Origin of the sequence: Mesorhizobium sp. M7A.F.Ca.US.005.03.1.1 (assembly GCF_003997975.1) — a bacterium.
GTDB classification, from domain to species: domain Bacteria; phylum Pseudomonadota; class Alphaproteobacteria; order Rhizobiales; family Rhizobiaceae; genus Mesorhizobium; species Mesorhizobium ciceri.
In genome coordinates, this window is sequence record NZ_RZRO01000004.1 from 115344 (window position 1) to 167365 (window position 52022).

The window sequence follows — 52022 nt, forward strand, 5'->3', positions numbered from 1 at the left end:
GAGCGAACGCCAGGGTATCGAAATCGACTACTGTCCGCAGTGCCGCGGCGTCTGGCTTGATCGAGGAGAACTCGACAAGATCATCGAGCGTTCCGGCAGGGAAGCGGCGCCCGCGCCGCAGCCACAGCCGGCAGCATTCTCCCAGCCACAACATGGCCAGAGCCGCGATGACGATTATTCCCGCTCGCACGGTCACCGCTATCCAAAGCGGAAGAAATCATTCTTCGAAGAGTTGTTCGACTGACCGCATGATGCCCGACATCCAGGCCGGCACTTGCTGAAACTTCCGAAACCACATCGACAAAGGTTCATCTCCGATGATTTCCCGCACCAGCCGATTTGCAGCCCTCTTTGCAGGACTGTTCCTTGCATTCTCCATGGTTGCGATGGACCATGCCGAGGCCCGTCGTGGCGGCAGTTTCGGCAGTCGTGGCATGCGTACGTTCCAATCGGCACCGCCGACCAGGACGGCCCCAGCACCGACCGCTCCGGTCGAGCGGTCGATGACGCCCAACACCGGTGTGAACAACGCGGCCCGGCAGCCGCAGGCCGGCCTGCAGAGGCCCGGCTTCATGAGCGGTTTCGGTGGAACGATGATGCGCGGCCTGTTGCTCGGCGGCCTGTTCGGCCTGCTTTTGGGTCAGGGCTTCGGCGGCCTGGCCGGCATGTTCGGTTTCCTGCTTCAGGCCTTGCTGATCGGTGGCGCGATCATGCTGGCCATCAGGTTCTTCCGCTCGCAATCCGCGCGCGGCCCCGCGCCGGCGCTCGCAGGTGCCGGCAATGCCCAGGCTTCGCGATTTGAGAACCGCTCAACGGCAGGGCAGCAGACTGCAGGCTCCTTCACAATTCCCGGTTTCGGCGGCGGTTCAGGTGGAGGCTCTCCGGCCGCCGCCTCCGAGGAGATCACGCTGGCCCAGACGGATCTCGACGCATTCCAGCAGCTGCTGACCGATGTCCAGGAAGCATTCGGGCGCGAAGACCATGCCGCTCTGCGCCGGGCGGTTACACCCGAAATGGTATCCTATCTGTCGGAAGAGTTGGCCGACAATGCCCAGAAAGGTCTCAGGAACGAGGTGACTGATATCACCTTGCTGCAGGCCGACATCGCGGAAAGCTGGCGCGAGGATGAGCGCGACTACGCCACGGCCGCCTTGCGCTACGAATCTCGTGACGTGACGCGCGAACGGGCCAGCGGCAAAATCGTCGCGGGCGACGATGATCATCCGACAGAGACGACCGAGCTGTGGACTTTCGTGCGTGAGAATGGATCGAACTGGAAGCTCTCGGCAATACAACAGGCTTGAGCCTCGGGCGATTTTTTCCGAGGCTTCGCAGTTGTGGGCGTTCAGCGCACGATCTTGACGCACATCGGCGTGCCGATCTCGATGGCGCGCCCGGTGTCGGTCAGTATGCCGCTGTCGGCGTCGCGGGCGAAGATCGAAATGCGGTCGCCATTCTGGTTGGCGGAAAACAGATGGCCGCCTGACGGCGTCAGCGCCAGGTTACGCGGGGTCGCGCCGCCGCAAGGGATATAGCTGACGAGGCTGAGCGACCCTGTCTGCTGGTCGACCGCCATGATGACGACGCTGTCATGGCCGCGGTTGGAGCCGTAGACAAAACGGCCATCCGGTGAGATCTGGATATCGGCGCAGTGGTTGCTGTCGCGTGCCTCGGCCGGCACCGCCGGCTTTGCGTCGATGATCGAGAGCTTGCCGGTGGCTTCGTCCAGCGTCATCGACACGATGGTCGAATCCAGTTCGTTCATGACGAAGACGAAGCGTCCGTTCGGATGCAGTGCGAGGTGGCGTGGACCGGCGCCGGATGGCAAAGCGGATTCGGTTAGCTTGGCCAGATTGCCCTCGCGCTCGATCCGGTAAGACACCAGCCGGTCGATGCCGAGGTCGGCGACGATGGCTGTTCCCCCGCCGATGGTTTCGGTGACGCTGTGCGCATGCGAGCGTTCCTGCCGCGCCACATTCGGGCCGCTGCCCTCATGCGAAACGCTGGCAAGCGGCGCCGACAAGGCGCCGTTCTCTTCGAAGCCATAGACAGCCACCGCACGATCCGGGCCGCCCTCGCCCATGCCGTAATTGGCGACCAGCAGTTTTGTCCCGTCGCGGGTGATGGTGTTGTGGGCGGCTATGCTGCCGAGCGACGGTTGCTTGTTCAGATAAATGAGCGTCCCCGAAGCTCGATCGAAGCTGTAAGCTGAGACGGTGCCCTCGCGCCAGGTGAACACTTCCGAGTTGGCGTAGATCCGCGAGCCGTCCGGTGTCACCGAGAGGAAGGTCGGATTGTCGACGTCGTTGGTCTCGGCCAGTTTTCGTGTTTCCAGCGTCGTCTCGTCAAAGCTGTAGACGCTGAGGCCGACGCCCCGAGCGCCCTGAAAATACGGCGCCTCGCGGTTCAGGCTGCCGACAAAGACCAGACAATTCTCGCGCATGATTTCCTCCCTACCCGCCTGCGCTTTGGCGCGCGGGAGCAGCCAAAATTTCGCCTGTTCACGCTTGCAACGCAACCCCATATGTGAAAATACTATTTACAAAAGAAGATTGACGGGAGGAGACGTCTTGTATTTCGACGCCTTGATGCGTTTTCCGATAGCTGTGACGTGCCCCATGCAGGTCTGGCGGTGCCGACCATGAACGATTTCGCACCTACCGTCGGCGTCGCCTCGACGCATCCCAAGAACATGCCCGGAGATCACGCCGCGCTGCCGGTGTGGAATGCCGAGAACTGGTTCTACGAGGACTGGCCCGTCGGCCAGAAGATCCGCTCGTTGCGGCGCACAATGGCCGAAGGCGACAGCCATTTGTTCAACACGCTGGTGCTCGACATCCACCCCTATGTGCAGGACCAGATGTTTGCCGAGAACGAAGGCATTTTCGGCAAGCGGCTGATCGCCGGCGCCTTTGTCTTTTCGGCTGGCCTGGGGCTGGTCGCCACCAACTGCGTCAATGCCTTCTCCTATGGCTACGACAAGCTCCGCTTCATAAAACCCGTCTTCATTGGCGACACGATCTATTCGATCCGCTCCAACCTCGACAAGAAGCCCCGCTACAAGGAAATGGGGCTGATCCGCGCCAGCTATGAGGTGTTCAAGGGCGAAGGCGAGTTGGTTCTCTATTGCGAGCATCTGCAGACGGTGAAGTACCGCAACCCGGCCGACTTCGTCGGCAAGACGGAGAAATAGCATGCCGGCAGCAGCCGAATTGCCGCTCGCCGGTCTCGTCGTCGTCGACATGAGCCAGTTCCTGTCCGGGCCCTATTGCTCACTCAGGCTGCTCGATCTCGGCGCCCGCGTCATCAAGATCGAGCGTCCGGATGGCGGCGACCTGTCGCGCCGGCTCTATCTCAGCGACACCGAGATCGGCGGCGATTCCACCATCTTCCATGCCATCAACCGGGCCAAGGAAAGTCTTGCCATCGACCTCAAGAACGAGGCCGATCTCGAGGCGTTGCGCGGCCTTCTGGCCAAGGCCGATGTGCTGATCCAGAATTTCCGGCCGGGCGTCATCGAGCGGCTCGGCTTGGACTACGAGGCGGTCCGCAAGATCAATCCGCGGCTGGTCTATGCCTCGATCAGCGGCTATGGCGAAGACGGACCATGGGTCAAGAGACCCGGCCAAGACCTGCTGGCGCAGGCGCGCTCCGGCGTGATGTGGCTGAACGGCGATGAGGACCAAGGGCCGGTGCCGTTCGGTCTTGCCATCGGCGACATGCTGGCCGGTGCCGCCTGCGCGCAGGGCATTCTGGCCGCACTCGTGCGGCGCGGCATCACCGGCCAGGGCAGCCATATCGAAACCAGTCTCCTGGAAGCGCTGGTCGATTTCCAGTTCGAGGTGCTGACGACGCATCTCAATGACGGCCGCCGGCTGCCCAGGCGCTCCAGCTTCCGCAGCGCGCATGCCTATCTGTCGGCGCCTTACGGTGTTTACCCGGCCAAGGACGGATACCTCGCCATCGCCATGACGCCGATTCCCAAGCTGGCCGATCTCCTGTCGCTCAGCGAACTCGCACCCTATCGCGACAAGCCTGCGTCGTGGTTCACCGCGCGCGACGACATCAAGGCGATCATCGCACAGCGGATCGCCACCAAGACGATCGACGAGTGGCTTGATATCCTCGAGCCGGCCGACATCTGGTGCGCCAAAGTGCTGACCTGGCCGGAGATGCTGGCGAGCGAAGGGTTCCATTCCCTCGGCATGCTGCAGACTGTGACGCGCGAGGACGATGTCTCGATCCTCACCACCAGTTCGCCGCTCCGGGTCGATGGCATAAGAGCCAAGGCCGATCGGGCGGCGCCCCGCATCGGCGAGCACAGTGCCGCCATCCGCGCGGAGTTCGGCCTGTGAGTTCGCCCAAGCTCAAAGGCATGACCTGGAGCCATCCGCGTGGCTATGATCCGATGGTCGCCTGCTCGGCGCTGTGGCAGCAGAAGACCGGTATTGCCATCGAATGGGACAAGCGCTCGCTGCAGGACTTCGAATCCTTCCCGGTCGAAGAACTGGCGCGCGCCTATGACCTCATCGTCATCGACCATCCGCATGTCGGCCAGATCACGGCCGAAGGCTGCCTGGAGCCGCTGGATGTCGCCGGACGCGAGGCGGAACGCACGGCCCTTGCCTCGGGCAGCATCGGCCAGTCCTATCCGAGCTACAACTGGCAAGGACGGCAATGGGCTTTCCCGATCGATGCGGCAACGCAGGTCCAGGCATGGCGTCCGGATGCGATCGGTGCGCCACCGGCGCGCTGGAGCGAGGTGCTCGATCTCGCCCGGCAAGGCCGCGTGCTGCTGCCGCTGCGGCCGCCTCACGTGTTGATGGTGTTCTACACGCTTGCCGGCAATCTCGGGCATGCCTGCACGACCGATCCATCCGACGATCTGATCGATGTGGAGATCGGTAGCCAAGTCTTCGAGGCAATGCGCGAGATCGCAGCGCTGGTCGATCCCGCGTGTTTCGAGATGGACCCGATTGCCGTCTCCGAACGTATGGCGGAGGCCGGTTCCAGGTTCGTCTGCGCGCCACTGATCTATGGTTACGTTTCCTATGCGACGGCTGGCTTTCGGGCGAACCGGCTGGCCTTTGCCGATGTTCCGGTCATCGGTTCCGGCGGCCCGGTCGGTTCGGCGCTTGGCGGCACCGGCATAGCCGTATCAGCCTTTTCCAAAGCCAGGGATGCCGCGATCGACTTCGCCTATTGGGTCGCGAGCGGCGATGTCCAGCGTGGCGCCTATGCCGCCGCCGGCGGCCAGCCCGGCCATGCAGCGGCCTGGGAGGACCAGGCTGTCAATGAAGCGACCGGCGACTTCTATCGGGATACGCGCGCGACGCTGGAGGGTGCATGGGTGCGGCCGCGCCACGACGGCTACATGACTTTCCAGCAAGCAGCATCCGAACGCATCCTTTCCGGCATGACCTCCCGGCATCAAGCCCGACAGGTTGTTGCCGATCTCAATCGCCTGTTTCGGGAGAGTTCCCCGGTGCAGGTGTCCGGCGCTGCCGGTGGAGGAGCCTGAACCAAACCGAACGGAGGAGAACGAGATGACAGGAATGATCCGCGGCCTGCTGGCCGCAACCGCGCTTGCCTCGCTTGCAACGACCGCCTTTGCGCAGGATGTGCAAGGCGTCATCGGCGGGCTGCCGACCGAACTCAAGGCGCAATATGACGGCGCGCCGCAGAAGGTGCTGCCTTCGGCCTGGGACAATTTCACAGCGCCGCCTAAACCGTGGAAATGGTGCCACTCGGAATCCTACCAGGGCAATCCGTGGCGGGTCACGGTGACCAAGGAATTGAAGCGTCTCGTCGACGGGCTGATCGGCGACGGAACGGTGTCCAGCTTCGAGGTGTCTGATTCCAACAACGACGCCAGCCAGCAGATCAACCAGATCCGCGCCTTCATCGACAAGAAGTGCTCGATCATCACCTCGATCCCGGGCTCGGCGACGGCACTCGATGATGCGATCGACGCTGCCGCCAAAGCCGGCATTCCGTTCATCACCGCTGCCGGTTCGGTGACCAGCCCGAACGCCATCAATGTCGATTCCAACTATGCGCGCTGGGGCTACGACATGATGGCGGCGATCGGCAAGGCGCAGCCGGACGGCGCCAGCATCCTTCTGGTCGAAGGCATCGCCGGACACCCGATCGTGGTGCAGGAGCGCCAGGGCGCGGACAAGGCGCTGACTGAAAATCCGAAGCTGAAGATCTCGCGCAATGTCAATGGCAACTGGACAGCCAACGTCACCAAGACCGTGGTGCTGCAGGCGATCGCCACCAACCCGGCGCCGATCGATGCAGTGTGGACGACAGGCAGCGAAAGCCGCGTCGTCGCCGAAGCCTTCGCAGAAGCCGGCCGGCCCGCACCATTGATCACCGGCTCGATCACCGGCGATGCGCTGGGCTACTGGAAGGCCAACCCCGACAAGTACCGCTTCGAAGGCCATGCGGTGCTGCCGCACTGGACCGCGCAGACGCTGTTCCGCGTCGGCGAGCGCATGCTCGACGGGCAGAAGCCGAAGCTGAACACGCTGCTGATCCCGATCCCGCCTGTCCACACCGCCGATCTCGGTGCCTGGTACAAGGACTGCATGACGACGGACGCCGTGTCTATCTTCCCGATCCCGCCGAAAGATCCGATGCCGGAGGAATGGCTCGACGCCTATTTCTCGAACCCGGCGCCAACCAAGGGCTGGGACTATTCGAAGGTGCCCGATGCCTGTGCAAAGTGACGCCTGCTAATCTCTCAACAGGCCGGCTCCTTTCGGGGAGCCGGCCTGCCAGCATCGAAATGCGACATGCTTGAAGTCAAAACCATATCCAAACGCTATGGCGAGACGATCGCGCTCGCGGACGCATCGATCGCGTTTCGGGCGGGAACCATCCACACCATCCTGGGCGAGAACGGTTCGGGCAAGAGCACGATGGTCAAGCTGTTGTCCGGCATCGTCCAGCCGGACAGCGGCGCGATCCTCCTGCACGGCAAGCCGTTCTCGGGCGCCAACCCCTCGGCCTTCCAGGCGCAAGGCTTCGCCACGGTGTTCCAGGAGGTGCTGATCGCGCCGGATCGCAGCGTGACCGACAACATCCTGCTCGGCCTCGACGGGCTGGTCCGGCGCGCTGTGCCCCGCAACGAGCGCCGTGACCGGGCGAAAGCTGCGCTTAAGCGCTTCGCGGTCACCGACGTCCCTCTCGACATGCCAGCCGGCCTGCTGCCGCTCGCCGCGCAGCAATTGGTCGTCCTTGCTCGCGCGATCGTGCGCAACCCAAAGATCCTGATCCTCGACGAGGTCACCGCCGCGCTCGACTTCGCCGATCGCGAATCCGTTTTTTCGTTGATGCGTGCGCTTGCCGGCGAGGGCTGCCTGATCCTGTTCATCACCCACCGCATGGACGAGGTGATGTCGCTTTCGGATCGCATCTCGATCCTGCGGGGCGGCAGCGTGGTGCGCACCGAAGAGCGCGGCGCTTCGACGCCGGCTGAGCTTCTCAAGACAATGGCGCCACGTACCGCCGCGGAGCTTGCGCATGGCTGATCGCACCGCTCTCGAATTTGGTGGTCTTGCCGTTCGCGAACTCGTCATCGCGCCCGGCGCCAGCCCGATCACGCAGGCAATCGCTCCGGGTGAGATCGTCGGGCTTGCCGGCCTCGATGGTCATGGCCAGGAGCTGTTTCTCAAGATGCTTGCTGGCCTGGAACCGCCGCATGGCGGCTCGATTGAACTCGGTGCATCGGATGCGTCCCGCAAGATCACCGGGTTTCGCAAGGCTGTCGCCAGCGGCATCGCCTATTTGCCGCGCGACCGACGCGCCAACGGCATTTTCCCGACGCAGTCGGTGCTCGACAACTTCGCCGTTTCGACTCTGTCGCGCGACACACGGCTCGGCCTGATCAGCCCGGCGGCGCGCAAGGCGCGCTACGACATCTACCGCGAAAAACTGTCAATCGCCGCACCCCGGCCCGATGCGCCGATCACCACTTTGTCGGGCGGCAACCAGCAGAAGGTGCTGCTGGCGCGGGCCTTGGCGCTGGAGCCCGCGATCCTGCTCCTCAACGATCCGACGCGTGGCGTCGACGTGGCGACGCGGCATGTTCTCTACGACGTGTTTCGCGGGCTGGCGGCCGACGGCATGGGGCTCGTCATCCTGTCCAGCGAAATCGAGGAGATTCTTCTCCTGTGCCAGCGCGTGCTGGTGTTCCGTGAGAATGAAGTCGCGGCCGAGATCGCCGGCAACGCCCTCACCACCGACGGCGTGATATCAGCCATGTTCGGACGTGCGGCATGAGCCCTGTTGCGCGCCTCCTGTCCCTTGGGCGAAATTTCGGCTTCGCCGTCGTGCTGCTGGTCGTGCTGCTTGCGGTCAATCTCATCCTCAGCCCGGGACGATTCCAGCCGGGTTCCTGGGGGGCGCTGGTCGGATTGGCGGCGCCCTTGATCGGTGCTGCCATCGCCTCCACGCCTGTCATCCTCGCCGGGCGTGGCGGAATCGACATCTCGGTCGGGCCATTGATGGGCTTTGTCAACGCTTTGACGATCCAGGTGCTGTTCCTCGGCACCGGCATCTCGTCGCCCTTGGTGCTCGTTCCGGCGGCGTTGCTCGTCGGCGCGCTGGTGGGCGCGGCGAACGGCTTCCTGGCGACAATCGTGCGCATTCAGCCGATCGTCGCCACGCTCGGCACCTATCTGATCCTGACCGGCGTGACGCTGACAATCCTGCCGGCGCCGATCGGCCCAGCGCCGGCCTGGCTCAAGGCACTGTCCGGCCCGCTGTCGATGCTGCCGCTGGCGGCGATGCTCGTCGCCTGGTGGCTGGTGCGGCGCACGCCATACTACGACCAGCTTATGGCGGTCGGCAGCGACGACCGCGCCGCCTACACCGCCGGTGTCGATGTCACGCGCGTGCGCTTCATCGCCTATGTCATGACCGGCATCCTCGGCGGATGCGCCGGGCTGATGCTGACCGCGCTGATCGGCTCGGCTGATCCCAATATCGGGCCGACCTACACACTGATCGCCATCGCCGCCGTAGCACTTGGCGGCGTCAGCCTGGCCGGCGGCCGTGGTGGCGTGGCGGGTGCCGCCATCGGTGCCATCGACATCTTCCTGCTGCAGAGCGTGCTGACGACGTTCAACGTCTCGACCTTCGTGCTGCAGATCGCCTACGGCGCGATCCTGGTGCTGGCGGTGATGCTGACAGCGCTGCAGGAACGTCTTGCCATGGGGAGACGCTGACATGGTTTTGCGCCAAAACCTCTTCGCGACAACCAACGCCCGCGTCGTCGGCGCCTTCTGCGTCGCCGCCCTTCTGCACCTTGCCGGCACAATTCTCATTCCCGGCTACTCGGCGCCGTTTGCGATACGTGCCATGCTGGTGCTCGCCTCGCTGCTCGCCGTGGCCTCGATTGGCCAGACGCTGGTCGTCATCATGGGCGGCATTGACCTTTCGATCCCCTTCGTCATCGGCTTTGCCAATGTCGTGGCGGCGCAGCTTTATGGCGATGGCTGGAACTTTTTTCTCGTCTGCGGCCTGGTCGGCGCGCTGGCGCTCGTCATCGGCGGGCTGAACGGGCTGATCTCGCGCAGCCTCGACATCCAGCCGCTCATCGTCACGCTCGGAATCGGCATGGTCGTGCAAGGGCTGGTGCTGCTGTGGACAGCCGGCTTCCCGTCAGGCTCCGCGCCACAAGCGGTTTCCAGCTTCGTCTCGATCGGCGGATCGGCCGGCCCGCTGCCGGTGCCGTGGCTGGTGCCGAGCCTGGTCGTGCTGGCGGCGCTGGTCGTGCTGGTGCTGGAGCGGACGCCCTATGGCCGCCGGCTCTATGCGTTGGGCAGCAATCCGGGAGCGGCGCCGCTGGCGCTGATCGACCCGGTTCGCATGTGGGTCATCACCTATGCAGCAAGCGCCTTCTTCGCCGCTGTCGCGGGCGTGCTGCTGCTCGGCTTCACCGGCTCGGCCTATGGCGATGTCGGCCAGCCCTATCTGTTCCAGACCATCGCAGCGGTCGTCGTCGGCGGCGCAGCACTGGTCGGCGGCCGGGGCAGCTATCTCGGCACGATCGCCGGCGTGCTGGTGCTGACCGAGATCAACACGCTGCTCATCGGCCTCGGCTTCCAGCCCGCGGCGGTGCAGGCCGCGCTCGGCTTCGTCATCGTGCTGCTGGTTTCGCTCTATGGCCGCGAACGGCACGTCTCGGCAACCGTCTGAAAGGACCTGTCAGTCGAGCCGCCACAGCTTGCGGGCATTGCCGGACAACAGCCTGTCGCGCTCGTTAATGCTGCAGCCTGAGAGCAATGCATGGGTCGCCGCTACCCAGGTCGACAGGCCGCCGCCTAGCGTGCAGACCGGCCAGTCGCTGCCCCAGACGACGCGGTCCCAGCCGAATGAATTGATGGTGTGCTCGACGTACGGCCGCAACGTCTCGACCGTCCAGCTGCCGGCATCGGCATAGGCGACGACACCGGAAATCTTGGCCATGACATTCGGGCGCCGGGCGATCTCGCTCATATGCTCGCGCCATGGATGTTCCCTGTTGCCCTTGATGTCGGGCACGCCGCAATGGTCGAGGACGAACGTCACATCGGGTGCCAGGTCGGCAAGCACGATAGCCTTGGGAATCTGGTGCGGCAGCACGACGAGATCGAAGGTCAGGCCGGTGCCGCCAAGCCGCTTGATGCTGTCGCGGAACACCGCACCTTCCGAGAGCTCGTCGGGCGCGACATGAAGGACGCGGCGAAAGCCCTTTACGAACGGGTTTGCCCGCTGCCGTTCGAGATAGGCCGCGAAGTCTCCTTCCTCAGGACGGCAGGACGCGATCACCCCGGCCAGCATGCTGCCGGGCTGCCGTGACAGTCCTTCCACACGAGCCGTCTCGGCTTCGATGTCGGCCGGATCGACATCGACCTCCATATGCAGCACGCGCTCGACGCCGACACGCTGCGCCTCCGTCGCGTAGTCTTCATAAGAGAAATCGCGGTTGAGCGCCGGCACGCCGGCGAGCCAGGGATAGCGCAGGGCCGAGCGATCGATGAGGTGAAGATGGGTGTCGATGATCATGGCGAGGCTCCTCCCTCTGGCTTTTCAAATCATCTCACGAGAGAATTCTTCATTCAAATAAGAATTCACACCGATGAGCCGACTGCTGATCCAGCAAGGTGCGACAGCTTTTCACACGTTGCCAGCAACAGTTCGATTGTCCTGGTGATATCGGGTGCGGAAGGCGCGTTGACCACCGTGATGTAGGGAATCGACAGCGCGGCGATCGCCTTGCCGTCGGAACTGCGCACCGGGGCCGACAGGTTGAAGACGCCGGCTGTCTGCATCGAAGCCATCATCTCGTAGCCACGGTCGCGGATCTGGTCGAGACGGGTGAAGAACTCGCTCGATTGCGCCGTCTTGTCGGTGCTGCGGACGTGTTCGGAAATCATCATCTGGCGCTCTTCCGGTGAGCGGAAGGCGAGCAGCACATGTCCCGAGCCGGTGTCGAACAGACTGATATGGGAGCCGACCCGGATCGATATGCCCCAGTAGTTCGGTGCTTCCTGCTGACCGATGACGACGGCAGAACCGCGATCAAAAACAACGAGTTGGTTGGCCTGCTGCGATGTCTCGGCAAGTTCACGCATCAGCGGCGTGGCATAGGAGACCAGCCGCCGTACCGGCGCGTGCAACTGTGCCAGGCCGAACAGCTTGAGCGTCAGCGAATAGCGGTCGCCGTCGAGGCGCGTGACGTAGCCGCGCCGCACCAGCCGGTCGAGCATGCGATAGAATTCGTTGGGACTGCGGTCGAGTTTCTTGGCGATTTCGGCCTGGGTCAGGCCACCGTCGACGCCCGCCAGCAGTTCAAGGATATCGAGCCCCTTGTCGAGCGCCGGCGCGCGATAGCGCTCGTCTTCGCTGTCGTCCATGGGCTCATCCTCCAGTGAATTTCACCCTTCATATACGCAGGAACGTGCGCAGCGGAAACAAATTTCGCCTTGACGTCTCCATGAATGTTTTGTTTGTATATGAATGTAGCACTTCTTGTCATCAGACGAGTTGCGGTCGCCGGCCAAGGCGCACCCAGGGAGGATACCAATGAACAGACTGCTTTCCGGCGTCTCCGCCGGTGCATTGTTGCTTGCATTTGGTGCAGGCGCAGCCCTTGCCGGCGACCTGCCCGGCAAGTTCGAAGGCGTGACCGTCGACGTGAAGCTGATCGGCGGCCAGCAATATGAAAAGCTCTACGAACGGATCCCGGAATGGGAGAAGGCGACTGGCGCCAAGGTCAACATCCTGACCAAGAAGAACGGCTTCGATATCGACAAGGAGCTCAAGTCCGACATCGCCTCGGGCAGCACCAACTGGTGCGTCGGCTGGAACCATTCCTCCTTCGCGCCGCAATATACCGGCCTCTACACCGACCTCAGCAAGTTGCTGCCGAAGGAAGAGATCGACGCCTTCGTGCCGTCGACGATCAAGGCGGCAACCATCGACGGCAAGCTGGAGATGCTGCCGCGTGCGCAGTTCGACGTTTCGGCGCTCTACTACCAGAAGAGCCTGTACGAGAACGCCGACAACAAGACCAAGTTCAAGGCGAAATACGGCTATGACCTGGTGCCGCCGGACACCTGGAAGGAAGTCACCGACCAGGCCGAGTTCTTCGCCAACCCGCCCAATTTCTACGGCACCCAGTTCGCCGGCAAGGAAGAGGCGATCAACGGCCGCTTCTACGAGATGGTCGTCGCCGAGGGCGGCGAATATCTCGACAAGGACGGCAAGCCGGTCTTCAACTCCGAGGCCGGCATCCGGGCGCTCGACTGGTTCGTCAACCTCTACAAGGCCAAGGCCGTGCCGGCCGGCACCACCAACTATCTCTGGGACGATCTCGGCCAAGGCTTTGCGTCCGGCACTGTCGCCATCAACCTGGATTGGCCGGGCTGGGCCGGCTTCTTCAACGATCCGAAGTCGTCGAAGGTCGCCGGCAATGTCGGCGTCAAAGTCGCGCCGAAGGGTTCGTCCGGCAAGCGCACCGGCTGGTCCGGCTTCCATGGCTTCTCGGTGACCGAGAACTGCCCGAACAAGGAGGCCGCGGCTTCCCTGGTTTGGTGGCTGACCAACGAGGACAGCCAGAAGCTCGAGGCCGCCGCCGGTCCGCTGCCGACCCGCACCGCGGTCTGGGACTGGGACCTGAAGCAGGCCGAAAACGATCCTTACAAGAAGGAGGTTCTTACCGCTTTCCAGGAAGAGGCCAAGCACGCCTTCGCCGTGCCGCAGACGCCTGAATGGATCGAGATCTCGAACGCCGTCTATCCCGAGCTGCAGGCGGCGATCCTCGGCGACAAGACCTCGAAACAGGCACTGGATGAAGCCGCCGCCAAGGCGACACAAATCCTCCAGGACGCCGGCAAGCTCTAGCAACGGCTCCCAGGGCTGCCTCCCCCAATCAGCAATGGGGGAGGCGATCGCGTTGCGCGGGATGCCAGCGGTTTACGCTAACCCTTCGCGCCCAGCCAACGCACCGCCGTCCAAATACAAACACTCAAGGATTCTGATGAAGGGCTTCAAGCCATCCGCGCCATTCCTGCTGCTGCTTCCGGCCATGATCGTGCTGGCGGCGGTGGTGGTGGTGCCGCTGCTTCTGTCGCTCTATTCGAGCTTCACCCCGTTCCGCCTGACGCGGCCCGAAACGTTCTACGTCTTCATCGGCATCCGGAACTATCTTTCGATCCTGTCCAACACCGACTTCTGGTGGGCCTTCGGTCGCACGGTTCTGCTGCTGACCATCGCGCTCAATCTCGAAATGCTGCTCGGGCTCGGCCTCGCCATGCTCGTCGAGAAGGCGACGCGCGGCCAGCGCATCCTGCGCACGCTGATGATGTTTCCGATGATGTTCTCGCCGATCCTGGTCGGCTTCCAATTCAAGTTCATGTTCAACGACAATATCGGCCTGGTGAACAATGCGCTGCAGTCGCTCGGCATCACGCGAGACGCCATACCGTGGCTGATCGAGGGCCATCTCGCCTTCATCGCCATCTCGATCGCCGAGATCTGGTCGTCGACGGCGATCTTCGCCATCCTGATCCTCGCCGGCCTGCTCGCCATGCCCAAGGAGCCGATCGAGGCGGCGCGGGTCGACGGCTGCACGCCGTGGCAGACATTCCGCTATGTGACGTGGCCATTCGTCATGCCCTTCGCCTACATCGCCATGACCATCCGTTCGCTCGACGTGGCGCGCGCCTATGACATCGTCAAGATCATGACCGATGGCGGACCGGCGGGCCGCACCGAACTGCTATGGACCTTGGTGGCCCGCACCGCCTACAGCGACGGGCGCATGGGCATGGCCAACGCCATGGCCTATTTTTCGATCCTGCTGTCGATCGCCTTCACCGTCTACTTCTTCAACAAGCTCGCCGCGGCGCGCACGCAGATCGGTGCGGAGTGGTGAAGATGGACGAGAATTCTTCCGCCCGCCTGAAGCGCCGGCTGCTCGGCATCGTCTATCGCATCGGCCTGTTCCTGGCGATGCTGACCATCTGCCTGCCGGGCCTGTGGATCGTGCTGTCGTCGCTGCGGCCGACGGTCGAGATCATGGCAAAGCCACCGGTGTGGATCCCACAGGAGATTTCGTTCGACGCCTATGTCGCGATGTTCTCAGGCATCGGCAAGGGCGGCATCCCGGTGATTGAATATTTCCGCAACTCGCTGATCATCTCGGTGACCTCGACGGTGATTGCGGTGGCCATCGGCATGGCAGGCGGCTATGCGTTCGCCCGCTATCGTTTTCGCGGTAAATCGAGCGTCTTCCTCGGCCTGATGCTGACGCGCACCGTGCCGGGCATCGCGCTCTCGCTGCCGCTGTTCTTCCTCTATGTGCGGCTCGGCATCATCGACACCCATTTCGGGCTGATCCTCGCCTATGTCGCGCTCAACGTGCCGTTCACCATCTGGCTGATCGACGGCTTCTTCCGCCAGGTGCCCAAGGACCTCGCGGAAGCAGCGCAGATCGATGGCTGCACCCGCTGGCAGGCGTTCTGGCAGGTCGAGTTTCCGCTCGCCGGACCGGGCATTGCGTCGGCCGCGATCTTCGCCTTCCTGACCTGCTGGAACGAGTTCGCGCTGGCCTCGCAGCTGACCCGCTCGGTGAGCGCCAAGACGCTGCCGGTCGGCCTGCTCGACTACACGGCCGAGTTCACCATCGATTGGCGCGGCATGTGCGCGCTGGCCGTGGTGATGATCATCCCGGCGCTCACCCTCACCTACATAGTCCAGAAACACCTTGTCGGCGGCCTGACCTCCGGCGCGGTGAAAGGCTGATCCCATGGCAACCGTTACCCTCACCAAGCTGACCAAGCGCTACGGCACTGTTGGGATCGTGCACGGCATCGATCTCGACATTGCCGACCGCGAGTTCATTGCGCTGGTCGGCCCGTCCGGCTGCGGCAAGTCGACGACGCTGCGCATGATCGCCGGGCTGGAGGAAATCAGCGCCGGCTCGATCGAGATCGGCGGACGCATCGTCAACGATTTGCCGCCACGCTCGCGCAACATCTCGATGGTGTTCCAATCCTACGCGCTCTATCCGCACATGACGGTGCGCGAGAATCTCGGCTTCTCCCTGAAGATCGCCGGCGCCGCCAAAGAAGACATGGACCGCCGCGTCGCCGAGGCCTCGGCCATCCTCGGCCTCGACACGTTGCTCGACCGCCGCCCGTCGCAACTGTCCGGCGGTCAGCGCCAGCGCGTCGCGATGGGCCGCGCCATCGTGCGCGACCCCGATGTGTTTCTGTTCGACGAACCGCTTTCCAATCTCGACGCCAAATTGCGCACGCAGATGCGCACCGAGATCAAGAAGCTGCATGCCAAGGTGCAGTCGACAGTGATCTACGTCACCCACGACCAGGTCGAGGCGATGACGCTTGCCGACCGCATCGTCATCATGCGCGACGGCCATATCGAACAGGTCGGCACGCCCGACGAGGTGTTCCGGCGGCCGGCGACGCGCTTCGTCGCCGGCTTCATCGGCTCGCCGCCCATGAACCTGCACGAGGCGACGGTCGACGGTGGCCAGATGGTTTTCGCCAGCGGCGAGAAGCTGCCGCTGCCCGGCCAGTTCAAGGCCAATGTCGCGACCGGCGACAAGGTCGTGTTCGGGCTGCGGCCGGACGACATCTACCCGACCGGCCATGGCATCAGTTCCGGTGGCGCGGCCGATGTCCACCAGGTCGAGCTGCCGATCACGGTCACCGAACCGCTCGGCAACGAGACGCTGGTGTTCGTTGAATTCAACGGCACGGACTGGGTGTCGCGCATGCTGAACCCGAGGCCACTGCGGCCGGGCGAGCGGGTCGCCATGAGCCTCGACATGTCGCAGGCGCATCTGTTTGCCACTGAGACCGGAAAGACATTGCGGAGCTGATCGGCATGGCCAGAATCGAGAAAGTCGACCTTTGCATGGTGGACCTTGTGCCCAAGGTCAAGCGCACCGACGCGATCCAGAGCTTCGTCAGCCAGGAAACGCCGATCGTCACGATCACCGATTCCGACGGTGCGGTCGGCACCGGTTACAGCTACACGATCGGCACCGGCGGTTCGTCGGTGATGCGGCTGCTCTCGGACCATCTGGTGCCGCGCCTGATCGGCCGCGATCCCGACATGATCGAGGCGATCTGGCACGATCTCGAATTCGCCACCCATGCCACGACCATCGGGGCGATCACCGCGATCGCCATCGCGGCGATCGATACCGCACTGTGGGATCTGCGGGCCAAGAAGCAAAACCTGCCGCTGTGGAAACTCGCCGGCGGCGCCAAGGATCGTTGTCCGCTTTACACCACCGAAGGCGGTTGGCTGCACATCGAGACGCAGGCGCTGGTCGACGATGCGCTGGCCGCCAAGGCGAAGGGATTTCGCGGCTCGAAAGTCAAGATCGGCAGGCCGCACGGGTCGGAGGATCTTGCCCGCCTGTCGGCGGTGCGCAAGGCGGTCGGCGACGGCTACGAGATCATGACCGACGCCAATCAGGGGTTTTCGGTCGACGAAGCGATCCGGCGCGCTGCGAGGCTGCGTGAGCTCGACCTCGCCTGGATCGAGGAACCGCTGCCGGCAGACGACATCGACGGGCATGTGCGATTGTCGAACTCGACGCCGACGCCGATCGCCATCGGCGAGTCGCTCTACTCCCTCCGCCATTTTCGCGAGTACATGCAGAAAGGCGCCTGCTCGATCGTGCAGGTCGATGTCGGCCGTATCGGCGGCATCACGCCCTGGCTCAAGATTGCGCACGCGGCAGAGGCCTTCGACATTCCGGTCTGCCCGCATTTCCTGATGGAACTGCATGTCAGCCTGACCTGCGCTGTTCAGAACGGCCGATATGTCGAGTACATTCCGCAGCTCGACCAGTTGACCGGCAAGCGCATGCGCATCGAAGATGGCCAGGCGCTGGCGCCCGACGAACCGGGAATCGGCATCGATTGGGACTGGGACGCGGTCAAGGCCATGAGCATCGCCGAATTCACCACGGCGATCACGAAATAGGAGACTGATATGCAGCGGATGGGGATGATTCTCGGACTGAAGCCGGAAAAGGTCGAGGAGTATGTCCGCCTCCATGCCGCCGTCTGGCCCGGCGTGCTGACCATGATCTCGGCCTGCAACATCAAGAATTATTCGATCTACCTGAAGCGGCCGGAGAACCTGCTGTTTTCCTATTTTGAATACCACGGCACCGACTATGCCGCCGACATGGCCAAGATGGCGGCCGACCCGAAGACGCAGGAATGGTGGGCCGTCTGCATGCCCTGCCAGGAGCCGCTGGCGACCCGCAAGGAGGGCGAGTGGTGGGCCGAGATGGATGAGGTCTTCCATCATGACTGAAGGCGGCTTCGACCCTGCCTTGCTCGTTCAATCCTGGCCAAAACCCTCAAGACCCCGGCCGATCGTCACCTTCGGCGCGGGATCGATCGTCGGCGACGCGCATTTCCCAGCCTACCGGAAGGCCGGCTTTCCGGTTGCCGGGCTTTATGATCCTGATCATGTCAGGGCTGAAAAGCTGGCCAGCCAATGGGGCGTGACGGCCTTTGGCTCGGTCGAAGAAGCGACTGCTGTCGAGGGCGCGATCTTCGACCTTGCCACCCCGCCGTCGCATCATGCCGATGTGCTGAAGTCCTTGCCTGACGGCGCGGTGGCGCTGATCCAGAAGCCGATGGGCAGCAATCTTGCCGAGGCGACCGCGATCCTCGAAATCTGCCGCGCCAGGAGGCTGCACGCGGCGGTGAACTTCCAATTGCGCTTCGCGCCAATGATGCTGGCGCTGAAGGATGCCATCGGCAAGGGCTGGCTCGGCGAGATCGTCGACTTCGACGCCTGGCTGGCGCTGGCGACACCATGGGAGCTTTGGGAATTCCTGCTCAAGGCGCCGCGCGTCGAGATCGCCATGCATTCGATCCACTATCTCGACCTGATCCGGCAGTTGCTCGGCGACCCCAGAGGCGTGCACGCCAAGACACTCGGCCATCCCAACCATAAGGTGGCGCAGACGCGCACCAGCGCCATTCTCGACTATGGCGACACCGTGCGTTGCGCGCTGTCGATCAACCACGACCACAAATTCGGTCGCCGGCATCAGGCCTGCGAGTTCCGCATCTGCGGCACAGAGGGTGCCGCCTATCTCAAGCTGGGTCTCAACCTCGATTATCCCCAGGGCGAACCGGATGTATTGGAGATCTATCCGAAGGGCGGAACGGGCTGGATCGCCGTGCCTTTGGCCGGCGAGTGGTTTCCCGATGCCTTCGTCGGCCGCATGGCCAATGTCCAGCGCTTTGCGACCGGAGAAGATGATACGCTGATAAGCCCCGTCGAAGATGCCTGGAGCACTATGGCGCTGGTCGAGGCGGCGTATCAGTCGAGCGCGGCACCGGCGACGCCGATTGCGGAAAGACCCTGATGGAACAGATCAAGTATTTCGAGGATTACGAGATTGGCGCGTCGCGCCTAACAAGCGGCCGCACCATCACCGAGACCGACTTCATCGTCCATGCCGGCCACACCGGCGATTTCTTTCCGCACCACATGGACGCCGAGTACATGAAGACGACGCCATTCGGCCAGCGCATCGCGCATGGCACGCTGGTGTTCTCGGTCGGCATCGGGCTGACCGCGAGCGTCGTTAACCCTGTCGCCTTTTCCTACGGCTACGACCGGCTGCGCTTCATCAAGCCGGTGTTCATCGGCGACACAATCCGCACGCGCACCACCATCGCGGTCAAGGAAGACGATCCCAAGCGGCCGGGTTCAGGACGGGTGATCGAGCGGTGCGAGGTGATCAACCAGCGCGGCGACGTGGTGCTGGCGGCAGACCACATCTACATCGTCGAACGCAGGCCGGCGCAGGGCTGAGACTCGGGAAAGTCCTACGAGCCGGTAGCGCGCTTGGTAATGCGCTCCAGCCCGAGCAAGAGAACCAGCGTCGCCACGACCAGGATCATTGTCAGTGCCGCACCGGCAAAGATGTCGCCGCGATCGGTAAGGCTGAAGATCGAGACCGGCAGCGTCACCCAACCCGGCGGGTAGACCATGACGGTGGCGCCGAGTTCCCCCATCGACAGCGCGAAACTGAGACCGAAGGCGGCGACCAGATAGGGTGCGAGCAAGGGCAGTGTGACGTGCCAAAGCCGGTAGGCCGGGCGAGCGCCGAGGCTCGATGCCACCTGCTCGAAGTCGGGCGACAGCCGCGCCAGTCCAGCCGAGACATTGCCGAAGGTGAAAGCCGAGATCAGCACGAAATGCGCGATCATGACGATCGCGATCGTGCCGTTGAGCAGCAGCGGCGGATGGCTGAAGGCAACCAGCAGGCCAAGGCCGACAGACACCGAAGGGACCGCGCTTGGGATGAAGAACAAAAGGCCGAGCAGCCGCCGCAAGGCATGGCCCTGGAGGCGCAGCGACAGGGCCGCCCAGGTGCCGCTGACCAGCGCCAGCGCGCTGGCCAGGAAGCCGGTGACCAGGCTCGCCTTGACCGCTCTGCCGGCGGCACCGGAAATGACATCAGTGTAGTGCTCCGTCGTCAGGCCGTTGGGCAGCACGCCGTTCCACTGGTCGGCGAGGCTGGACAGGAGGATGACCGCGAGCGGCGCCAGGAACAGCACGCCGAAGATCAGTGCGAAGAGCACCCACAGGACAAGACGACCGGAGCGTGACCAGACCAGCATAGGCTAGGCTCCCAACCGGCCGGCGGCGAAACGGTAGAGGCCAAACAGGCCGAGTGACAGCGCGATGTTGACGACGGCGATGATACAGGCGACCTGATAGGCCGATTCCTGGATCGCCTTGCCGTAGATCAGCAGCGGCAGGGTGATGACGCCCTTGGCGCCGATGAACAGCACGATGCCGAATTCGTTGACGGTCAACAACAGGCAGAGGCTGCCGCCGGCGATGAGTGCCGGGATTGCCGCCGGCAGGATCACCTGGCGAACGATGCGAAACGGCCGCGCGCCGAGCACGCTCGCCGCTTCGATCTGGCCACGGTCGACCAGCGAAAAGGCGGCGAGCAGCGGCCGCAGGATGAAGGGTGTGTAGACAGTGACCTCGGCCAGGATCACACCCCACGCGGAATAGAGGAAATCGACGGGCGGCAGCGGCAGCGAAAAGGTCTCCATCAGCCCGGCATTGAGCATGCCGGCGGAGCCATAGAGGAAGGTGAAGGCAAGCGTCACCAGGAATGTCGGCAGCGCGATGAAAGTATCGATCAGCCGGGCGATGAAGCCGCTGCCGGGGAACGGCACGAAGGCCAGAATCAGCGCCAGCACGAGGCCGACGACCAGGCATCCGGCTGTCGCCGCGACCGAGATCGACACCGTGTTGATCAGCGCGTTGAGGAAGAAGCGCGAATGCAGCACGCGGATGACTTCGGCGACATTGGCGACGCCGCTGTCGTCGAGGAAGGCCTGCCGGGCGATCAGCGCCAGCGGATAAAAGAACAGCAGCGCCAGCAGGGCCGCCGGTGGCACTATCCAGAGCTTGCCGGGTTCCCTCCGAAACGCCGGCGCGCGAAGTGTGACGGCCTCAGACACCGGCGTCTTCCGGGAGAAGCGAGGTGTCGGCGGGCGCGAAGAACAGCGGCACCTTGGCGCCGGGTTCGGGCAAGGCGATCGGCAGCCTGGTCGCCGAGACACGCACCGGCGTGCCGTCGACGTCGAGCACGAGATGGGTCAGTTCGCCCTGCCAGTGCACTTCCTGGAGCGTGCCCACGATGCGGTTGGTATGGTCGCTGTCGGCGGTCAGGCTGAGATGCTGCGGCCTGATACAGAGCAGGCTCTTGTCGCCGGCCTTCTCGTTGCGGCCGGCGCCGGTCAGCAGCGCGTCACCATGCCTTGCCGTGGCAAATCCCTTCGACCCGACGGCCTCGGCAACCGTTACCGGAAGAAGATTGGCGCGGCCGAGGAACTCGGCCGTAAAACGGTTTGGCGGGCGGCGGTAGAGTTCGGTCGTCGGTCCATGCGAACAGACCCTGCCGTCGCGCATGATGGCGATTTTGTCGGCAAGCGTCAGCGCCTCGGTCTGGTCGTGGGTGACATAGAGGATCGTCAGGCCGGGCAGGCTGCGGTGCAGCCGCGCAATCTCCTCGACCATGTTGCGGCGGATCTGGGCGTCGAGCGCCGAGAGCGGCTCGTCGAGCAGGAGCACGCGCGGCCGCACGGCCAAGGCACGCGCAATCGCCACGCGCTGCTGCTGTCCGCCCGAAAGCTCGCGCGGATAGCGCCGGGCATAGGCCGACATGCCGACAGTGCCGAGCGCATCCTTGATCCGCTCGCCGATCAGCGCCTTGTCGGCGCCCTGTGCTCTGAGGCCGAAGGCAACGTTGTCCTCGACCCGCATATGCGGAAACAGCGCGTAGTTCTGCACCACCATGCCGAGGCCGCGCTCATAGGGCGGCAGATCGGTCACATCGGTGGCGCCGATGCGGATCCGCCCGCTGGCGGGCCGCACGAAGCCGGCCACGGCGCGCAGGGCCGTGGTCTTGCCGGAGCCGGATGGGCCGATCATCGCCAGGATCTCGCCAGGTGCGATATCCAGGGTCAGCGGATGCAGGACGACATGCGCGCCATAGGCAACGCTGACCTTGTCGAAATGGACATTGGAGCCGGCGCCGCGAACCTTCGCGGCGTCGATGTCCATGACACTGGTACCAGTAAAGGCTGCGGCCGACATGGCGTGGTCCTCCGGGTTTCCCTTGCGGATCAACTTCCGGTCGCTTCGTTCCAGCGCTTGACATAATCGGGCAGCTTGCTCAGCGCGTCGTCCCAGTTCGGCGACCAGATGGTCACGCCTTTCATCGCCTCCTGCGCCTTGGCGAAGTTGGCGTCATCCGGCTTGACGTCCTTGCGAGCCGGCATGCCGAGCGCAACGGAACTGATGCTCGACTGGGCTTCCTTGGAGAGCAGGAAGTCGATCAGTTTCTTGCCGTTGTCTGCGTTGGGTGCGCCGGTGACCAGGCCGATTTCATAGGGCAGCGCGAAGGTGGAGCGCACACCGTCAGGTCCAGCCGGCCAGAACACCTTGATATTGGGATTGTCGGCCATCTGCGACATGTTCATCTGCAGATCGCCATTGGCGACATGCAGCTCACCCTTGTTGACCAGCGCGGTCAGCTTGCCGGTCGAAGCGGAGGGGCCGACATTGTTGTCCTGCAGCTTCTTCATGAACTCGAAGCCGGCATCCTCGCTGCCGAAGGCGTGGATGATCTGCAGCATGACGGCGGTGCCGTCACCGGCCTGGCCGGGGGTAGAATACTGGATCTTGCCCTTGAACTTCGGGTCGAGCAGGTCGTTGTAGGCCTTTGGCGCTTCCGGCAGGACGGCACTGTTGTAGATGAAGTTCATATAGTTGTTGACCAGCGGCCGGTACTTGTCTGTGCCGCCATCGATCTGGTCGGCGGCTTCCGGCTTGTAGTCCTGCAGCAGGCCGTCAGCCGCGGCCCGCTGCACGAAGGGCGGCAAGGTCACCAGCACGTCGGCCTGCGGATTCGACTTTTCCTTGGCGACACGCTCGACGACGCCGCCGGAACCTGCCTCGATATACTGCACGGTGATGCCGGTGGCCTTGGTGAAGGCGGCGAATTCGGTCTCGAACCAGCTGCCATTGCCGTCATGCAGGCCGTCGGCGGAATAGATGGTGACGACGCCGTCGGCGAGTGCCGGTCCGACAAGAGCCGACGACGCCAACAGCGACGCGGCTAAGGCCATAGCTATGGTTGCCTTTTGCAATTTCATGCTCAGTTCCCCTTTGATTGATGGCACATTCTGCGATGCACTGTGACGATCTCGCCTGTAGGCCGGAGCCTTATGCGGCACCGTTCGATCTCGTCGTTGTGCCGACTTTGGGGACTGAGGATCGATAAGTAAAATCTATTTATTTTATGAGAGGCAAACTTTACCTGATAGTTGTCATGGAACTGTCGCAACGCTGGCCTGGCTTCGATTCCGGCCTCGCGGAAGGCCCGCGATTGGCTGCAGAGATGGTGATGGTCAGCCGAATGAAACCCCAGATGTCTGCGCCCGCAGCCGCGGGTCGAACGAACGAACGGTAACCGGCCGGCCTTCGAGAATTTCGAAGCAGCGCGCGAGCGTGTCGTCTTCGAGCCGGCGCATGGCCCCCTGCGTGAAGAAGGTGAGATGCGGAAACAGGATGACGTTGTCGCGGCCGAACAGCGCGCTCATCGGATGGCCCGATTTGGCCAGCGGCTCGACCGAATAGACGTCGAGCCCGGCGCCGCCGATGCGCCCCGAGATGATCGCCTCGACAAGGGCGGCCTCGTCGATCAGCGCGCCGCGCGAGACGTTGACGATGATAGCGGAAGGCTTCAGGCAAGCGAGCTCGGCTTCACCAATCAAGCCGCGCGTCCTGTCGTTCAGCACGCAGTGGAGGGAAACGAAATCGCAGGCGCGCAGCATGACGTGGAGGTCTTCTACCTTCTCGATGCCGGCGGTGCGCATGGTTGCGACATCGACACCGGGATCGAAGCCGAGAACGCGCGCGTGAAATCCTTGGCCTGCCATGCGCGCCATGCTGCGGCCGATCTTGCCGCAGCCGACGAGCCCAAGCGTGGCGCCGGACATGTCGCGCCCCAGCCAGCGTTGCTCGGGCCAGATCCAACCATCACGTGACACCGCCGCGGTGATGGAGGGCAGCCGCTTGGCCAGCGCGATCATCAGCGCGAAGGCGCCTTCGGCGACGGTTTCCTCAGCATAATCCGGCACGTTGACAACGGGAATGCCACGCCGCATCGCGGCGGGGATGTCGATGGCATCGACGCCGACGCCATATTTGACAATGCCGTTCAATCTGGGAGCCGCCTCGATCACCCGTGCGGTGATCGGCGTGTAGCACATCAGCAAAAGATCGGCGTCCGCAACGGCCTGCATGAGATCAGCTTCGGGGATGCCGTCCGGCAGCGTCACCAGTTCGACCCCCCTCGCCCGCAAGCCGGCGTCGATGCCGGGACATTCGAGTTCGCGGTCGGTGCGCACGGCCTTCATGGTCAGGCCGCCAGCACCGTGCGCTCGACGATGTCGAGCGCGCCGTCGAGGTCGGTTTTCGAAATGACCAGCGGCGGCGACAGCGTCAACACGTTGCCTTGGCTGATCTTGAAGCTCAGCCCCTGTTCAAGGCAAGCATAGAAGACGCGCTCGGCGAGATCGCGTGCCGGCTGGCGCGTATCGCGATCCTCGACGAGCTCGACGCCGACCATCAGTCCCCTGCCCCTGACGTCGCCGACATGGGGCGACCGCGCCATCAGGTGCTGCATGCGCCCTAGCATGTGCCGACCGAGTTCGGCCGCGCGCTCGACCAGCCCTTCCTCCAGGATGATGTCGATCGTCGTCAATGCGGCGCGGGTCGTCACCGGGTTCTTCTCGTGGGTGTAGTGGCCGATCGCGAAGCCACCGGTGACGTCGAGATCGCGGCGCGCGATGATGGCGGCAATCGGCAGGACGCCGCCGCCGAGCGACTTGCCGATGACGACGATGTCAGGCGTCACATCATCATGCTCGTGCGCGAAGAATTTGCCGGTCTTGCCAAGGCCGGTCGGGATCTCGTCGAAGATCAAGAGCGTGCCGTGCCGGTCGCAGGCCTCGCGCACCCGCTTCCAGAAGCCCGGCGGCGGCGGGTTTGGCGTCGCCCGCATCGGTTCGGCGACGACCGCCGCCACGTCCTGCTCGCGGCCAAGGACGTAGGCAATCATGTTGGCGCAGGCGAGGCCCGATGCTTCCAGGGAATCGTGGCCATAGGGGCAGCGATAGCCGTCCCAAGGCGCGACGTGCTCGGTGCCGGTCATCATCGGGCCTGATATGTGCGAGCGGAAGGTCGCCTCGCCACCAACGCTTGCTGCGCCGAAGCCGGCGCCATGGAACGCATCCCAGAACGACACCGTCTTGAAGCGGCCGGTCGCGGCGCGGGCGATCTTCAGCGCGACCTCGATGGCGTCCGAGCCGCCGGTGGTGAACAGCACCTTGCCGAGATTGCCGGGCGCTAATGCCGCCAGCTTCTCGGCCAGTTCGACGGCGGGCTCACAGGTGAAGCGGCGCGGCGCAAAGCAGAGCTCATCGAGCTGCTTCTTGATGGCGGCCACAAGCCTCGGGTGGCCATAGCCGAGGTGATGGACGCTGTTGCCGTGGAAATCCATGAAGCGGCGACCGGCGGTGTCCTCGATCCAGATGCCTTGCGCCTTGGCGATCGTCGACAAACAGGGGCTGGACAGGCTCTGGTGCATGAAGGCGGCCGCGTCGCGATCGAGCAGGCCGCGGATCCGCGGATCGCCCTGCCCGGCATCCCAGCGACCGCGAGCCGCTGTGGTGTTGGAATCGCCTTCGGTGTGCACAAGTTCAGATATCGCGGCCATCATGGTCTCCGAAATGCGAATGAGGGAGCGGCGAACGCTCCCTCGATTGTTCTATCCGTCAATGCCGTCCGGTCAGGACCAGGGCAGCGAAAATGTCTTCACATTGGTGTAGCTCTTCATCGCTTCGATGACGCCTTCCTTGTAGCCGTTGCCCGAATCCTTGATGCCGCCGAAGGGCGACATCTCGATGCGATAGCCCGGCACTTCCCAGATGTTGACGGTGCCGACCTGCAGCCCGGCGATGTATTTCTGCATGCGGGGAAACGAGTTGGTGCAGACGCCCGACGACAGGCCGAAGGCGGTCGAGTTGGAGAGCGCAATCAACGCCTCGTCATCGTCCGGCGCACGCACGATCGGGATGATCGGCCCGAAGGTTTCTTCCATGACCAGCTCGGATGTATGCGGCACGCGATCGACGACGATTGGCGGCAGCAACGCGCCCTGGCGGCCCGGATTGTAGAGAATGTCGGCGCCTTGCTCGGCAGCCATGTGGACGCGGGCTTCGAACAGCGCCGCCGCCTTCTCGTGCACAACCGTACCAAGGTCGGTCGCGCGGTCCATCGGATCGCCGAAGCGGATCTTCTTCGCCCGCTCCAGCACCAGCGGCACGAAACGGTCGGCGACACTTTCCTGGACGAGGATGCGCTTGACCGCGGTACAGCGCTGGCCGGAGTTTTTCGTCGCTCCGGCCACTGCCAAGTCCGCCGCCTTTGCCAGATCCTCGTCCGATAGATCGTTGAGAATGATTAGCGGGTCGTTGCCGCCGAGCTCCAGCACCTGGCGCTTGTAGCCGGCGGTGCGGGCGATCATCTTGCCGACCGGCACGCCGCCGGTGAAGGTGATCAGGTCGATGTTGTCGTTGGTGATCATCTCGTTGCCGATATCGGCCGGCCAACCGGTCACCACCGACAGCATTTCCGGCGGCAGGCCGGCTTCATAGAGAATGTCGGCCAGGAGAAGTGCGGTCATCGGCGTCAGTTCGGTCGGCTTGACCACCACGCAATTGTTGGTGGCGATCGCCGGCGCCACCTTGTGCGAGACCATGTTGAGCGGATGATTGAACGGCGTGATCGCCGAGATCGCCTTCAACGGCTCGCGAGTGGTGAAGATCTTGCGCGCCTTCCCGTGCGGGGTGAGGTCGCAGGAGAAGATCTGCCCGTCATCCTGGATGCACATCTGCGCCGACAGCGTGAACACGTCATAGGCACGGCCGACCTCATAGAGCGAGTCCGTCTTGGAGATGCCGAGCTCGAGCGTGATGAGATCGGAGATTTCATCACGGCGCGAGGCCAATGCCTCGGCGGTGCGGAACAGTATCTGCTGACGCTCGTAGCGGGTCAGCCTCGATTTGTAGCCGGCGGCGATCTCGAATGCCTGGCGGGCGTGATCGGCGCGGCCGGCCGGAACGGTGCCGATGACGGTGTCGTTCCAGGGGTAGCGCACCTCGACGACGCCGTCGGCATCGACTCGTCTGCCGGCGATGCGCATCGGCTCGTGGCGAACTTTGATGGCGGGGTCGAGCTTGGTCATGGGTTCTGCTCCAGCAGATTCTTGTTGCGCGGAGGATTCGACCCCCACTCCGGCCCTTCGGGCCACCTCTCCCCGATCGACGGGGGAGAGGAAATCAGGCGAGGTCAGTGCCTCAACGTTTTCAGGCTAAGCCGCGGCTAACCCTGGCGCCTTTCCTCTCCCCCGTCGATCGGGGGAGAGGTGCCGAGCGTAGCGAGGCGGAGTGGGGGTCGACATTGGCTCAGCCCGCCAGCGCCGCCGCCATCATCGCGTAATAGAAGGCATCGAAATTGCGCAGCGTCGGCTCGTTCGGCAATTCCGGCAGCACACGATTGACGATGAACGGCACCTCCTGCTCGGTCAGCCCGCCATGCGACCGTAGCGGTTCGTTCAGAGCCGCCAGGTCATGGCGATGTTCCGAGGTGCCGATCGTCTTGTTCTCGGTCGAGATCAGCACGATGTCGCCGATGCGGTCAGCCGGAAGCTCGAAGCGCTCGCAGGCGGTCGGGCTGTCGACGACCAGCATGATGCCGTCGATCTTGGCCAGCCTGGCCATGATATCGGCCTGGTTGGCGCCATCAGGCAGATAGGCGGTGGCGAAGGAACCCAGCGCGCCATGATGCACGACATAGGGGTCGGTGATCGGCAGGATGACGCGGGCGGCGTCCTTGCCCAGCCAGTCGTCGAGAATATCCTGGACATAGACCACGTCGGGCGAGCCGTCGGCCTTGTGCTTCGGTTTCATGCCATGGTCGGCGGTGACGACGATGGCAGCACCCAGCGCATCGAGCTCGGTCAGGTATTTGTCGAACATCTCGTAGAAGGCGTTGGCCTGCGGCACGCCGGGCGCATATTTGTGCTGCACATAGTCGGTGGTCGTCAGGTACATGATGTCGGGGCGGAATTCCTTCAGCAGCTGGACGCCGGCGGCGAAGACGAATTCCGACAATTCTGCCGAATAGACCTCCGGCACCGGCAGCCCAAAGTGCTTCGAGGCATTGTCGATGCCGTGCTCGGCTTTGCTGGTGGTGTCGGATTTTTCAGCCGAGAAGCACAGCGCGCGGCCTTCATCGAAGGCGAGGCCCTTGCCAAGCAAGGCACGCAGCTTGTCCTTGGCGGTGACCACGGCGACCTTGGCGCCGGCATCGTAGAAGGCCTGGAAGATGGTCGGCGCGCGCAGGAAGCGCGGGTCGTTCATCATCACTTCCTTGCCGGTCTCGCGCTCATAGAGATAATTACCGCAAATGCCATGCACCGACGGCGGTCGGCCGGTGGCGATCGACAGATTGTTGGGGTTGGTGAAGCTCGGGATGACCGAATGCGCAAAGCGCACCGTGCCCTTCTCTTTGATCCTGACCAGAGCCGGCATCAGCCCGGCCTCTATCGCCTCGTCGAGATAGGCCGGCTCGCAGCCGTCAAGGCAGATGGCGATCGCCGGCACGCGCGGCCAGGCATAGGTGCGGCCGTTGACCGCGACGTTGATGGGAGACATCTGGTTCATCTGATATCCTCGAAGTCGGCCGCTTCAGGCGGCGAGTTTGGCGCGTTCGGCAAGTGCCGCGGCGGGTGGGGCGGCGGTGTCGACGCCCATTTCATGAAGCGAGAACGCCGCCGCCTCGACGACGCGGCGCATGACATGTTCGTCCATCTGGCCGATGCAGCCGACGCGGAACGAATCCACGGCGGTCAGCTTGCCCGGATAGATGATGAAGCCCTTGTCCTTCATCAGGTCGTAGAAACGGTCGAACGCGAAACTGGCATGAGCCGGGTTGAAGAAGGTGACGATGATCGGCGACAGCCAGCGATCCCGGAGCAGTGTCTCGAAACCGAGGTCGCGCATGCCGGCCACCATAACGTCGCGGTTCCTCGTATAGCGGGCGCCACGGCCGGCGACGCCGCCTTCGGCCTCATGCTGGCGCAGTGCTTCGAGGAAGGCGGCCACGACATGCGTCGGCGGCGTGTAGCGCCACTGGCCGGTCTTGTTCAGGTGCGCCCACTGGGCGTGGACATCGAGCGACAGCGAATGGCTCCTGCCTTTGGCGGCCTCCAGTTCGCTCTTGCGCGCGATGATGAAGCCAAAACCCGGAACGCCTTCGATGCACTTGTTGGCGGACGAGACCATCGCCTCATAGCGGATTTCGTTGATGTCGAGCGCCACGGCGCCGAACGCACTCATGGAATCGACCAGCAGCTTGCGACCCTTGGCATGGACGGCTTCGGCAATTTCAGCGACCGGGTTGAGGATGCCGGAACTGGTCTCGCAATGGATGGCGATGACATGGGTGATATCAGGGTCGGCCGCGAGGGCCGCTGCCACCTCGTCGCCGCGCGGGGGCAGATAGTCGCCCTTGTCGATCAGCGTATAGGCGCGGCCGAGATACTGCATGGTCTGCGCGGCGCGCAGGCCGTAGGCGCCGTTGGCCAGCACAAGAACCTTGCCGTCCCTGGGCACGAACGACCCCAGCATCGCTTCGACGCAGAAAGAACCGCTGCCTTGCATCGGCACGCAGTCGAACTCATCGTTCCTGTCCCCGGTCAGCGCCAGCAGGCGGCGACGCATATCCGATGTCATGGCGCGGAAGTCGCCGTCCCACGATCCCCAGTCGCGCAACATCGCCTGCTTGACCGAATAGGCCGTGGTGAGCGGCCCCGGGGTCAGAAGATACGGCTCGCCCAGCGCCGGGCTGGCCAGCGGCTCCGCGGCAAATTTCGTCTCGGCGAGCATGTTGTCCTCCGCTCGATCTGCGTTCGATGTGGCCTTATTCTTGGCCTGAATGATCTATTTGTAAAATCGTTATTTTGTATCGATGTATCGATTTTAGTAATGACATGCCGGGCGGGAATCCGTCCTCAGGCCAGTGCAGGAGCCCTCACTTCCGCAGCCCCTCTCGCCAGCCGGCTTTCCAGCAGATCACCGCTCTGCGTCAGCAAGGGATAAGCGATCGAGGCCATCAGCGAGTTGATCTCCTTCAGCGCCCGCACGGCCTCCAGGTGGATGTCGCTGGTGTCGATGCTCTGCGGCATTCCCGATTGCAGGCGCTTGAGGTGACGGTCGTGGCTCGTGCGTTCCAGTCTGCGCATCCGCTCCTTCTCGACGACGAGTTGCCGCGCCGAATCGAGATCGCTCGACACCAGCACATTGAGTGCAAGCTGCATGTTGGCCATGACACGGTTGTGAAGCCCGGCCAGTTCGCTCCAGCCGTCGCGTGAGAAGCGCAGGTTCTTGTCACGCAGCTCCTGGGTGAGCACGAGCAGGTTCTTGGCGACGATGTCGCCGGCGCGTTCGAGATTGATGGCGAAGTCTGTGAGCTCGATGCCGCGCTGCGCTTCGGCTACGCTCATGCTGCCGCGGTTGACTTCGGCAATGTAGAGCTTGATTTCGGTATGGGCGCGGTTGACCTCCTCATCGAGTTTTTGGGCCTGGCGTATCTGGTCGCCGGTGCCGGCGTCGAAGAAATCCATCACTGGGCGCAGCATCACCTCGACGACTTCGCCCATGCGCAGCAGCTCGCGGGTGGCACTGGCTAGCGCAAGACCGGGTGTGCGCATGACGGTGCGGTCGAGCGCGCTGGTGCGGCGCGACATCAGGTCTCCACCCTCTTCGGCCTTTGCCACCGGCCTGTCTGCGATCAACAAGGCGACCAGCCGCTCCATCATGCCGGTGAACGGCAAGCAGCAGATGACCAGCACCAGATTGAAGGCAAGGTGCAGGTTGACCAGCTGGCGGCCTTCGGTTGCGCCGAACAGATGCGCCGGGAAGGTCACGGCCTGAAGCGCGAACAAAGCCGCCAGCGCCGCCGTGCCGCGAAAGATCAGATTGCCGAGCGGGATACGGCGCGCCTCGACGGCTTCGCCGCGCGTCAGCCAAACCGCGATCAGCGCGCCGCCGCAATTGGCGCCGAGGATGAAGAACAGACCGACCTCGACCGGCAAGACGCCTTGCGCGGCAAGCGTGACGAACAGCAGGATCGCCGCGACGCTGGAGTGGATCAGCCATGTGAACAGGGCAGCGGCGGCAAAGGCGGTGAAATAGTCCGCGCGCAGATAGGAAATCACCAGTGGCAGCAAGGTGCTCTGCCGCATCGGTGCGGTCGCCTCGCCGATCATATGCAGCGACAACAGGACGAAGGCGACCCCCATCAGGATTCGCCCGCTATGCCTGATGCCAGCCACTTCGAACTTCAGGGCCATCGCGCCGCCGACCAGGATCAGCGCCGGCACAAGCCAGCTGAGGTCGAACGACAGCACCTGCACGACCAGGGCGGAACCGAGATCGGCGCCCAGCAGGATCGCCAGCCCGGCCGACACCGAAACCATGCCGCTGGCGGCAAACCCGGCCGCCAGGATAGCGACGGCGGTCGAGCTCTGCAGCAGCACGGCAAGCACGGTGCCGACACCGGCCGATCTGATCCGCTCACCCCGGGCTTGCCTCAGGGCATCACGCAAAGCGAGCCCGCAGGCCCGCTCGACACCCTGGCGCACCATATGCACGGCCCAGAGCAGCAGCATGACCGCACCCGCCAGATGCAGCAGGATGATGGAAAATTGCATGGCGACGCCTCCGGTGCCAACGGCCGGCAGGGATGTCGACCCATGCTCAGGCTGAGGGTCGGCAAAACATAAGTCAAATCGTTCCTTTCGATCTTTTCCTAAGCAATCCTTATGATAAGATGTCGGCGATTTCAGAAGTGTCGGAGGCACGGGAGATGCGCTACGTCCAGTTGCGAGCCTTTCACCAGGTGGCCATCTGCGGTGGCTTTTCTCGCGCCGCCGAGGCGCTCTTCCTGACCCAGCCGGCGATCTCGGACCAGGTGCGCAAGCTCGAGGAAGAGTATGATGTGCTGCTGTTCAACCGGAACAAGAAGCAGGTCACGCTGACCCATTCGGGCCAGAAATTGCTCGAAATAACCCACCGCATGTTCGATACCGAGCAACAGGCGCTCGAACTCCTGACGGAGTCCCGCGCCCTGCGTTCCGGCACGCTGCGCATCGTCGCCGATGCCGCACATCATCTGCTTCATATTCTCGGCAGCTTCCGGGCCCGCTACCCCGGCGTGCAGGTTTCGGTGCGCGCCGGCAACACCGAGACGGTGATCAGCAGCCTCTACAGCTACGATGCCGATATCGGCGTGCTGGGCGAGGTGCCGACGGGGCGCGATTTCGAGGTGCTGAAACTCAACTCGACGCCGATCATCGCGTTTGCATCCGTCGACCACCCGCTGGCCGCGAAAAAGTCGCTCACCCTCAAGCAGCTCGCGCAGGAATCACTGGTCATGCGCGAGCGTGGATCGAAGACGCGTCAGAAACTCGAAGATCTCGCAGCCGCCTCGAAAATCGAATTGAGGCCGGCGATCGAAGCCGAGGGCCGCGAAGCCGTCCGCGAGATCGTCGCCTCGGGCGCCGGCATCGGCTTTGTCTCGGCGGCCGAATTCGGCCAGGATTCGCGGCTGGTGCCGATCACCATCGATGCTCCCGAGACCCTGATGGACGAGGCGTTGATCTGCCTGCGTGAACGCAGCGGCGGCAAACTGGTGCGGGCTTTCCTGGATATGGCGCGCTCGATGTCGGCGGATTAAGCGGCGGCCCTGATCTCCACCGCATCAGCCTTCACCCGCTCCGACTTCGGATCGTAGGGGCTGCGCAGATGTGCTGTCGCGGCATGGCGAACGCCGGCAAGGTCGATCTCGAAACGACCACCGGTGAGAAATGCAGCGTCGACGCCCGCCTCGTTCTCGATCAGGCCGAGCGCCACCGAGCGGCCAAGCGTGTGGCCGTAGGCGGCCGAGCGGACTTCGCCGACCGGCTTGCCGTCGCGCAGGATCAGTTCGCCGCCCCACAGCATCGGCTCGGCATCATCGAGCGTGAACAGCACGATGCGTCTTGCCGGTGCTGCCGATGGCTTCGTCTCAACCAGCGCGTCGCGGCCGATAAAGTCACCTGGCTTGTCCATCGCCACGGCGAAGCCAAGCCCGGCCTGCCAGGGGTCGATATCAGGCGTCAACTCCCTGCCCCAGGCGCGAAAACCCTTTTCGATGCGCAAGGCATCGAGCGCGTAGTAACCGGCGTCCAGCAGACCGAATTCACGGCCCGCCTCATGCAACGCCTCATAGACGCCGACGGCGAATTCTGTCGGCACGATCAGTTCCCAGCCCAGTTCGCCGACATAGGTCATACGGTTGGCATAGGCGGTGGCATAGCCGATATCGATCTCGCGGATGGTGGCGAAGGGAAAGCCGGCGTTGGAAAGATCGGCCGAGGAGAGTTTGCCCAGCAGATCGCGTGATCGCGGTCCCATCAACGCCAGCACCGCGTAGGACGAGGTGACGTCGGTCACGATTGCATGCGCGTCGGACGGAATGTTTTTGACGATCCAGTCGGCATCGTGGACAGCTTGTGCGGACCCGGTGACGATGAGGAATTTCTCCGCGCCGAGCCGCATAACGGTGAGATCGCTCTCATAGCCACCGCGTGCATTGAGCACGCCCGTGTAAACAGACGTACCGTCCGGTACGTCAATATTTCCGGCGCAGATCCAGTTGAGAACGGCGCAGGCATCGCGGCCCTGCACGAGGAGCTTGGCGAAAGAGGTCTGGTCGAAGATGGCGACGGCTTCGCGTGTCGCCTTCATTTCGCGCTTGACCGCCTCGTGCCAGTTCTGGCGGCCGAAGGCATAGTCGTTCTCGGTCTTCTCTCCCGGTGCCGCGAACCAGTTGGCCCGCTCCCAGCCCATCTTGGAACCGAAGCAGGCGCCCTTGGCGGCGAGCCGGTCGTAGAGCGGCGAGCGGCGGAACGGCCGCGCCGTGTCCAGTTCACGGTTCGGCCACGGCATGGCGTAATGCAAGCCGAGCGTTTCCTTGACACGGTCATGCAGCCAGCGCGGATTGTTGTTGAAGGAGGCGAAACGCCTGATGTCGACCGGCCACAAATCCATGGTCGGCGCGCTGTTGACGATCCATTCCGCCAGCGCCCTGCCCGCGCCGCCGGCGCTGGCGATGCCCATGGAGTTGAAGCCGGCGCCGACATAGAAATTCTTCAGTTCCGGCGCCTCGCCGAGGAGAAAATTGTTGTCCGGCGTGAAGCTTTCGGGACCGTTGTAGAATTTCTTGACCTCGGCCTCGGCCAATTGCGGCACGCGGACCAGCGCGTTTTCCATCAAAATCTCGAACTGATCCCAATCGTCCGGCAACAGCGCGAACTCGAAATTTTCGGGAATGCCATTCATGCCCCACGGCTTGGCGTGCGGCTCAAAGCCACCCATGACCAGGCCGCCGACCTCTTCCTTGAAATAGATGAACCCGTCGGGGTCGCGCATGACCGGCAGGTCCGGATGCACGCCCTCGATCCTGCCGGTAACGATGTACATGTGCTCGGCCGAATGCAGCGGCACCGAGACGCCGCACATCAGCCCGACCTTGCGCGCCCACTGGCCGGCGCAATTGACGACGATCTCGGCGGCAATGTTGCCGCGGTCCGTCTCGACACCGCAGGCGACGCCGTTCTTCACGCTGATGCCGGTGACCTTGACCCGCTCGAAAATTTTCGCGCCGCGATTGCGCGCACCCTTGGCCAGCGATTGCGTGAGATCGGTCGGATTGGCCTTGCCGTCGCCCGGCAGCCAGACGGCTCCGACCAGATCGTCGGTCGCCATGACCGGCCATAGATCGGCCGCCTCCTTCGGCGAAATCACGTCGATCTCGACGCCTTGGGCGCGAGCCGATGCGGCCGTGCGCTTCAGCACCGTCATGCGGTCGGCGGTCCGCGCCACCGACAGCGAGCCACAATTCTTCCAACCGGTGGCGAGCCCGGTCTCGGCCTCCAGCTCGCCATAGAGCTGCGTGGAGTATTTGATCAGGCTGGTCATGTTGGAATGACTGCGCAACTGGCCGACAAGCCCTGCGGCGTGCCAGGTGGTGCCACCGCTGAGTTGCCCCTGTTCGAGCAGCACGACATCGGTCCAACCGAGCTTCGTCAGATGATACGCGACCGAGCAGCCAATGATACCGCCGCCGACGATGACGACGCGCGCTTGCGTAGGGAATTCGTTTGCCATGGGACATCCTGCCGTTTTGACACCGGTTGGATCATAGCAGCCGAATTCCAAATATCAACACAAAATACCACAAAATATCACATCAAAGAGGCAACCATCAGCTCAGGCCCTTTGCGCGCAAGCGCTTCAGCGATGTCAGCCTGCGGTTTCGCGTCGACGATCACGCCGGCGGCGCGTTGAAAATTCGGAATCCTGAGCGGCGTCAGCTTTGCGAACTTGCTGCTGTCGAGAACGAAGTAGGTTTTGGCGGCAAGCGCGATCATGCGGCTGCGCTGTTCGGCGCCGGCGCGGGTGAAATCGGTCACCTCGCCGTCGGGCGACAGCGCGCCACCACCGAGGAAGGCGATGTCGACGCGAAAGCGCGACATGGCTTCGAGCATGTCGATGCCGGAGGCTGCTTCCTCGCCGGGATCGACTTCGCCACCCAGCACATGCACGCGCATGCCTGAGACGTGGCACAGCAGAAGCGCGATCTTCAGGCTCGCCGTGCAGATGGTGAGATCGCGCAGGTCGGCCATGGCTTGTGCGACGGCCAATGTGGTGGTGCCGGAATCGAGGAACACCACCATGCCGTCCTTTACAAGACCGGCGGCCAGCCTGCCGATCGCGGCCTTGCCTCCGGCATTTTCGTGGCTGCGCAAGCTCATTGCCGGTTCGCTCGGCTCGAAGCGGGCAGCGCCGCCATGGACAATGCCGAGCCGTCCCTTATCCGACAGCAGCTTCAGGTCACGGCGGATGGTTTCGCGCGAGACATCGAAGAACCCGGCCAGTTCGGCGACACTGACAGATCCCTGGGCGCCCAGCCGCCGCAGGATCTCTTCGTGGCGACGTGGAGCAAGGGCGCGCGCCGGCAGGCTGCTGTCGGGGGACATGATGATCCTCGGATCGAGTAGCGATGTTGCAATATGTGGCAGTGATCGTGCGCAGAGGCAACTCAAGCCATGTCGTCAGGATTTTCGCGACAGGCCATCTTCCCTGATCGCGCTGACCAGCGTCTCGCTTCCCTCGCGAAGATGCTGCCTCAGAATGCCTATGGCCCTGTCGCCGTCGCGCCACCGGCAGGCGGCCAGCAGATCGCGGTGCTCCGTCTGCGAGCGGCTGCGATAGTCCAGGTTCGACAGCAGGATGCGGACGTAGCGATCGGCGGCATTGTGGTGCGCCTCGATTAAGGCCAGCAATCGATTGTTGCCGCAGGCATCGTAGAGAGCCAGATGAAAGGCACGGTTCAGCGCGCCCCATCGGCCGACATTGCGCTCCGCGTCGATCTGATCGAGAACCTGTTCCGCCTCGTCGAGCCTGTCACCGGCGAGATTGGGAAGCGAAAGCCGCAACGCCTCGCATTCGAGCAATTCGCGCAGTGCATAGATTTCACTGATCTCGGCGCTGTCCATCCGGGCGACCTGCGCGCCTTTTGTCGGATGGATGGAAACAATGCCTTCGGCTTCCAATTGGCGAAGGGCGTCACGAATGGGCATGCGGCTGAAGCCAAACTGCTCGGCCAATTCGTCCTGGCGCAGCGAAGTGCCCGCCTTGATGGTGCCACTGGCAATCGCTTCGCGCAGGACATTGGCGACCTGTTCGGCCACGGTTCGCGGCCCCTGCATCACGCTTTCCGCAAATCCTGGCAATCGATGCTCCCGTTTGACGCGGGGCGCTCAGCCTAACGGAAACCCCTCTGCATGGATATATGTATGCCTGTATATGCACACGTTCGGCATCAATTGCCAGACTTGCCCGAATTCCTGCGCCAAGGCCTGATCTGCGTATTTTACCGGCGCTTCGCTTGCCTGGCGTCAGCCGCCGAAGCGCGGTTCCGCGACGCCCCTAACGCCAAGGCCTGATATGGCGAACAGGCTGCCGCGCAAAACGCCGTCGCCGGGAAAACGCGGCAGCGGCGGCTTGGCCATTGAGGTGACGTAGAGGGTGTCGAGCTTCGGTCCGCCGAACATGACGCTGGTGATCTTCTTGACCGGCATGTCGATGATGCGATCGATGCTGCCATCGGGCGCGTAGCGTACCAGCCTTCCGTCATAGACCAGCGCATTCCAGAGATAGCCCTCGGCATCGACGGTCGAGCCGTCCGCCGCACCGCCTCGGCTGGTGTCGACGCGCACGAAGGTACGCCTGTTGGTGGCGGCACCGGTGGCGATATCGTAGTCGTAGGCCCATATCTCGCCGGTCCAGGTATCGGCGAAATAGAAGGTGCGGTCGTCGGGGCTCCAGCATGGACCGTTGGAGCAGATGATGCCGGAATCGATCCGGGTGACGGAAAAATCCGGATCGAGCCTGTAGAGACCGCCGGACGGCCCCTCTTCCATCGTATCCATGGAGCCGGCGAAGAAACGGCCGCGCCGGTCGACCTTGCCGTCGTTGAGCCGGTTCATCGGCTTGTCCGGCTCGGGATCGTGGATCAGCGTCACCTCGCCCGTGGCGAAATCGAGCAGATGGAAGCCGCGCTGCAGCGAGACGACAGCGCCGCCGCCGTCCTTGCGCAGCGCCATTGAGCCGATCTTCATCGGCACGTCCCATGACCGGATCTCGCGCCCGTCGGCGGTCGCCCGAAACACGCGCCCGTCGAAGCTGTCGATCCAGTAGAGTCGTTCCTGTTCGACGTCCCACAGCGGTCCTTCGCCCAGTGTGGTCTTCACGTCCACCACGACTTCGATCTTCATGCCGTCCTCCTCCGTTTTGCGTCTCGCGGCGATTGCTCGGGCAGCCTCAGAAAGCGACCTTGTCCCCGCCTTTCAATGACAGGATTTCGCGTGCCTCGTCGGGCGTCGCCACCTCCATGCCGAGCCCTTCGATGATCTTGCGGGCCAGCAAGACCTGCTCGGCGTTCGACTTGGCAAGCTTGCCCTTGCCCGCCCACAGACTGTCCTCCAGCCCGACGCGGATGTTGCCGCCAAGGGCCGCCGATTGCGCGGCGATGCGCAGTTGGCTGGCGCCGGCGCCCAGTACCGACCACCGGAACTGGTCGCCGAACAGCCGGTCGGCAGTGCGCTTCATATGGGCAACGTCTTCTGGATGCGTGCCGATGCCGCCGAGCAGCCCGAACACCGACTGCACGAAGAAAGGCGGCTCCACCAGCCCACGGTCGGCGAAGTGGGAAAGGTTGTACAGATGGGCGATGTCGTAGCACTCGAACTCGAAGCGCGTGCCGTTGTCGTAGCAGGTCGCCAGAATGTACTCGATGTCCTTGAATGAGTTGCGGAAGACGAGGTCGCGCGTCGCTTCCAGATGCGGCTTTTCCCAATCGAACTTGAAGGTCTCGTATTTGTCGGCCAGGTGATAGAGCCCGAAATTGATCGAGCCCATGTTGAGCGAGGCGACTTCCGGCTTGAACTGGGCGGCCGGGCGCACGCGCTCCTCGACCTTCATGTAGGGGCTGCCACCGGTGGTGATGTTGATGGCGGCGTTGGTGCCTTGCTTGACGCGCGGCAGGAAGCGGGCGAAGGCCTCCGGCGTCTGGTCGGGCTTGCCGGTTTCCGGATCGCGGGCATGCAGATGCAGGATCGCGGCACCGGCTTCCGCCGCCGCGATCGCCTCCGAAGCGATCTGGTCGGGCGTGATCGGCAGATAGGGCGACATGGTCGGCGTGTGGATGGCGCCCGTCACCGCGCAGGTGATGATGACCTTGCCCCTGGTCTGTGCAGGTCCCGGCTTGCGACTGGTTTGCGTCATTCTCCAAACTCCTGATCCGATTTTCTCTTGTGGGCGGCGAGCGCCATGAGCCGGCGGTCACGCCACACCTGCCGGTCGCCTAGGCTTTGCTGTGGCAGTCGCTTGCGGCGATCAGCCTCGACCGTGTCGATGACCTTGCCGGCCCAGTCGACGCGCCGCTGCGTCTGGGGAAAGATGTTGGAATAGATGCCCTGATAGCGCTCGACATAGTCGCGCACGCCGCCGGGTGCATTGAGATCGATGGTCTCGAACGGCCCCATGAACGACCAGCGCAGCGCCAGCCCGTCGCGGATGCCGACGTCGACATCCTCGACACTGGCGTAGCCATCGGCGACAAGCCGGAAAGCTTCCTCAAGCAATGCGCCTTGCAGGCGATTCATGATGAAGCCGTCAAGCTCGTGCTGCATGACCAGTGGCGCGTGGCCGGCGTCGACGAGGAAGGCGCGGGTTCTCTCGACCGTCTCGGCCGAGGTCCACGGCGCCGGCACGATTTCGGCCGCCGGAATGAGATAGGGCGGGTTGATCGGATGCACGACCAGGCAGCGCTGCCGCCCTTGCAGATGGTCGGTGAATTTCGACGGCAACAGCGCCGAGGTGGAACTGGCGATGACTGTTTGGGGATCGGCAAGCGTGTCGATCAAGGAGAACACCTTGCGCTTCACCTCGAGATTCTCGGGCGTGTTCTCCTGGATATGCACGGCACCTGCCAACGCCTCTTCAAGCTCGGCGACAACGGAGATACGGTCAAGAACCTCACCGGCTTGCTGTCCCCGCAGAAGATCGTTCTGGGCGAGATCGCCGAGCACGCCGGCAATGTAGTCGCGGGCTCCACCTGTGGCAGTGGGCGACTGGTCCCACATCCGCACGTCATGGCCGGCGCGGGCGAAGCTGATCGCCCAGGCCCGTCCGATGAACCCGCTTCCGACGATCGCGACATTGGGCATGGTTTGTTCCTCAAAGTGTTTCGACGTTGCCGTCGACGCCGAGCGACTGGCCGGAAATGTTGATCCCCGCATCGGAGAGCAGGAAGGCGACCATCGACGCGACATCATAGGGGCTGGTCATGCGACGCAGCGAGATGTTCTGGAGATAGCGTCCGGTCATCTCCTCGTGGCTGACACCGACCTGCTTGGCGCGCGCCGAGATAACCCCTTCGATGCGGGGGCCCTCGATGATGCCGGGCAGGATGGCGTTGACCCTGATGGCGTGCGGCCCGAGCTCTTTGGCCAAGCTTTGCGTGAAACCGATGACACCGAACTTGGCCGCCGAATAGGGTGTGCGGAAGGCGTAGCCATGGCGGCCGGCGGCCGACGACATCGAGACGATCGAACCGCCGCCCGCCGCCTTGATCAGCGGCACCGCGCGCCGGGCGCACAGGAACTGGCCGGTCAGGCAGATGTCGATGCAGCGCCGCCAGTCCGCCGGATCGATCTCGTCGACACCGCCGGTCGGCCCGGCAATGCCGGCATTGTTGATCAGCGCATCGAGCCCGCCGAGTTTTTTCTCGACCGCCTCGAACAGACGGTCGACGTCCTCGTCGCGCGAGACGTCGGCCTTGACCGCCGCGACCAGGTCGATCTTGCTGGGAGCAGCGGCCAGCGCCTCATCGGAAACGTCGCAGACGACGATGCGGGCGCCGAGGCGTGACAGCGTGTCGGCTATGGCAAACCCGATGCCGCCTGCGCCCGCCGTCACCAGCACGCGCTGGCCTTTCAGCCCGGTCAAAAATTCGTCCGCCGATGCCGGCGCCCTTGTGCTCATGGTCATGTCCTTCTCATTGCAGCCGCCGTTCGCGCAGCGCCATGACGGCGCCCAGAACGACCAGTCCGTAAAGAATTGCCCTCGTGGCATAGGGAAGCGTGGTGCCGGCGAGCAGCATCTGCAGTGCCGTCAGCAACAACACGCCGCCGAGCATGCCGAGATAGTGGCCGCGCCCGCCGGTGATCAGCGCGCCGCCGACCACCACCACGGCGATCGACGGCAAGAGATAGTCGTCGCCCATGCCGAGGCTCGCCTGACCCGAAAAGCCGGTCAGCATGACGCCGACAACAGCCGCGCAGACGGCCGAAAGCATGTAGACCAGGATGAGCGTGCGCTCGACGCCGATGCCCGACAAGCGCGCCGCGCGCAGCCCGTTGCCGATGCCGTAGACGCGCCTTCCGAACGGGGTGCGGCCAAGCAGGAGTACCGCTGCGACGACAAAGACGACCATCAGCAGCACGATTGGAGTCAGCAGGCCGGCGAGCTTGGCCGTCATGACCCAGCGCAGCATCGGCGAGGAAAACCCGGCCGGCGTTCCCTGCGAATAGAGCAGCGCACAGCCTTGCAGAATGCCGTTGGTGGCGAGCGTCATGACGATCGGCGAGATGCCGAGATAGACGATGCCGAAACCATTGGCGAAGCCGATGGCGCAGGCCATCACCAGGACGACCGGCAAGGCGTAGACAAGGGCGGCGTCTGAGCCGTTGACCATGCCCGCCAGGATGATGCCGGAGATGCCGATCGTCCACGGCACGGAGAGATCGAGGCCTCCGGTCAGGATGACGGTCCCCTGCCCGAGCGCCAGGACGGCTAGGAAGGAGGATAGCACCAGCAGCGAATTCCAGTATCCCGGATTGAGGATGGCGCGGCCGAGCCAGATCTGGGTGACGAGCACGATGAGCAGCAGGCAGACATAGGCCGGCAGCGCATAGCGCAGCGTTTCCGCATTGCGCAGATGGAAGGCAGGGCGCGGCGATGCCGGACTGCGCTGGGCATGGGCTGGCTCGGCGATCTTGAGACGCCGGTCCACGCGCTCGAGCTGGGAGGGCAATATGCCGGCGCGCCAGGCGGCAAACCGGGCACGCGCGGCGCGCAATTGCACGGCAAGCACCGATGCATGCGAGATCGAGCCGGCAAGTGCCGCCAGCACCAGAATGGTGCCTTCGGCAATGGTCGCATAATAGGCCGATACGTTGAGCACCAGCAGGATGTTCACCACGATCATCAGGATAAAGGCGCCGAAGACAGAGCCCACCGGGCCGCCCTGCCCGCCACCGAGGCGCGTGCCGCCGACGACGACCGCCGCGAACATCGACAAGAGCAGCGGATTGCCGACCAGCGGATCGCCGCTGCCGGTCTGGGCGCTGATGAACACGCCGGCAAGGCCATAGCAGCCGCCGGCGATAACATAGACGGCAAAGCGCACCAGAACGACATTGATGCCGACGGAAGCGGCCGACTCCGGATCGCTGCCAACCGCGTAGAGTGCTGTGCCGAAGCGGGTTCCCTTCAGCCAGAACCAGGCGAGCAGGACGACACCGATCACCACCAGCGGCATCGGCAGCCAGCCGGCGATCGCGTCGCCGAGATAGAAGGTGCCGAGATCGGTCGACACGAAGCCGCCGGGCTTGTCCATCACCAGCAGCGTGACGCCTTGCAGGATGAACATGGTCGACAGCGTCACCACGATCGGCTGCATGCGCAGCACCGCGATGAAGAAGCCGTTGAAGGCGCCCACCGCCATGCCGACGCCGATGCCGACGGCCGTCCACAGGAGGATGCTTGCGCCCGGCGCCATCGGATCCATGCTCGATGCCAGCACGGCATTGACGAGCGATATCACCGCGCCGGCGGACAGGTCGAAGCCGCCCGACAGGATCACGATCGTCTGGCCGATCGCCGCGAGCGCCGAGGTGGCGCCGCCGCTCGACAGGAACGACACATCGAAATAGGTCAGCGGCCCGGCGCTGATCCAGTCGACGACGAAGAGCAGGATCGCCAGGACGGCCGCGGCGATCAGCGCGCCGCGATTGCGCATCAGCGCACGGCGCAGTCCGAAGCCGCCGGGAACAGGGGATGAGGCTGCTGCGCTGCTCATGCGGCGGCTTCCCCGGCATGGCCGAGCGCCGGGCGCATGATGGCCGGTTCGGTGATAGCGTCGCCTTCGAGTTCGGCGGCGATGCGCCCGTCATAGAGGACCAGCACCCTGTCGCATTGGTGAACGAGTTCGGGGATCTCCGTCGAGTGCAGCAGGATCGAACCGCCCGAAGCCACGTAGTTTCGCATCATCACATAAAGCTCGTGCTTGGTGCCGACGTCGATGCCTCGGGTGGGATCGAACAACAGCAGGATGCGGCTCTGCGCCACCAGCCACTTGGCGATGGCTATCTTCTGCTGGTTGCCGCCGGAAAACGCACCGGCCCGCGTCCACAGCGCTCGGCGGTCGACCTCGACAGTGGCGAATGCCGCCTCGACGGAGCGGGTCTCGGCTTGCGCGTCGACAAGGCCTAGCCGTGTGAAGCGCGATATCACCGGCAGCGTGGCGTTCTGGCTGCCCGACAATTTCAGGAACAGGCCTTCGGATTTGCGGTCTTCCGGCACCAGGCCGATGGCCATGTTGGGGCGCAAGGCATCGGCCGGCGAACCGAGCCAGACCTTGCGGCCGTCGACGAGGATGTGGCCGCGCTCGATCTCGGCCATGCCAAAGCAGGCCAGGAACAGGTCCTGCTGGCCCATGCCTTGCAACCCGGCGACGCCGAGGATTTCGCCCTTGCGCAGATCGAAGCCGGCGCCGTCGAGCTTGCGCCCGACCTTGAGGTCGCGCACGCCCAGAACCGGCGGACCGAAGGCCTGGGCGCTGTCCGGCTTGGGCGGAAAGGTCTGCTCGATGCTGCGGCCGATGATCTTTTCGATGACGTCGGCATCCGAGACATCGGCGACCGGCGCGGTGACGATGTGGCGGCCGTTTCTCAGGATCGTCAGCGTGTCGCACAAAGCGCGGACCTCGCGCATGCGGTGGGTGATGAAGACGATAGTGGTGCCTGCCGCCTTCAGCCTGGCGATGATGTCGCCCAGCCAGTCGACGTCGCGTCCGGCGAGCGTCGAGGTCGGTTCGTCGAGCAAAAGGATGCGCGGCTTGCGGTAGACGGCGCGCGCGATCTCGATCTTCTGGCGCACCGAAAGCTCGAGCTCGCTCACCTCGGCATCGAGATCGACGGAAAAACCGAGATCTTCGATATGGCGGCGGACGGCCTTGCGGGCGGCACCGCGGCGGATCAGGCCGGAGATGCCGACGGGGGCGTAAGGCAGCAGCATGTTGTCGAGCACGGAGAGATCGCGCACCAGGGTCATCTCCTGGAATGCTGTCTGCATGCCGAGCGCATGTGCTGCGCGCGGTGCGCCGTAAGCGATCTCCTTGCCGAAGACACGGACATGGCCTTGGCTCGGCCGGACCAGCCCGGACAGCAGCTTCACCAGTGTCGACTTGCCGGCTCCGTTTTCACCGAGCAGGGCATGGACACTGCCGGGCGCGATCGCAAACGACACGCCGTCCAGCGCGACGGTCGGGCCGAACGCCTTGCTGATGCCGTCGATCTCGATGGCGGGGAGCTCGGAGTGTTCTGTCATTGTCCTCGATCGCCGGCTTGGCATGGATTGACGACGCACGGACAGTTGTCCGTGCATCGTCACACGGGCCTTGGGAGGCTTAGTTCTCCGGTTGTCCGACGAGGGCAGCATTAAGGCCGACCTCGGGTGTCTGGTCCGAGAAGATCGAGGCAAACCAGCCCGGATTGGAGACCAGCGACGGCTTGAAGGCGTTGCAGCCGGCCTTCATCTCCGCCCATGTGCCTTCGTCGCACAGCTTGATCGTCTCATTGGTAACGACCGGCAGCGGCAGGATGGTGGTCTTGGGCACGTCCTTGCCTTCGATCGCCTCGACGGCAAGCTTCAGCGCCAGCGCACCCGAATAAGGCGGCGAGGCATAGGAAATGCGTTGTGCGCCCGCCGGTGCATAAGGAGGAGCGGCACCTTCGACTTCGGTGCCCTCCGGCAGCATCTGGATGCGGCCGCCATTGGAACCTTCGCCGGCGCAAGGCAGGAGTTCGCTGGTCTTCTTGCCAGCCTCGAGCTGCATCGAGTTGGCGGTGAAGCAGCCGACCTGCATCCACAGTCCGTTGATGTCGTCCCAATTGCGGGTGGCCAGGATTTTCGAAAGTTCGGTGCGGGCGACCGCCTGGCTCCACATGCCGACAGCCTCGCCGACGATCTTGATATCAGGATACTTGGCGAAGACTTCCTTGGCGGCCTTTGTCCGCTGATCGTCAACGGATGTTCCCGGGACGCCCGTGATGGCGATGATGTTGCCCTTGCCGTTGAGCTTCTTGACCAGCCATTCGGCGGTCACCCTGCCCGCTTCCAGCTGGTCTATGTGGACGTTGTAGGCGCAAGGCTCGGTGATCTCGGCGTCGTACGCAAAGACCTTCACGCCCTTGTCGCAGGCATTCTTGACGACCTGGTTGAGCGCGGTCGGCGAGATCGGATACACGACGATGGCTTCGGCGCCGCTTTGCACCATTGCGTTGATCTGCTGAATCTGGCGTTGCGCGTTGGGGCCAGCGACCTGGACCTGCAGGTCGACCTTGTCGGCCAGGCTCTTATGAGCGGCCATGGCCTTGACCATGTTGGCCGCCTCCGCCTGCCAATCATTGCCGATGTAGCTCATGCTGAGAAAGATCTTGTGCTTCTCGGCGGCCTGCGCGGCGGACAGGCCGAAGGCGCACGCAGCCATGCCGGCCAGCAGCGCGAGCCGCCGGACTTTCGATCCGATACCCATGTGGAACTCCTCCCAAACAGAACGACCGAATGCCTCCCAAGGGCACAAAACGTAAACCCTTGTCATTCGATGCCAGCGACCGTATCATGATTTGATCAAATATCAATGATGAAATCGTTTATATCAAAACCGGCCGTGTCAGCCGCTTGACGTGGCACCACGAACCTTGCATTCCGACACGACCACACAAGCAGGTGTCGCCCTCAGGCGGGAAGGTTGACAGGAGATGGCTGGATCGGCGTTCAGGAAGCCTGGTGTCGAGATCATTCCACTGTCCAAGGAAACTCTGCAGGACCGGGTCTACAATCAGGTCACCGAGTTGATCCTCGACGGCAGCATCGTGCCGGGCGAGATGGTCACGGTTCAGAGCCTCGCCGACGCCTTTGGCGTCAGTCCGATGCCGGTCAGGGAAGCGCTGCGGCGCCTGACGGCAGCCAACGCGCTGACGGTAGTATCCGGGCGCTCCATTGGTATTCCGGCGCTCAGCCGCGAGCGGCTCACCGATTTGCGCAATGTACGTTTTGAGATAGAGGCCATCGCCGCCGGCTGGGCCTCACAGAACCGCAGCGAGGCGGACCTTGCGATTTTCGCGCGCGATCTGGACTCACTGGAACGAGCGAATGGCGCGGACGACGTAAAGGCCTATCTCAGGGCGAATTATACCTTCCACTTCGCAATCTACCGAGCAGCGGGATCCGAAACCCTGCTCAAGATCATCAAGGATCTGTGGCTGCAGATCAGCCCCTATTTCAATATGCTGCATGGATCCTACTCGACCGCGAACACATACCATCAACAGATGTTTGCGGCCCTGCGCGACCGAAACGAGCAGGCAGTTCAGGCGGCAGTTCGCGGCGATATCGATGCGGCTTTCGACATGCTGGTCGATCTTTTGAAGTAGCGCCCGGCCCGACCTCCGACCGCTTATCACATGCCTCCTATTTCTGGGGATGGCAGAGCAGCGCTCATGCGCACTCAGCGGGCAAGCGCGGGCTTCTTCTGGTGATCTAGAGGTCATATCCCGAGCGCGTCATCCATGGTTCTCGTGCTTGAGGGCGGCAGCCGATGACGCGGCGAAGCACATGACCCGCATCCTCATTGTCATTATCGGATTGCCAAAATCTGGTAGCGTGATTATACCAGTTGATCAGTTGACGACGGGCGATACCGTCCGCTGAGATCAGGAGTAGTGACCAAATGACAACGATTGCGCTGTTCGGTGCCGGTGGGAAAATGGGCTACCGCCTGTCGACCAATTTTCGCGGGTCGCCCTACACAATACGCCATGTCGAGGTCAGCGATGCCGGCCGCGAACGGCTGAAGACCGGGCTGGGTTTCGATACTGTCAGCGCCGACGAAGCGCTCAAGGGCGCCGATGTGGTGATCCTGGCCGTTCCCGACACGCATATCGGCAAGGTGGCGACCAGCATCGAGAGCAAGCTGGCGCCGGGCACCATGGTGGTGGTGCTCGACGCGGCGGCACCCTTCGCCGGCCACCTGCCGAATCGACCGGACCTCACCTATTTCGTCACCCACCCCTGCCATCCGCCGATCTTCAACGACGAAACAGATATGGCGGCAAAGAAGGACTATTTCGGCGGCGTCAAGGCCAAGCAGCATATGGTCAGCGCCTTGATGCAGGGGCCGGAAGAGGATTACGCCAAGGGCGAGGCGATCGCGAAGATCATCTGGGCGCCGGTCATGCGTTCGCACCGCGTCAGCGTCGAACAGATGGCGCTGCTGGAACCCGGGCTTTCGGAGACGGTGTGCGCCTCGTTGCTGGTGGTCATGAAGGAAGCCGTCGACGAGGTCGTGGCACGCGGCGTCGACCAGCAGGCGGCGCTCGACTTCCTGCTCGGCCATATGAACGTGCTGGGCGCCGTCATTTTCGGCGAGACCAAGGGCGTTTTCTCGGATGCCTGCAACAAGGCGATCGAGTTCGGCAAGCCGGTGCTGATGCGGGACGACTGGAAGCGCGTGTTCGAGCCGGAAGAGATCGCCGCCAGCATTCAGCGTATCACCTGAAGAGGAGAGGCGCTGCCGCAGCGCCGTGACGCGTCGCCGTACCGCTGCCGACGCTCGGCATCGTAGCTCATCAGGTACATATCACCTGAATTCGTGGTTGACTCATCATACCAGTTGGCTTAGCTGTTCATGGCTCGGATTGACAGGGTTTTCGCAGGAGTACGATGCCTGGGCGAGTGGAGGATGGCTGGGGAGCAACGATCCGTGGAGGGGAAGCCGGCAAACGGCTCTTTAGCCCAAAAGCGATCCGCCGCCCGCGCCGCCTGACGAATTCGGATGCCGACAGATGCTTTGGGTAACCAAGGCAATTTTTCAAACGGGAGGACTTCATGAAACTTACACGAAGAATGACGCTTGCGGCTTTCGCCGGCATGCTGGCGCTTGGCACGACCGTGCCCGCCTACGCGGCGGATCTCATCGCCATCATCACGCCCTCGCACGACAATCCGTTCTTCAAGGCGGAAGCCGTCGGCGCCGAAGCCAAGGCCAAGGAACTCGGCTACGAGGCGCTGGTGCTGGTCCATGACGACGACGCCAACAAGCAGTCCGAGCTGATCGACACCGCGATCGGCCGCGGCGCCAAGGCGATCATCCTCGACAATGCCGGCGCCGACGCCACCGTCGCCGCGGTACAGAAAGCCAAGGACGCAGGCATTCCGTCCTTCCTGATCGACCGCGAGATCAACGCCACCGGCGTTGCCGTCGCGCAGATCGTCTCCAACAACTACCAGGGCGCCCAGCTCGGCGCGCAGGAATTCGTCAAGCTGATGGGTGAGAAGGGCAATTTCGTCGAGCTGGTCGGCAAGGAATCCGACACCAATGCCGGCATTCGTTCCAAGGGCTATCACGACGTCATCGACGACTATCCGGACCTGAAGATGGTCGCCCAGCAGTCGGCCAACTGGAGCCAGACGGAAGCCTATTCCAAGATGGAATCGATCCTGCAGGCCAACCCCAACATCAAGGGCGTGATCTCCGGCAACGATACGATGGCGATGGGCGCCTATGCGGCACTTGCCGCGGCGAACCGCAAGGATGTCATCGTCGTCGGCTTCGACGGATCGAACGATGTTCGCGACTCCATCACCTCGGGCGGCATCAAGGCAACGGTGCTGCAGCCCGCCTTCGCGCAGGCGCAGATGGCGGTCGAGCAGGCCAACGACTTCATCAAGAACAAGAAGTCGCCGGCCAAGGAAAAGCAATTGATGGACTGCGTTCTGGTCAATGGCGACAATGCCGCCAAGCTGGAGACCTTCGCGCTGACGAACTGAGCCAGCGTGATTTGAATAGCGAGGGGCGAACCCAGGATCGCCCCTCGCCGCCATTTTCCGTGGGCCGCCCACGATGCTGAACGACAGGCCGCCATGCTGAACACCAAGCCGAACTGGCCGATCCTTACCGTGATGGTCGGCATCAGCCTGACCGGCTGCAAGATCCTGCCGACGAAATCGGACGACGGCAACAACGCTGCCACCTTCAATCCAGACCAGATGGTCGAAGAGATATGGGCGGCAAAGGTCGTGCCCTATCTCCAGCAGAAAGCCGGAGCGTTTGCGCAGGTTCACACCCTGGCGACAACCGACCCAGCGGCTGCCGGCGCCAAATACGGCAATGCGAACAAGCAGGCGAATTCGCCTTGGACTTTCGCGGTTCGGCTGGAAGGCAAGATTATCGCGGCCAACACACAGTCGCGTGCGGCAACGGTCGACGTCGATGTCGACGGCGACGGCAAAGCCGATGCACGGGTGCAGATCGGACCGGCGGTGCGCGGTACCGCGCTGCGCGACAGCCTGGACTTCATCCAGTTCAACGACTTCACCAACCAGATCGACTTCGCCCAGTTCGGCAAGGCTTTCAACGCTTATGCCGACAAGACGGTGCTTTCCGAGCTGCCGCGCGAGGCGCTGGAAGGCCGCAGTGCCAAGGTGCTCGGCGCCTATACGCTGGGGAGCGGCCAGGACCTGCCGCTGGTGACGCCGGCGGAGGCAGAGATCGGGCCGAAGCCATGAGCGCGATCGCGGAGCGCGAAATCATTCTGAAGCTCGAGGACGTCTCCAAGGTCTATTCCGGCACCGTTGCGGTCAAGCGCGCCAATTTCGAGGTGCGCAAGGGCGCGGTCAACGTGCTGGTCGGCGAAAACGGCGCCGGCAAGTCGACGCTGATGAAGATCATCGCCGGTGTCGAACGGCCGACCGCCGGCCGCATCCTGCTGGAAGGCGAAGAGGTTTCCTTCTCGTCATCCGGTGACGCGGTGAACCGTGGCATCGGCATGGTGTTCCAGGAGCTGAACCTGTTCGGCAATATGAGCGTCGCCGAGAATATTTTCGCCACCCGGGAAATCACCAACCGCTTCGGCAAAATCGACCACGCGCAACAGGAAAACCGCGCTGCGGAATTTCTGGAACGCCTGCAGGCCGGCATCCGGCCCGACATGCTGGTCGAGGATCTGCGTATCGGCCAGCAGCAACTGGTCGAGATCGCCAAGGCGGTTTCGCTCGACGCGCGCATCCTGATCATGGACGAACCGACCTCGGCGCTGAGTGCTGCGGAAGTCGAGATCCTGTTCAAGGTGATCGCCGACCTCAAGGCGCGCGGCGTGGCCATCGTCTACATTTCGCACCGGCTCGAAGAGCTGATCCGCATCGGCGACTACATCACCGTGCTGCGTGACGGCCGCATCACCGGCCAGGAAGAGATGAAGAACGTCGACACGCAGTGGATCGTTCGCCAGATGATCGGCTCCGACGCCAAGGACTTCGCCAAGGCCGACGGCCATCTTCCGGGCGAAGAGATTTTTCGTGCCGAGGAGATCTGCCTGCCTCGTGCCACCGGCGGACTTGCCGTCGACCATGTCTCGTTGTCGCTGCGTGCCGGCGAGATCCTCGGCATATACGGCTTGATGGGCGCCGGGCGCAGCGAACTGTTCGACTGTATCATGGGCCGCCACGGCCATTCGACCGGCGACATCTTCATTGGCGGTAGAAAGGTCAAGGAGCGCGATACGACGCGGCGCATCCGGCGCGGGCTGGCGCTGATCCCCGAGGATCGCCAGCGCGAAGGGCTTGTCTCGATCCTTTCGGTCGCCAGCAATTTGACGCTGGCCAGCCTGTCGCGCTTTGCCCGCCTGTTCCACATCCGTGGTGCCGACGAAAGGCAGGCGGTGACGCAGGTGGTGCGGGAGTTGGCGATCAGGGTCGCCGACCCGGCGCAAGAGGTGTCGTCGCTGTCGGGCGGCAACCAGCAGAAGGTGGTGATCGGCAAGGCGCTGCTCACCGAACCCAAGGTGCTGTTGATGGACGAGCCCAGCCGAGGCATCGATGTCGGCGCCAAGGCCGACGTCTTCCGCACGATGCGCAAACTGTCGCGCGATGGATTGGGCATTCTCTTCGCCACCTCGGATCTCGATGAGGTGATGGCGCTGTCAGACCGCATTGCGGTGATGAGCAACGGAAAACTGACGGGCATGTTCGATCGCTCCGAGGCGACGGAGGCAGCCCTTGTCTCCGCATCGGCGCTTGGCCACGGACCAGCCCCACATACGGAGAGCACCGCCCATGACTGACATCCCAGCCAAAGCGGCCGCTCCCTCCGCTTCCAGCGGCTCGGTGCTGCTGACAGTTATGAAGCTCAGGACCTTCATTGCGCTGATCGCCGTGCTGATCTTCTTCTCGATCGCGGCGCCGAATTTCCTGTCGACCGCCAATCTGATCCTGATGTCGAAGCACGTGGCGCTGAATGCGTTCCTGGCGATGGGCATGACCTTCGTCATCATCACCGGCGGCATCGACCTTTCGGTCGGTTCGATCGTCGGCCTGTGCGGTATGGTGGCCGGGTATCTCGTGCTCAACGGCATCGACCTGCAGATCGGCTACACCATCTATTTCAACGTCTTTGAGATCGCGCTGATCACGCTTGCCGTCGGCATATTGATCGGCGCCGTCAACGGCTTGCTGATCACCAGGCTAAACGTCGCGCCGTTCATCGCCACGCTCGGCGTGCTCTATGTCGCGCGCGGCCTGGCGCTGCTGTCGTCGGATGGCCGCACCTTTCCCAACCTCGTCGGCAAGCCGGAGCTTGGCACCACCGGCTTCGGCTTCCTCGGGGCCGGTCGGCTGCTTGGCCTGCCGGTGGCGATCTGGATCCTCATCGTCGTTGCACTGGGAGCCGCCTATCTCGCCAAGTACACGCCACTCGGTCGCCATATCTTCGCCGTCGGCGGCAATGAACGGGCGTCGCGGATTTCGGGCGTCCGGGTCAACATGGTCAAGATGTTCGTCTATATG

General features: G+C 63.5%; 48 protein-coding genes (1 of these 48 only partly in view). 25 read left to right on the top strand and 23 right to left on the bottom strand.

Features of this window, described 5'->3' with window-relative positions; genetic code table 11:
* Nucleotides 1–244: the 3' portion of a zf-TFIIB domain-containing protein gene (locus EN990_RS03295; protein ID WP_024502504.1), read on the top strand. It extends 59 nt beyond the left edge of the window; the window shows 244 of its 303 coding nt (coding positions 60–303); the start codon falls outside the window, past its left edge; it ends in the stop codon at nucleotides 242–244.
* A 73-nt stretch (nucleotides 245–317) separates the two neighbouring features.
* Nucleotides 318–1304, top strand: coding sequence for a Tim44 domain-containing protein (locus tag EN990_RS03300; protein ID WP_064995039.1), 987 nt, complete (start codon nucleotides 318–320; stop codon nucleotides 1302–1304).
* A gap of 41 nt (nucleotides 1305–1345) precedes the next feature.
* On the opposite strand, the gene EN990_RS03305 is transcribed toward EN990_RS03300, so the two are convergent.
* Nucleotides 1346–2443: a lactonase family protein gene (locus EN990_RS03305; protein ID WP_127368787.1), complete on the bottom strand. Its 1098-nt coding sequence runs from the start codon at nucleotides 2441–2443 to the stop codon at nucleotides 1346–1348.
* Between the two features lie 198 nt (nucleotides 2444–2641).
* On the opposite strand from EN990_RS03305, the gene EN990_RS03310 reads away from it, so the two are divergent.
* From EN990_RS03310 to EN990_RS03345, 8 genes are all read left to right on the top strand, one after another.
* Nucleotides 2642–3193 carry a MaoC family dehydratase gene (locus tag EN990_RS03310; protein ID WP_013533014.1) on the top strand — a complete coding sequence of 184 codons (552 nt, stop codon included), beginning with the start codon at nucleotides 2642–2644 and terminating at the stop codon, nucleotides 3191–3193.
* Between the two features lies 1 nt (nucleotide 3194).
* Nucleotides 3195–4355 carry a CaiB/BaiF CoA-transferase family protein gene (locus EN990_RS03315; RefSeq protein ID WP_024502501.1) on the top strand — a complete coding sequence of 387 codons (1161 nt, stop codon included), beginning with the start codon at nucleotides 3195–3197 and terminating at the stop codon, nucleotides 4353–4355.
* Nucleotides 4352–5521 (top strand): extracellular solute-binding protein, encoded by a 1170-nt coding sequence (locus EN990_RS03320; protein ID WP_063167546.1) that lies wholly within the window; start codon nucleotides 4352–4354, stop codon nucleotides 5519–5521. Before EN990_RS03315 ends, EN990_RS03320 begins: the two co-directional genes overlap by 4 nt.
* A 25-nt stretch (nucleotides 5522–5546) precedes the next feature.
* The gene (locus tag EN990_RS03325) at nucleotides 5547–6734 is read left to right on the top strand and encodes an ABC transporter substrate-binding protein (RefSeq protein WP_127368786.1); all 1188 of its coding nucleotides are present in this window, start codon (nucleotides 5547–5549) and stop codon (nucleotides 6732–6734) included.
* Nucleotides 6735–6800: 66 nt separating this feature from the next.
* On the top strand, nucleotides 6801–7538 hold the full coding sequence (locus EN990_RS03330) for an ATP-binding cassette domain-containing protein (RefSeq protein WP_013533018.1): 738 nt from the start codon (nucleotides 6801–6803) through the stop codon (nucleotides 7536–7538).
* Nucleotides 7531–8289: an ATP-binding cassette domain-containing protein gene (locus EN990_RS03335; RefSeq protein ID WP_013533019.1), complete on the top strand. Its 759-nt coding sequence runs from the start codon at nucleotides 7531–7533 to the stop codon at nucleotides 8287–8289. Before EN990_RS03330 ends, EN990_RS03335 begins: the two co-directional genes overlap by 8 nt.
* Nucleotides 8286–9236 (top strand): ABC transporter permease, encoded by a 951-nt coding sequence (locus tag EN990_RS03340; protein WP_127385072.1) that lies wholly within the window; start codon nucleotides 8286–8288, stop codon nucleotides 9234–9236. Before EN990_RS03335 ends, EN990_RS03340 begins: the two co-directional genes overlap by 4 nt.
* 1 nt (nucleotide 9237) lies before the next feature.
* Nucleotides 9238–10209 carry an ABC transporter permease gene (locus tag EN990_RS03345; protein WP_127369282.1) on the top strand — a complete coding sequence of 324 codons (972 nt, stop codon included), beginning with the start codon at nucleotides 9238–9240 and terminating at the stop codon, nucleotides 10207–10209.
* 9 nt (nucleotides 10210–10218) lie between these two features.
* Here the strand turns inward: EN990_RS03345 and EN990_RS03350 are convergent, their stop codons facing one another.
* Together EN990_RS03350 and EN990_RS03355 are read right to left on the bottom strand one after the other, a co-directional pair.
* Nucleotides 10219–11058: an amidohydrolase gene (locus EN990_RS03350; protein ID WP_127369283.1), complete on the bottom strand. Its 840-nt coding sequence runs from the start codon at nucleotides 11056–11058 to the stop codon at nucleotides 10219–10221.
* Between the two features lie 65 nt (nucleotides 11059–11123).
* Entirely contained in the window at nucleotides 11124–11909 is a 786-nt protein-coding gene (locus EN990_RS03355) for an IclR family transcriptional regulator (RefSeq protein WP_013533023.1), read from the bottom strand.
* 169 nt (nucleotides 11910–12078) lie between these two features.
* Here EN990_RS03355 and EN990_RS03360 point away from each other — a divergent pair, with 169 nt between their 5' ends.
* From EN990_RS03360 to EN990_RS03395, 8 genes are all read left to right on the top strand, one after another.
* Nucleotides 12079–13398, top strand: a complete 1320-nt coding sequence (locus tag EN990_RS03360; protein WP_127369284.1) for a sugar ABC transporter substrate-binding protein — start codon at nucleotides 12079–12081, stop codon at nucleotides 13396–13398.
* Between the two features lie 136 nt (nucleotides 13399–13534).
* Entirely contained in the window at nucleotides 13535–14431 is an 897-nt protein-coding gene (locus EN990_RS03365) for a sugar ABC transporter permease (RefSeq protein WP_013533025.1), read from the top strand.
* A 2-nt stretch (nucleotides 14432–14433) separates the two neighbouring features.
* On the top strand, nucleotides 14434–15300 hold the full coding sequence (locus EN990_RS03370; RefSeq protein WP_063171551.1) for a carbohydrate ABC transporter permease: 867 nt from the start codon (nucleotides 14434–14436) through the stop codon (nucleotides 15298–15300).
* Between the two features lie 4 nt (nucleotides 15301–15304).
* Nucleotides 15305–16402 carry a sn-glycerol-3-phosphate ABC transporter ATP-binding protein UgpC gene (gene ugpC / locus EN990_RS03375; protein WP_127368839.1) on the top strand — a complete coding sequence of 366 codons (1098 nt, stop codon included), beginning with the start codon at nucleotides 15305–15307 and terminating at the stop codon, nucleotides 16400–16402.
* Nucleotides 16403–16407: 5 nt separating this feature from the next.
* A complete protein-coding gene (locus EN990_RS03380) occupies nucleotides 16408–17520 on the top strand; it encodes a mandelate racemase/muconate lactonizing enzyme family protein (RefSeq protein WP_063167541.1) in 1113 nt (370 codons plus the stop codon).
* A gap of 9 nt (nucleotides 17521–17529) precedes the next feature.
* Nucleotides 17530–17859: an L-rhamnose mutarotase gene (locus EN990_RS03385; RefSeq protein WP_127365738.1), complete on the top strand. Its 330-nt coding sequence runs from the start codon at nucleotides 17530–17532 to the stop codon at nucleotides 17857–17859.
* The gene (locus tag EN990_RS03390) at nucleotides 17852–18928 is read left to right on the top strand and encodes a Gfo/Idh/MocA family oxidoreductase (RefSeq protein WP_127365739.1); all 1077 of its coding nucleotides are present in this window, start codon (nucleotides 17852–17854) and stop codon (nucleotides 18926–18928) included. Before EN990_RS03385 ends, EN990_RS03390 begins: the two co-directional genes overlap by 8 nt.
* Nucleotides 18925–19380 (top strand): MaoC/PaaZ C-terminal domain-containing protein, encoded by a 456-nt coding sequence (locus EN990_RS03395; RefSeq protein ID WP_063167538.1) that lies wholly within the window; start codon nucleotides 18925–18927, stop codon nucleotides 19378–19380. The genes EN990_RS03390 and EN990_RS03395 overlap by 4 nt, the downstream gene beginning before the upstream one ends.
* Nucleotides 19381–19394: 14 nt before the next feature.
* Here EN990_RS03395 and EN990_RS03400 read toward each other — a convergent pair whose 3' ends face one another.
* From EN990_RS03400 to EN990_RS03445, 10 genes are all read right to left on the bottom strand, one after another.
* Entirely contained in the window at nucleotides 19395–20192 is a 798-nt protein-coding gene (locus EN990_RS03400; RefSeq protein WP_013533032.1) for an ABC transporter permease subunit, read from the bottom strand.
* Between the two features lie 3 nt (nucleotides 20193–20195).
* Nucleotides 20196–21053 (bottom strand): 2-aminoethylphosphonate ABC transporter permease subunit, encoded by an 858-nt coding sequence (locus EN990_RS03405; RefSeq protein WP_127368840.1) that lies wholly within the window; start codon nucleotides 21051–21053, stop codon nucleotides 20196–20198.
* Entirely contained in the window at nucleotides 21046–22191 is a 1146-nt protein-coding gene (locus EN990_RS03410) for an ATP-binding cassette domain-containing protein (protein ID WP_024502486.1), read from the bottom strand. The genes EN990_RS03405 and EN990_RS03410 overlap by 8 nt, the downstream gene beginning before the upstream one ends.
* A 29-nt stretch (nucleotides 22192–22220) precedes the next feature.
* Nucleotides 22221–23252 (bottom strand): 2-aminoethylphosphonate ABC transporter substrate-binding protein, encoded by a 1032-nt coding sequence (locus tag EN990_RS03415; RefSeq protein WP_127368841.1) that lies wholly within the window; start codon nucleotides 23250–23252, stop codon nucleotides 22221–22223.
* 255 nt (nucleotides 23253–23507) lie between these two features.
* Nucleotides 23508–24518, bottom strand: a complete 1011-nt coding sequence (locus EN990_RS03420) for a C-terminal binding protein (RefSeq protein WP_013533036.1) — start codon at nucleotides 24516–24518, stop codon at nucleotides 23508–23510.
* Between the two features lie 2 nt (nucleotides 24519–24520).
* Nucleotides 24521–25879, bottom strand: coding sequence for an aspartate aminotransferase family protein (locus EN990_RS03425; RefSeq protein ID WP_127369726.1), 1359 nt, complete (start codon nucleotides 25877–25879; stop codon nucleotides 24521–24523).
* Nucleotides 25880–25951: 72 nt separating this feature from the next.
* Complete coding sequence (phnY, locus tag EN990_RS03430) at nucleotides 25952–27409, bottom strand: phosphonoacetaldehyde dehydrogenase (protein ID WP_127369727.1); 1458 nt, start codon at nucleotides 27407–27409, stop codon at nucleotides 25952–25954.
* 220 nt (nucleotides 27410–27629) lie between these two features.
* Nucleotides 27630–28889, bottom strand: coding sequence for a phosphonoacetate hydrolase (gene phnA, locus EN990_RS03435; RefSeq protein ID WP_127385017.1), 1260 nt, complete (start codon nucleotides 28887–28889; stop codon nucleotides 27630–27632).
* 24 nt (nucleotides 28890–28913) lie between these two features.
* Nucleotides 28914–30113: a 2-aminoethylphosphonate--pyruvate transaminase gene (locus EN990_RS03440; protein WP_127369032.1), complete on the bottom strand. Its 1200-nt coding sequence runs from the start codon at nucleotides 30111–30113 to the stop codon at nucleotides 28914–28916.
* Between the two features lie 125 nt (nucleotides 30114–30238).
* On the bottom strand, nucleotides 30239–31939 hold the full coding sequence (locus tag EN990_RS03445) for a Na/Pi cotransporter family protein (RefSeq protein ID WP_127369033.1): 1701 nt from the start codon (nucleotides 31937–31939) through the stop codon (nucleotides 30239–30241).
* A gap of 155 nt (nucleotides 31940–32094) precedes the next feature.
* Here EN990_RS03445 and EN990_RS03450 point away from each other — a divergent pair, with 155 nt between their 5' ends.
* On the top strand, nucleotides 32095–32964 hold the full coding sequence (locus EN990_RS03450; RefSeq protein ID WP_013533042.1) for a LysR substrate-binding domain-containing protein: 870 nt from the start codon (nucleotides 32095–32097) through the stop codon (nucleotides 32962–32964).
* On the opposite strand, the gene EN990_RS03455 is transcribed toward EN990_RS03450, so the two are convergent.
* The 10 genes from EN990_RS03455 to EN990_RS03500 all read right to left on the bottom strand — a co-directional run bounded on the left by EN990_RS03455 (nucleotide 32961) and on the right by EN990_RS03500 (nucleotide 45714).
* A complete protein-coding gene (locus tag EN990_RS03455; protein WP_127369034.1) occupies nucleotides 32961–35438 on the bottom strand; it encodes an FAD-dependent oxidoreductase in 2478 nt (825 codons plus the stop codon). The genes EN990_RS03450 and EN990_RS03455 overlap by 4 nt on opposite strands.
* A gap of 77 nt (nucleotides 35439–35515) precedes the next feature.
* Nucleotides 35516–36310, bottom strand: coding sequence for a DeoR/GlpR family DNA-binding transcription regulator (locus EN990_RS03460; RefSeq protein WP_063171545.1), 795 nt, complete (start codon nucleotides 36308–36310; stop codon nucleotides 35516–35518).
* A 75-nt stretch (nucleotides 36311–36385) separates the two neighbouring features.
* Nucleotides 36386–37042: a GntR family transcriptional regulator gene (locus EN990_RS03465; protein ID WP_032809708.1), complete on the bottom strand. Its 657-nt coding sequence runs from the start codon at nucleotides 37040–37042 to the stop codon at nucleotides 36386–36388.
* Nucleotides 37043–37231: 189 nt separating this feature from the next.
* A complete protein-coding gene (locus EN990_RS03470) occupies nucleotides 37232–38110 on the bottom strand; it encodes an SMP-30/gluconolactonase/LRE family protein (protein WP_013533046.1) in 879 nt (292 codons plus the stop codon).
* A 46-nt stretch (nucleotides 38111–38156) separates the two neighbouring features.
* On the bottom strand, nucleotides 38157–39119 hold the full coding sequence (locus tag EN990_RS03475) for a 3-keto-5-aminohexanoate cleavage protein (RefSeq protein WP_127385015.1): 963 nt from the start codon (nucleotides 39117–39119) through the stop codon (nucleotides 38157–38159).
* Nucleotides 39116–40063 carry a 3-hydroxyacyl-CoA dehydrogenase gene (locus tag EN990_RS03480; protein ID WP_127368384.1) on the bottom strand — a complete coding sequence of 316 codons (948 nt, stop codon included), beginning with the start codon at nucleotides 40061–40063 and terminating at the stop codon, nucleotides 39116–39118. The genes EN990_RS03475 and EN990_RS03480 overlap by 4 nt, the downstream gene beginning before the upstream one ends.
* A gap of 10 nt (nucleotides 40064–40073) precedes the next feature.
* Complete coding sequence (locus EN990_RS03485; RefSeq protein ID WP_127385018.1) at nucleotides 40074–40880, bottom strand: SDR family oxidoreductase; 807 nt, start codon at nucleotides 40878–40880, stop codon at nucleotides 40074–40076.
* Between the two features lie 13 nt (nucleotides 40881–40893).
* Nucleotides 40894–42978 (bottom strand): ABC transporter permease, encoded by a 2085-nt coding sequence (locus EN990_RS03490; RefSeq protein WP_127388241.1) that lies wholly within the window; start codon nucleotides 42976–42978, stop codon nucleotides 40894–40896.
* A complete protein-coding gene (locus EN990_RS03495) occupies nucleotides 42975–44507 on the bottom strand; it encodes a sugar ABC transporter ATP-binding protein (protein ID WP_013533051.1) in 1533 nt (510 codons plus the stop codon). The genes EN990_RS03490 and EN990_RS03495 overlap by 4 nt, the downstream gene beginning before the upstream one ends.
* A 79-nt stretch (nucleotides 44508–44586) precedes the next feature.
* Nucleotides 44587–45714, bottom strand: coding sequence for a sugar ABC transporter substrate-binding protein (locus tag EN990_RS03500; RefSeq protein WP_013533052.1), 1128 nt, complete (start codon nucleotides 45712–45714; stop codon nucleotides 44587–44589).
* Nucleotides 45715–45940: 226 nt separating this feature from the next.
* Here EN990_RS03500 and EN990_RS03505 point away from each other — a divergent pair, with 226 nt between their 5' ends.
* The 6 genes from EN990_RS03505 to EN990_RS03535 form a co-directional block, all read left to right on the top strand.
* A complete protein-coding gene (locus EN990_RS03505) occupies nucleotides 45941–46615 on the top strand; it encodes a GntR family transcriptional regulator (RefSeq protein ID WP_127368383.1) in 675 nt (224 codons plus the stop codon).
* Nucleotides 46616–46911: 296 nt separating this feature from the next.
* Nucleotides 46912–47739 (top strand): phosphogluconate dehydrogenase C-terminal domain-containing protein, encoded by an 828-nt coding sequence (locus EN990_RS03515; protein WP_063167523.1) that lies wholly within the window; start codon nucleotides 46912–46914, stop codon nucleotides 47737–47739.
* 329 nt (nucleotides 47740–48068) lie between these two features.
* Entirely contained in the window at nucleotides 48069–49010 is a 942-nt protein-coding gene (locus EN990_RS03520; RefSeq protein ID WP_127368382.1) for a D-ribose ABC transporter substrate-binding protein, read from the top strand.
* Nucleotides 49011–49103: 93 nt separating this feature from the next.
* Nucleotides 49104–49748: a DUF2291 family protein gene (locus tag EN990_RS03525; RefSeq protein ID WP_127368381.1), complete on the top strand. Its 645-nt coding sequence runs from the start codon at nucleotides 49104–49106 to the stop codon at nucleotides 49746–49748.
* On the top strand, nucleotides 49745–51301 hold the full coding sequence (locus EN990_RS03530; RefSeq protein ID WP_127368380.1) for a sugar ABC transporter ATP-binding protein: 1557 nt from the start codon (nucleotides 49745–49747) through the stop codon (nucleotides 51299–51301). Before EN990_RS03525 ends, EN990_RS03530 begins: the two co-directional genes overlap by 4 nt.
* On the top strand, nucleotides 51294–52022 hold a 729-nt coding region (locus EN990_RS03535; RefSeq protein ID WP_164766079.1), incomplete at its 3' end, for an ABC transporter permease. The genes EN990_RS03530 and EN990_RS03535, both read left to right, overlap by 8 nt.

Coding starts and splice junctions, on each gene's coding strand:
- EN990_RS03300 (WP_064995039.1), top strand. CDS start 318: ATGATTTCCCGCACCAGCCGATTTGCAGCCCTCTTTGCAGGACTGTTC.
- EN990_RS03305 (WP_127368787.1), bottom strand. CDS start 2,443: ATGCGCGAGAATTGTCTGGTCTTTGTCGGCAGCCTGAACCGCGAGGCG.
- EN990_RS03310 (WP_013533014.1), top strand. CDS start 2,642: ATGAACGATTTCGCACCTACCGTCGGCGTCGCCTCGACGCATCCCAAG.
- EN990_RS03315 (WP_024502501.1), top strand. CDS start 3,195: ATGCCGGCAGCAGCCGAATTGCCGCTCGCCGGTCTCGTCGTCGTCGAC.
- EN990_RS03325 (WP_127368786.1), top strand. CDS start 5,547: ATGACAGGAATGATCCGCGGCCTGCTGGCCGCAACCGCGCTTGCCTCG.
- EN990_RS03330 (WP_013533018.1), top strand. CDS start 6,801: ATGCTTGAAGTCAAAACCATATCCAAACGCTATGGCGAGACGATCGCG.
- EN990_RS03335 (WP_013533019.1), top strand. CDS start 7,531: ATGGCTGATCGCACCGCTCTCGAATTTGGTGGTCTTGCCGTTCGCGAA.
- EN990_RS03340 (WP_127385072.1), top strand. CDS start 8,286: ATGAGCCCTGTTGCGCGCCTCCTGTCCCTTGGGCGAAATTTCGGCTTC.
- EN990_RS03345 (WP_127369282.1), top strand. CDS start 9,238: ATGGTTTTGCGCCAAAACCTCTTCGCGACAACCAACGCCCGCGTCGTC.
- EN990_RS03350 (WP_127369283.1), bottom strand. CDS start 11,058: ATGATCATCGACACCCATCTTCACCTCATCGATCGCTCGGCCCTGCGC.
- EN990_RS03355 (WP_013533023.1), bottom strand. CDS start 11,909: ATGGACGACAGCGAAGACGAGCGCTATCGCGCGCCGGCGCTCGACAAG.
- EN990_RS03360 (WP_127369284.1), top strand. CDS start 12,079: ATGAACAGACTGCTTTCCGGCGTCTCCGCCGGTGCATTGTTGCTTGCA.
- EN990_RS03365 (WP_013533025.1), top strand. CDS start 13,535: ATGAAGGGCTTCAAGCCATCCGCGCCATTCCTGCTGCTGCTTCCGGCC.
- EN990_RS03370 (WP_063171551.1), top strand. CDS start 14,434: ATGGACGAGAATTCTTCCGCCCGCCTGAAGCGCCGGCTGCTCGGCATC.
- ugpC (WP_127368839.1), top strand. CDS start 15,305: ATGGCAACCGTTACCCTCACCAAGCTGACCAAGCGCTACGGCACTGTT.
- EN990_RS03380 (WP_063167541.1), top strand. CDS start 16,408: ATGGCCAGAATCGAGAAAGTCGACCTTTGCATGGTGGACCTTGTGCCC.
- EN990_RS03385 (WP_127365738.1), top strand. CDS start 17,530: ATGCAGCGGATGGGGATGATTCTCGGACTGAAGCCGGAAAAGGTCGAG.
- EN990_RS03390 (WP_127365739.1), top strand. CDS start 17,852: ATGACTGAAGGCGGCTTCGACCCTGCCTTGCTCGTTCAATCCTGGCCA.
- EN990_RS03400 (WP_013533032.1), bottom strand. CDS start 20,192: ATGCTGGTCTGGTCACGCTCCGGTCGTCTTGTCCTGTGGGTGCTCTTC.
- EN990_RS03410 (WP_024502486.1), bottom strand. CDS start 22,191: ATGTCGGCCGCAGCCTTTACTGGTACCAGTGTCATGGACATCGACGCC.
- EN990_RS03415 (WP_127368841.1), bottom strand. CDS start 23,252: ATGAAATTGCAAAAGGCAACCATAGCTATGGCCTTAGCCGCGTCGCTG.
- EN990_RS03420 (WP_013533036.1), bottom strand. CDS start 24,518: ATGAAGGCCGTGCGCACCGACCGCGAACTCGAATGTCCCGGCATCGAC.
- EN990_RS03425 (WP_127369726.1), bottom strand. CDS start 25,879: ATGGCCGCGATATCTGAACTTGTGCACACCGAAGGCGATTCCAACACC.
- phnY (WP_127369727.1), bottom strand. CDS start 27,409: ATGACCAAGCTCGACCCCGCCATCAAAGTTCGCCACGAGCCGATGCGC.
- phnA (WP_127385017.1), bottom strand. CDS start 28,889: ATGAACCAGATGTCTCCCATCAACGTCGCGGTCAACGGCCGCACCTAT.
- EN990_RS03440 (WP_127369032.1), bottom strand. CDS start 30,113: ATGCTCGCCGAGACGAAATTTGCCGCGGAGCCGCTGGCCAGCCCGGCG.
- EN990_RS03445 (WP_127369033.1), bottom strand. CDS start 31,939: ATGCAATTTTCCATCATCCTGCTGCATCTGGCGGGTGCGGTCATGCTG.
- EN990_RS03450 (WP_013533042.1), top strand. CDS start 32,095: ATGCGCTACGTCCAGTTGCGAGCCTTTCACCAGGTGGCCATCTGCGGT.
- EN990_RS03455 (WP_127369034.1), bottom strand. CDS start 35,438: ATGGCAAACGAATTCCCTACGCAAGCGCGCGTCGTCATCGTCGGCGGC.
- EN990_RS03460 (WP_063171545.1), bottom strand. CDS start 36,310: ATGTCCCCCGACAGCAGCCTGCCGGCGCGCGCCCTTGCTCCACGTCGC.
- EN990_RS03465 (WP_032809708.1), bottom strand. CDS start 37,042: ATGCAGGGGCCGCGAACCGTGGCCGAACAGGTCGCCAATGTCCTGCGC.
- EN990_RS03470 (WP_013533046.1), bottom strand. CDS start 38,110: ATGAAGATCGAAGTCGTGGTGGACGTGAAGACCACACTGGGCGAAGGA.
- EN990_RS03475 (WP_127385015.1), bottom strand. CDS start 39,119: ATGACGCAAACCAGTCGCAAGCCGGGACCTGCACAGACCAGGGGCAAG.
- EN990_RS03480 (WP_127368384.1), bottom strand. CDS start 40,063: ATGCCCAATGTCGCGATCGTCGGAAGCGGGTTCATCGGACGGGCCTGG.
- EN990_RS03485 (WP_127385018.1), bottom strand. CDS start 40,880: ATGAGCACAAGGGCGCCGGCATCGGCGGACGAATTTTTGACCGGGCTG.
- EN990_RS03490 (WP_127388241.1), bottom strand. CDS start 42,978: ATGAGCAGCGCAGCAGCCTCATCCCCTGTTCCCGGCGGCTTCGGACTG.
- EN990_RS03495 (WP_013533051.1), bottom strand. CDS start 44,507: ATGACAGAACACTCCGAGCTCCCCGCCATCGAGATCGACGGCATCAGC.
- EN990_RS03500 (WP_013533052.1), bottom strand. CDS start 45,714: ATGGGTATCGGATCGAAAGTCCGGCGGCTCGCGCTGCTGGCCGGCATG.
- EN990_RS03505 (WP_127368383.1), top strand. CDS start 45,941: ATGGCTGGATCGGCGTTCAGGAAGCCTGGTGTCGAGATCATTCCACTG.
- EN990_RS03515 (WP_063167523.1), top strand. CDS start 46,912: ATGACAACGATTGCGCTGTTCGGTGCCGGTGGGAAAATGGGCTACCGC.
- EN990_RS03520 (WP_127368382.1), top strand. CDS start 48,069: ATGAAACTTACACGAAGAATGACGCTTGCGGCTTTCGCCGGCATGCTG.
- EN990_RS03525 (WP_127368381.1), top strand. CDS start 49,104: ATGCTGAACACCAAGCCGAACTGGCCGATCCTTACCGTGATGGTCGGC.
- EN990_RS03530 (WP_127368380.1), top strand. CDS start 49,745: ATGAGCGCGATCGCGGAGCGCGAAATCATTCTGAAGCTCGAGGACGTC.